General features: G+C 70.9%; 31 protein-coding genes and 1 pseudogene (1 of these 32 running past the window's edge). 8 read left to right on the plus strand and 24 right to left on the minus strand.

The features are described from left to right. The 3 genes from GPZ80_RS33740 to GPZ80_RS17760 form a co-directional block, all read left to right on the plus strand. Nucleotides 1–838, plus strand: the 3' portion of a protein-coding gene (locus GPZ80_RS33740; RefSeq protein WP_187221483.1) for a sensor histidine kinase. Its footprint begins 815 nt before the window's first position; 838 of the gene's 1,653 nt are visible here — the last part of the coding sequence; its start codon lies beyond the left edge, outside the window; it ends in the stop codon at nt 836–838. Next, the gene (locus GPZ80_RS17755) at nt 826–1,509 is read left to right on the plus strand and encodes a response regulator transcription factor (protein WP_187221484.1); all 684 of its coding nucleotides are present in this window, start codon (nt 826–828) and stop codon (nt 1,507–1,509) included. The genes GPZ80_RS33740 and GPZ80_RS17755 overlap by 13 nt, the downstream gene beginning before the upstream one ends. Nucleotides 1,510–1,606: 97 nt before the next feature. Continuing rightward, entirely contained in the window at nt 1,607–2,125 is a 519-nt protein-coding gene (locus GPZ80_RS17760) for a hypothetical protein (protein ID WP_187221485.1), read from the plus strand. A 56-nt stretch (nt 2,126–2,181) separates the two neighbouring features. On the opposite strand, the gene GPZ80_RS17765 is transcribed toward GPZ80_RS17760, so the two are convergent. The 4 genes from GPZ80_RS17765 to GPZ80_RS17780 all read right to left on the minus strand — a co-directional run bounded on the left by GPZ80_RS17765 (nt 2,182) and on the right by GPZ80_RS17780 (nt 4,238). Next, a complete protein-coding gene (locus GPZ80_RS17765) occupies nt 2,182–2,439 on the minus strand; it encodes a hypothetical protein (protein WP_187221486.1) in 258 nt (85 codons plus the stop codon). 67 nt (nt 2,440–2,506) lie between these two features. Next, on the minus strand, nt 2,507–3,400 hold the full coding sequence (locus GPZ80_RS17770; RefSeq protein WP_222719445.1) for a ribonuclease Z: 894 nt from the start codon (nt 3,398–3,400) through the stop codon (nt 2,507–2,509). A gap of 1 nt (nt 3,401) precedes the next feature. Further along, nucleotides 3,402–3,845, minus strand: a complete 444-nt coding sequence (locus GPZ80_RS17775; RefSeq protein WP_187221488.1) for a DUF2550 domain-containing protein — start codon at nt 3,843–3,845, stop codon at nt 3,402–3,404. Nucleotides 3,846–3,872: 27 nt separating this feature from the next. Beyond that, on the minus strand, nt 3,873–4,238 hold the full coding sequence (locus tag GPZ80_RS17780) for a F0F1 ATP synthase subunit epsilon (RefSeq protein ID WP_187221489.1): 366 nt from the start codon (nt 4,236–4,238) through the stop codon (nt 3,873–3,875). 107 nt (nt 4,239–4,345) lie between these two features. Between GPZ80_RS17780 and GPZ80_RS17785 the strand changes: the two genes are divergently transcribed. Both GPZ80_RS17785 and GPZ80_RS17790 read left to right on the plus strand, forming a co-directional pair. Then, entirely contained in the window at nt 4,346–4,849 is a 504-nt protein-coding gene (locus GPZ80_RS17785; protein WP_187221490.1) for a SigE family RNA polymerase sigma factor, read from the plus strand. Between the two features lie 2 nt (nt 4,850–4,851). Beyond that, nucleotides 4,852–6,219, plus strand: coding sequence for a hypothetical protein (locus tag GPZ80_RS17790; protein WP_187221491.1), 1,368 nt, complete (start codon nt 4,852–4,854; stop codon nt 6,217–6,219). A 61-nt stretch (nt 6,220–6,280) separates the two neighbouring features. Here GPZ80_RS17790 and atpD read toward each other — a convergent pair whose 3' ends face one another. From atpD to GPZ80_RS17855, 13 genes and pseudogenes are all read right to left on the minus strand, one after another. Continuing rightward, nucleotides 6,281–7,717, minus strand: a complete 1,437-nt coding sequence (atpD, locus tag GPZ80_RS17795; RefSeq protein WP_187221492.1) for a F0F1 ATP synthase subunit beta — start codon at nt 7,715–7,717, stop codon at nt 6,281–6,283. Further along, nucleotides 7,717–8,667: a F0F1 ATP synthase subunit gamma gene (locus GPZ80_RS17800; RefSeq protein WP_187221493.1), complete on the minus strand. Its 951-nt coding sequence runs from the start codon at nt 8,665–8,667 to the stop codon at nt 7,717–7,719. The genes atpD and GPZ80_RS17800 overlap by 1 nt, the downstream gene beginning before the upstream one ends. 11 nt (nt 8,668–8,678) lie before the next feature. Then, nucleotides 8,679–10,325, minus strand: a complete 1,647-nt coding sequence (gene atpA / locus GPZ80_RS17805) for a F0F1 ATP synthase subunit alpha (protein WP_187221494.1) — start codon at nt 10,323–10,325, stop codon at nt 8,679–8,681. A gap of 49 nt (nt 10,326–10,374) precedes the next feature. Next, nucleotides 10,375–11,199, minus strand: a complete 825-nt coding sequence (locus tag GPZ80_RS17810) for a F0F1 ATP synthase subunit delta (protein ID WP_187221495.1) — start codon at nt 11,197–11,199, stop codon at nt 10,375–10,377. 12 nt (nt 11,200–11,211) lie between these two features. Further along, nucleotides 11,212–11,760, minus strand: coding sequence for a F0F1 ATP synthase subunit B (locus tag GPZ80_RS17815; protein ID WP_376771690.1), 549 nt, complete (start codon nt 11,758–11,760; stop codon nt 11,212–11,214). Nucleotides 11,761–11,792: 32 nt separating this feature from the next. Continuing rightward, nucleotides 11,793–12,035: an ATP synthase subunit C-like protein gene (locus GPZ80_RS17820; RefSeq protein WP_312880406.1), complete on the minus strand. Its 243-nt coding sequence runs from the start codon at nt 12,033–12,035 to the stop codon at nt 11,793–11,795. A 59-nt stretch (nt 12,036–12,094) separates the two neighbouring features. Then, the gene (atpB, locus tag GPZ80_RS17825) at nt 12,095–12,874 is read right to left on the minus strand and encodes a F0F1 ATP synthase subunit A (protein ID WP_187221496.1); all 780 of its coding nucleotides are present in this window, start codon (nt 12,872–12,874) and stop codon (nt 12,095–12,097) included. Between the two features lie 222 nt (nt 12,875–13,096). Next, nucleotides 13,097–13,552, minus strand: a complete 456-nt coding sequence (locus tag GPZ80_RS17830; protein WP_187221497.1) for a Cg1360 family ATP-synthase-associated protein — start codon at nt 13,550–13,552, stop codon at nt 13,097–13,099. A 127-nt stretch (nt 13,553–13,679) separates the two neighbouring features. After that, complete coding sequence (locus GPZ80_RS17835) at nt 13,680–15,212, minus strand: glycosyltransferase family 39 protein (RefSeq protein WP_312880407.1); 1,533 nt, start codon at nt 15,210–15,212, stop codon at nt 13,680–13,682. Next, nucleotides 15,209–16,717, minus strand: a complete 1,509-nt coding sequence (locus tag GPZ80_RS17840) for a DHA2 family efflux MFS transporter permease subunit (protein ID WP_187221498.1) — start codon at nt 16,715–16,717, stop codon at nt 15,209–15,211. The genes GPZ80_RS17835 and GPZ80_RS17840 overlap by 4 nt, the downstream gene beginning before the upstream one ends. Before the next feature lie 8 nt (nt 16,718–16,725). Further along, nucleotides 16,726–17,160 (minus strand): SRPBCC family protein, encoded by a 435-nt coding sequence (locus GPZ80_RS17845; protein ID WP_187221499.1) that lies wholly within the window; start codon nt 17,158–17,160, stop codon nt 16,726–16,728. A gap of 29 nt (nt 17,161–17,189) precedes the next feature. Continuing rightward, nucleotides 17,190–26,093, minus strand: a pseudogene (locus GPZ80_RS17850) (amino acid adenylation domain-containing protein); the annotation flags it as partial. Nucleotides 26,094–26,165: 72 nt separating this feature from the next. Beyond that, nucleotides 26,166–31,793, minus strand: a complete 5,628-nt coding sequence (locus GPZ80_RS17855; RefSeq protein WP_187221501.1) for a type I polyketide synthase — start codon at nt 31,791–31,793, stop codon at nt 26,166–26,168. A 263-nt stretch (nt 31,794–32,056) separates the two neighbouring features. Here GPZ80_RS17855 and GPZ80_RS17860 point away from each other — a divergent pair, with 263 nt between their 5' ends. The 3 genes from GPZ80_RS17860 (at nt 32,057) to GPZ80_RS17870 (ending at nt 35,660) form a co-directional block, all read left to right on the plus strand. Then, a complete protein-coding gene (locus GPZ80_RS17860; RefSeq protein ID WP_187221502.1) occupies nt 32,057–33,232 on the plus strand; it encodes an aromatic ring-hydroxylating oxygenase subunit alpha in 1,176 nt (391 codons plus the stop codon). Nucleotides 33,233–33,315: 83 nt separating this feature from the next. Then, nucleotides 33,316–34,479: an acyltransferase family protein gene (locus GPZ80_RS17865; RefSeq protein ID WP_187221503.1), complete on the plus strand. Its 1,164-nt coding sequence runs from the start codon at nt 33,316–33,318 to the stop codon at nt 34,477–34,479. Continuing rightward, complete coding sequence (locus GPZ80_RS17870; protein WP_187221504.1) at nt 34,479–35,660, plus strand: acyltransferase family protein; 1,182 nt, start codon at nt 34,479–34,481, stop codon at nt 35,658–35,660. The genes GPZ80_RS17865 and GPZ80_RS17870 overlap by 1 nt, the downstream gene beginning before the upstream one ends. Nucleotides 35,661–35,745: 85 nt before the next feature. Here GPZ80_RS17870 and GPZ80_RS17875 read toward each other — a convergent pair whose 3' ends face one another. The 7 genes from GPZ80_RS17875 to GPZ80_RS17905 all read right to left on the minus strand — a co-directional run. Next, on the minus strand, nt 35,746–36,495 hold the full coding sequence (locus GPZ80_RS17875; protein ID WP_187221505.1) for a thioesterase II family protein: 750 nt from the start codon (nt 36,493–36,495) through the stop codon (nt 35,746–35,748). Between the two features lie 46 nt (nt 36,496–36,541). After that, nucleotides 36,542–37,849: a glycosyltransferase gene (locus GPZ80_RS17880; RefSeq protein ID WP_187221506.1), complete on the minus strand. Its 1,308-nt coding sequence runs from the start codon at nt 37,847–37,849 to the stop codon at nt 36,542–36,544. A gap of 119 nt (nt 37,850–37,968) precedes the next feature. Continuing rightward, nucleotides 37,969–38,847 (minus strand): 3-hydroxybutyryl-CoA dehydrogenase, encoded by an 879-nt coding sequence (locus tag GPZ80_RS17885; RefSeq protein ID WP_222719447.1) that lies wholly within the window; start codon nt 38,845–38,847, stop codon nt 37,969–37,971. Next, nucleotides 38,844–40,079, minus strand: coding sequence for a glycosyltransferase (locus GPZ80_RS33745; RefSeq protein WP_187221507.1), 1,236 nt, complete (start codon nt 40,077–40,079; stop codon nt 38,844–38,846). Before GPZ80_RS33745 ends, GPZ80_RS17885 begins: the two co-directional genes overlap by 4 nt. Nucleotides 40,080–40,107: 28 nt before the next feature. Continuing rightward, on the minus strand, nt 40,108–41,367 hold the full coding sequence (locus GPZ80_RS17895) for an activator-dependent family glycosyltransferase (RefSeq protein ID WP_187221508.1): 1,260 nt from the start codon (nt 41,365–41,367) through the stop codon (nt 40,108–40,110). Nucleotides 41,368–41,464: 97 nt separating this feature from the next. Next, a complete protein-coding gene (locus tag GPZ80_RS17900; protein WP_312880412.1) occupies nt 41,465–50,125 on the minus strand; it encodes an SDR family NAD(P)-dependent oxidoreductase in 8,661 nt (2,886 codons plus the stop codon). Further along, a partial coding sequence (locus GPZ80_RS17905) for an acyltransferase domain-containing protein (protein ID WP_187221510.1) occupies nt 50,122–51,146 on the minus strand: 1,025 nt, incomplete at its 5' end. The genes GPZ80_RS17905 and GPZ80_RS17900, both read right to left, overlap by 4 nt.

Consider the following 51,146-nt stretch of genomic DNA (forward strand, 5'->3'; position numbering starts at 1 on the left):
GCGCGCGCTGGCCGACGCGGTCGGTGATCCGACGCTCGTGCTGCACTACGCCGACCGCGGCGGCTCATTCGTCGACGTGCACGGCGCGCCCGTGACACCGGGCCCCTCGCCGGGAAGGGCCGCCACGCGGGTGCACCGGGACGGAGCGCTGGTCGCGGTCGTGGAGCACGACGAAACCCTGGTCGAGCAACGCCGAGTGGTGGACGTGGTCCTCGACATCGCGGGTCTGGCGATCGGCAACGCGGCCGCCACACGCCAGATCCCGGACGCGGCGTTCGCCGAACGGCACCGCATCCAGCGCGACCTGCACGACGGCCCGCAGCAACAGCTGTTCGGGGCGATGCTGCTGCTCGACATGGCCCGGAGCGGCTCGATCCCGGTCGACGGCGCGCTGCACCGGGCGCACCAGCTGATCGGTCAGGCGGTCGCCGCTCTGCGCGAGCTCACCCAGGGCATCTACCCGGAGACTCTGGTCGAGCACGGGCTCGCCGCGGCGGTGGCTCAGCTGGGCGCGCTCTCGCCGATCCCCGTTGTGGCCGACATCCCCGTGGACCGCTGGTCCCCCGACGTTGAGCTGACCGCGTACTTCCTGGTCACCGAAGCCGTCGCGAACGTCTACAAGCACGCGAGCGCGTCCGCGGTCGTGGTCACCGTTCGGGAGGACGACGGCACGCTGGTATTGGAGGTCCGTGACGACGGCGCGGGCGGCAATGGTGAGCCGCGGGCCCTGCGCCTGCGGGCGGCGTCCGTCGGCGGGTCGGTGGCCGTGTCGAGTCAGTCCGGGCGGGGCACCACGGTGTCGGCTCGACTGCCGATCGGGGCGCCATGCGGGTCGTGATCGTCGAGGACCACCTGTTGCTGCGGGACATCCTCACCGAGGGTCTGCGCGGTCGCGGTGTGCGCGTGATCGGCGCGGCGGCCGACGTCGAGTCCGCCGCCCGCCTGGTCTACGCCGATCCTCCCGACGTGGTCTTGCTCGACATCCGACTGCCGCCACACCAACGCGACGAAGGGCTGTGTCTGGCCGAACTGGTGCGGAGCAGGCATCCGGAGGTGGGGCTGCTGGTCCTGTCCTCCCAAGGTGAGGTCTCCTTCGCACAGCGGCTGCTCGGGATGCCGGGCGAGTCTCGGGCACTTGGCTACCTGCTCAAAGAACGCGTCGGCGACCTCGACGAACTCGTCGACGCGCTGCACCGGGTCACGGCGGGCGACGTGGTGATCGATCGCGAGCTGATCCGCGCGTTGATGACCGGACCGCGACCGAAGGACCCGCTCGACCTGCTGAGCCCGCACGAGCGGCGAGTGCTGTCGCTCGTCGCGCAGGGACGGTCGAATCTGGGGATCGCCCAGCACATGGCCTGCCAGGTCGGCACCGTGGAGAAACATCTGTCGGTGATCACGGCGAAACTCGGCCTCGGGTCGCTTGGCGAGGTGGACCGGCGCGGCGTCAACATCCGGGTCCTGGCGACGCTGGCGTTCCTGCGCGGCACCGGCGACCTGGCCCGCTGAGCGCCACCGGGTTTTCCAACCTTCGCGCCAGAGGTTCCCCCGTCCCCGGCACCGGCCGGACGCGCCAGTGTGGTGGCCAGTCCACAGGGAGGAACCCATGAAGCTCACCACCATCGGTCGTCGAACACGGGTGGCCGTCGCCGCCGCCGTCATCCTGCTCACCGCGACCTTCACCGCGACCGGCGCCGCCGCGGACCCGATCGGCAGCTGCGCCACCATCACCAAGTTCACGATGACGTTCAGAACCGGCGGCGACGACCTGCGCTACAACTCCGAACTCCTGGTGTCGATCAAGGTGCCGCACTTGACGCAGCCGCTCCCGCTGCGATCGGTCTTCGGGCAGTTCCCGAACAACAGCACGGTGGTGAAGGTCGACATCCCCTTCGCGACGACGGGGCAGACGGTCAATTCGTGCCACATCCGGGCCCAGCACCTGACCCTGATCTCGCACTCAGCCTGGTTCGAGGGGCCGGACAACTGGGATATGAACAGCTTCTCCATCGTGGGCTACACCAGCTCCGGGGTCGCCAAGTACCAGCACAGCTCCGGCACGGGCTCGCCGTGGTTCCGGTTCAGCCAGAGCAAACCGACGCTGGTCGTGCACGACTGGCTCTGACGCGACACCGGGAGGCCATCGCGTGATCCCAGGGTGTTCGGACACCGTCCGACGTATCAGGAGTAGCGATGGCTCTTGGCGGCGTGCCCGTGCTCGCGGGTGCAGGTGCGTCCGCTGATCGCCCGATGGCCGCAGAGCGCTGCCTCCGGCTCGCGGTCCACCTCGACCACCTCGACCACCGGGGCGTCCGCGGAGACCCGAGCCGGTTTGGCAGGCGGCTGCGCCGTCGGTGCGATCACCGGCTTGGTTTCGCGTTGGGACCGCTGTGCATAGCGCGCCTCGCGCAGGGCGCGAAGGGCGTCCGTCTTGCTCATCGTGGGCTCACCCCCAAGAGCCTATGGGTTCATGCCGACAAATTCCGGCCCAGGCGCGGCTGAGCGGTCAGCGGCGCTTCGGAATCGGGATTCTGGCCAGGTCCGTGGCCACCACGATCTCGCCGTCGAACTCCGCCGCGGCTTCCTCGTGGAACAGGCTCAGATCGTCATAGCGCTGCGAGAAGTGGGTCAGCACCAGCGTCCGCACACCACTCTCCCGCGCGACCCGGGCCGCCTGCCGGGCCGTCAGGTGGGCATGTTCCTCAGCCAGCGCCGCGTCCGTGTGCAGGTAGGTCGACTCGATCACGAGCATGTCCGCGGCCTCCGCCAGCTCGTACACCGAGTCGCAGAGGCGGGTGTCCATCACGAAGGCGAACCGCTGCCCCGGTTTCGGCTCGCTGACCCGCTCCAGCAGCTCCCCACCTTCGCGCTGCACTGCGCCGACGGCCGGACCGGTGATGCCCAGCTCGGCCAGCTTCTCCGGCAGCAGCCGGCGGGAATCGGGCTCACGCAGCTGGTAGCCGAAGGTCTCGATGCGGTGGTCGAGCCTGCGGGCGCGCAGTTCGCCGAACCGGCCGGTCGCGATGACGCCTTCGGCCACCACCGGCTCCTCACGGACCCGCGCGACCTCATAGAACGAGCTCGCGCGCCGCAGGTTGCCGAAGAACTCGGCACCGGAGGCCGGGTAGTGGGCGACGACTTCGCGGGCGACGCCGTCGAGGGAAAGGCGCTGCACGATGCCGGGGACGCCCAGGCAGTGGTCGCCGTGGAAGTGGGTCACGCACAGCCGGGTGATCGCGCTGACGGACACTCCGGCCAGCGCCATCTGCCGCTGCGTGCCCTCGCCCGGGTCGAAGAGGAAGACGTCGTCGTCCCAGCGCAGGAAGTAGCCGTTGTGGTTGCGGGCGCGAATCGGCACCTGACTCGCGGTCCCGAGGACGACGAGTTCACGCATGGACAAGCTAGGACGCCCAGGGCAGCCGATGGCCGGGCGGTGCGCTTTCCAGCCACGACAGGAAGCCGGTGAGCACGTCCGGGCCCATCGCGACCTCGACCCCGGGGGCCGCGCCGCCGTTGGCGTACTCGAAGCGCAGGACACGCGATCCAGCGGGCATGTTCGGGGTCTCGCCGCGTTCGGGCTCACGGCGGTGCACGATCTCCAGGCCGTCGCGGCGCAGGACCCGGTCGGGGCCCTTGCGCAGGCTCAGCGCGCGGAACCAGGCGAACTCGTCGCCCTGGTAGCGGCCGACACCAAGGTGCCAGCCCTTGCCGGTGTCGTCGATGCGGGTGCGCAGGGCGACGTGAACGCCGCCCGCGCGAAGAAGGCGCAGGCGGCGCAGGACCAGCAAGACGAGGAAGGCGAACACGGCGGCGAGGACCAGCACGACCACATCGCTGATGTCCATCGGCCGCCCCCGCCCCCTACGCCGACATCAGGAAGACTGCTCGGCGGCGCGCACGCGGGCGGCTGCTCTCGCGCGCTCCTCGGCGTCCTCTGCGTCGAGTCCGGAACGGGCCTGGGCCACGTCGATCTCGCCCGCGAGCTCGGCGGACTCGGCCAGGATGCTCACCGAGTCGCCCGTGACCGAGAGGAAGCCACCATGCACCGCGGCCACGACCGCTTCGCCTTCGGTGGTGATGACCTTGACCACGCCACCCTCGACCAGCTGGCCGAGCACGGGCTCGTGACCAGGCATGATGCCGATCTCACCCTCGGTGGTCTGCGCGCTGACGAACGAGCCGGTACCCGACCACAGGCGTCGTTCCACGGCGACCAGCTGGACGGACATCTCAGCCACGCTTATCTCCTTAGACTCACGGTTCTTGGGCAGTCTAGATGGTCGGTCGGCAACCTCCCCAGCCAGGCCGGTGTCACTCTTTGCATGAGCCACTCCAATCACAGGCGGTGACCGACATCGAGGACACCGACTTCACCGAGTTCGTGACGCACCGCTCGACGTCCCTGCTGCGCACGGCCTACCTGCTCTGCGGCGGCGACCGCGGCGCGGCGGAAGACCTGCTCCAGGACGTGCTCGAACGCGTCTACGCCCGGCGCAAGCGCGTCAAGGGCAACCCGGAGCCCTACGTCCGGGCGGCGCTGGCCAACGCCTCGGCCAACCGCTGGCGCCACCGGTCGCGCCGGGTGACCGAGACGACGTTGGAGCACGTCGCCGAACCGGGCGTGCGCGGCCATGAGGGCAGCGTCGCCGACCGCGACCAGATCGCCCGGGCGCTGGGGGCGCTCCCGCCCCGAATGCGGGCCGTGCTGGTCCTGCGCTACTTCGACGACCTGTCCGAAGCCGACACCGCCGCCGCACTCGGGTGCGGCACCGGGACCGTCAAGAGCCAGACCTCGCGCGGCCTCGACCGCCTGCGCGCCCTGCTGGCCGAACCCGCGACGAAAGGATGAGCATGAACACCGACGACCTCACCCGCGCGTTGCGGGACGCCACCGACGACATCGAGCCCCGCAGGAGTTTCACCACCGACGTGGTGCGCGGCGGCAGGCGCAGGCAGTTCCGCCGCCGCATGGCGGTCACCGGCACCCTCGCCGTCGTGATGGCCGCGGGCGTCGTGGTCTCCGTGGCGCCGTGGGCGCCGACACCGCCGGCGATCACCGCCGCCGCCCCGAACCCCATGCTGACCGCGGCGACCCGCGGCGACCTGGCAGGCGACGCCGACCTCCTGAGTGACGCGAAGGCGGCGTTCACCAAAGGCATGGCGGCGGCGCCGGGAGCCGACCAGCCCGGAAACGCGCTGATCGGCGAACCCCGCGTGTACTGGGCCGGGACCACGCCCGCGGGCAAGGTCGCCATCGTCGTGCAGCAACGGGAGTCGGAGAAAGGGAACATGACCGATGTCGACGGCACCGTCGTCGATCTCAGCACTGTTCAGCGGATCGTGATCGGGCTGGTCGCGGGCGACCAGGCCACTGACCGGGCCACCCTGGTGAACAGTGCCTGGTCGTCGAACCTCGGCGGCTCAGGGGCCGAAAGGCTCGCGTTCCTGTTCGGCCCGAGCGACCGGTACTCGATCGCGTTCAGCGGCGGCCCGCCGCTGCACGTGTCTCCCGAGTGGAAGATCGGAGACGACGGCCGCGGCATCCGCGAGTGGATGGCGATGAAGGACCTGGACGGGATTTCGTTCCACGAGTTCCCACGATCGGTGCGCGGTGCCGACGTCCGAGTCGTTCGGGCGAAGGACCCCGCGACCGCGGGCTATCCCGGGGCCTTGATCACCCTGCCTGCCTCTCTCTACGCGGAGGGCTTCGACCGGCAGAGCAAGCCGATCCCCGTCCGCACGATGGACTGGCCGCAGGACCAGCCGCTGCGCGCGGGTGGGGCCAAGGCCGCTGCGCTGACCGACGCCCTGGATGTGGGAAGCGAGTTGCAGGCGGCGGGTTACGGCGATCCGTTGGCCCGAGTGGGCGTGACCGGGTTCGAAGTGATCGCCGATCTGCCGGACGGCGGGAGCGTCGTGGGCATCGAGTACGTGCCCAACGACACCGGCAGCAGGCTCTACCTCGGCTACCGCGACGCGGCGGGCAAGGTGACGAAGTGGGCCTACGGCGGCCCGCTGAACGCGGCGGAGCCACTGCCCGTGAACGTGAGGTTGGAGAACGGCCAGGGCACGCTCGTCGCTGCCCGCGGAGCGGTCCTGCGCTACCGCGTCGACGGGGACTGGATCGACGCGGGCAAGGACGCCGCGCTGCTCCCCGCGAACGCCACCCAAGTCGAGGTGACCAGGGACGGCACGCCGCCGCTGTTCGTCACCCTGTAGGAACAGCGAAAGGGCCGGTATCCGCAATGGATACCGGCCCTTTCGTCGTGCTTGGCGGCAGTTACTTCTTCTTGCCGGTGAGCTCGTGGTACTTGCGCTCCAGGTCGTCCAGGCCACCGATCGAGAGGAAGGCCTGCTCCGGAACGTGGTCGTACTCGCCCTTCGCGACCTTGTCGAAGGCCTCGATGGTGTCGGCGAGCTTGACGAACGAGCCGACCTCGCCGGTGAACTTCTCCGCGACGAAGAAGTTCTGCGAGAGGAAACGCTCGATGCGACGGGCGCGGTTGACCGTCACCTTGTCCTCTTCGGACAGCTCGTCCATACCGAGGATCGCGATGATGTCCTGCAGTTCCTTGTACTTCTGCAGGATCCGCTTGACCTCCTGCGCCACCCGGTAGTGCTCGTCGCCCACGATGGACGGGTCGAGGATTCGGGAGGACGAGGTCAGCGGGTCGACCGCCGGGTAGATGCCCTTCTGGGAGATCGGACGGGAAAGCTCCGTCGTCGCGTCCAGGTGGGCGAAGGTCGTCGCCGGGGCCGGGTCGGTGTAGTCGTCCGCGGGGACGTAGATCGCCTGCAGCGAGGTGATCGAGCGACCACGGGTCGAGGTGATGCGCTCCTGCAGCTCACCCATCTCGTCGGCCAGCGTCGGCTGGTAACCCACGGCCGAAGGCATACGACCCAGCAGGGTCGAGACCTCGGAACCGGCCTGGGTGAACCGGAAGATGTTGTCGATGAAGAGCAGCACGTCCTGCTTCTGCACATCGCGGAAGTACTCCGCCATGGTCAGGGCCGACAGGGCGACGCGCATACGGGTGCCCGGGGGCTCGTCCATCTGACCGAAGACGAGCGCGGTGTCCGGGAGAACGCCCATCTCTTCCATTTCCAGGAAGAGGTCGGTGCCCTCACGAGTGCGCTCGCCGACACCGGCGAACACCGACGTACCACCGAAGTTGCGGGCGATACGGGTGATCATCTCCTGGATGAGCACCGTCTTGCCGACACCGGCACCACCGAACAGACCGATCTTGCCACCCTCGACGTACGGGGTGAGCAGGTCCAGGACCTTGACGCCGGTCTCCAGCATCTTGGTCTTGCCCTCGAGCTGGTCGAAGGCCGGGGGCCGACGGTGGATGCGCCAGCGCTCGGCGTCCGCGGCGTGGCCCGGCTTGTCGAGGCACTCACCCAGGGCGTTGAACACGTGGCCCTTGACGACGTCGCCGACGGGCACCGAGATGCCCTCGCCGGTGTCGAGCACCGGGGCGCCACGCACGAGGCCGTCCTGCGGCGCCATCGAGATGCAGCGCACCAGGTTGTCGCCGAGGTGCTGGGCGACCTCGAGGGTGATGGTCTTCTTCATCGACTCGAGGGCGACGTCGACCTTGAGCGCGTTGAAGAGCTCCGGCACGGAGTCCCGGGGGAACTCCACGTCAACGACGGGGCCGATCACCCGGACGACGCGACCGGTCGCGGTCTTGGGTTCCTGAATGGCGGTCATTAGTCATCACTTCCTGCGGCAGCGGCGAGCGCTTCCACGCCACCGACGATCTCGCTGATCTCCTGGGTGATCTGCGCCTGGCGAACCTGATTGGCCACTCGCGTGAAGCTCTTGACCAATTCGTCGGCGTTGTCGGTCGCCGCCTTCATCGCCGTGCGTCGAGCGGCGGACTCGGAAGCCGCCGACTCGAGCAGTGCCGCGTAGATCCGGGTGTTGATGTACTTCGGCAGCAGATTGCCGAGCAGCGTTTCCGCGCTCGGTTCGAAAGCGTACGCCGACTTCAGCTCGGCCCTGGCCGCGGCGGCCTCCTCCTCGGAGGAGTACTCCACCTCCAGCGGGGCGACCCGCTTGGCTACCGGGCGCTGCGTGAGCATCGAGACGAACTCGGTGTAGACGACGTGCAGCTCGTCGACACCGAGGATGCCGTCGGCGCCCGCGTTGTCACCGTCATCGTCGGCGCCCGCGAGGAACGCGTCGATGAGCGTCTGACCGGCTTCGGCCGCGTTGACGTAGCTCGGCTTCTCGGAGAAGCCGGACCAGCTCTGCGCGACCGGGCGCTGGCGGAACCGGTAGAAGTTCAGTCCCTTGCGGCCGATCACGAAGAGCACCGGGGTCTTGCCCTGCTCGCGCAGCAGCGCCTGCAGTTCCTCGGCCGCCTTGATGGCGTTGGCGTTGTAACCGCCGCACAGGCCGCGGTCGCTGGTGATCAGCAGCACGCCCGCCCGCTTGGCGTTCGTGCGCTCGACCAACAGCGGCGAGTCCAGGTTGGCCGCCGCGCCCGCGAGGGCGGTCAGCACATGCGTGATCTCGTCCGCGTACGGCTTGGACTGCGCGACCCGGGCCTGCGCCTTGCTGATGCGCGAGGTCGCGATCAGCTCCTGTGCCTTGAAGATCTTCTTGAAGGACTGGGCAGACTTGATCCGCTGTCGGATTTCCCGAAGTTGCGCCATGGCTTACCCGGTCACTTCTTCGGGGCGGTCTTGGCGACCTTGATGGTCTCCTGGCCGACCGCGGCCGCGTCCATGGCCTCGGCCTCGGCGTCCTTCACCACGACCGACGAGCCGTCGGAGGCGGTGAAGTTCTCCTTGAAGGCCTCGACCGCGTTGACCAGGCGCTCCTCGTTGTCGTCCGAGAGAACCTTGTTCACCCGGATCTCCTCGAGGATGCCCTCGTGGCGGTGGCGCAGGTTCTCCAGCAGCTCCGACTCGAAGCGGCGCACGTCGGCGACCGGAACGGAGTCGAGGTAGCCCTTGGTGCCGATGTAGATCGACACGACCTGCTCCTCGACCGCCATCGGCGAGAACTGGCCCTGCTTGAGCAGCTCCATCATCCGGGTGCCGCGGGCGAGCTGGGCCTTGGAGGTGGCGTCGAGGTCGGAGGCGAAGGCGGCGAACGCCTCCAGCTCGCGGTACTGCGCCAGCTCCAGACGCAAGGTGCCGGAGATCTTCTTCATCGCCTTGGTCTGGGCGGCGCCACCGACACGGGAGACCGAGGTACCCACGTTGATGGCGGGGCGCTGACCGGAGTTGAAGAGGTCGGACTCCAGGAAGCACTGGCCGTCGGTGATCGAGATTACGTTGGTGGGGATGTAGGCCGAGATGTCGTTGGCCTTCGTCTCGATGATCGGCAGACCGGTCATCGAGCCACCGCCGAGGTCGTCGGACAGCTTCGCGCAGCGCTCCAGCAGGCGGGAGTGCAAGTAGAAGACGTCGCCCGGGTAGGCCTCACGGCCCGGCGGACGGCGCAGCAGCAGCGAGATGGCGCGGTAGGCCTCGGCCTGCTTGGTCAGGTCGTCGAAGATGATCAGGACGTGCTTGCCCTGGTACATCCAGTGCTGACCCAGCGCGGAGCCGGTGTAGGGCGCGAGCCACTTGAAGCCCGCCGAGTCGGACGCGGGAGCGGCCACGATGGTGGTGTACTCCAGCGCGCCCGCCTCCTCCAGCGCGGTCTTGACGCCCGCGATGGTGGAGCCCTTCTGACCGATGGCGACGTAGATGCAGCGGACCTGCTGCTTCGGGTCGCCGGTCTCCCAGGCCTTCTTCTGGTTGATGATGGTGTCGACGCAGACCGTGGTCTTGCCGGTCTTGCGGTCACCGATGATCAGCTGGCGCTGGCCGCGGCCGATCGGAGTCATCGAGTCGACGGCCTTGAGGCCGGTCTGCAGCGGCTCCTCGACCGGCTGGCGCTGCACGACCGTGGCGGCCTGCAGCTCCAGGGGACGCTGGTCCTCGGCGACGATCTCGCCGAGACCGTCGATCGGGGCGCCCAGGGGGTCGATGACGCGACCCAGGAAGGCGTCGCCGACCGGGACGGACAGGACGCGTCCGGTCCGCTTGACCTCCTGGCCTTCCTCGATCTTGTCGTACTCACCGAGGATCGCGGCACCGATTTCACGCGCGTCCAGGTTCAGCGCGACGCCGAGCACCCCGCCCGCGAACTCCAGCAGCTCGTTGGCCATGGCCGAGGGCAGGCCCTCGACGTGGGCGATGCCGTCGCCGGTGTCGGAAACCGTTCCGACCTCTTCCCGGTTGACGTCCGGGGAGTAGCTGGAGACGTAGTTTTCGATCGCACTGCGGATCTCGTCCGACGAGATCGTCAGCTCCGCCATGTCGTTCCTGCTCTCGCTTCGTTTCTTTGTGGAAAGTTCTAGGGGGTGCTCAGCCGGCGAGCCTGCGCCGGAGCGCTTCAAGCCTGCCAGCTGTGGAGCCGTCGATGACCTCGTCGCCGACCTTGACGACCAGTCCGCCGCCGAGCGACTCGTCGACCTCGACGTGCAGGCCGATCGGGCGGCCGTAGATCCGCTGCAGGGACGCGGTGAGGCGCTCCTGCTGCTCGGCCGACAGCGGCCCGGCGGAGATCACGTGCGCCACCGAGCGCTCGCGCCGCTTGGCCGCCTCGCTCGCGAGGCTCTCCAGACCCTCGACGACCGTGCGGCCGCGGGGCTGGCCGACCAGGTTCGCGACCAGGGTCGCGGTGGTCGGGTCGACCTTGCCGTCGATCAGCCCGTTGATCAGGCTGAGCTTGCCTTCGACGGACGCGGTCCGGTCGGACAGCGCCTGCTCCAGCTCGGTCTGGTCGGCGATGATGCGGCCGAGGCGGAACAGCTCGTCCTCGACCGCGTCCAGGCGCCCGTCGCGCTCGGCCCGCACCAGCAGCGCGGTCGTCGCCAGCGACTCGATGCCGTCGACGAGTTCCCGCGGGCTGGACCAGCGGGCACTGACGGCCGCGATGGTCACCTGCAGGGTGTCGTCGGCGACCTTGCCGCCGAGCAGGTCCCGGACCAGCCGCTCACGGGCGGCCGGGTCGGTCGAGGAGTCGGCCAGCGTGCGACGCAGGCCGATCTCCCGGTCGAGCAACCCGGCGACCGCGAACAGCTCCTCGCCCAGGGGGCCGGCGGCGGCTGCGGCGGCGCCCTCCACGACGTCAAGCAACTTCAGCTCGACGGCGGCGAGAGCTTCCCGGCTCGCGGCTTGGAATGTCATCTCAGGCGTCCCCTAGTTCTTCGCGGGCGCCGAGACGGCGTCGAGCTCGGAGAGGAAACGGTCGACGGTGCCGCGGCGCCGCGTCTCGTCCTCAAGCGACTCGCCCACCACTCGGCTGGCCAGCTCGACGGCGTGGCGTCCCAGGTCGGCGCGCAGCTCGGCGACGATCTGCGCGCGCTGCGCCTCGAGCTGAGCCGTGCCCTGAGCCACGATGCGGGCGGACTCGGCCTGGGCCTGGGCGCGCAGCTCTTCCTTGATCTGCTCCGCCTCGGCGCGGGCGTCATCCCGGATCCGGGCCGACTCGGCCCGAGCCTCGGCGAGCTGCGCCTTGTACTGCTGCAGCGCCTGCTCGGCCTCGGCCTGAGCCTGCTCCGCCTTCTCGATGCCGCCTTCGATCTTGGCCGTGCGCTCCGCGTACAGCTTCTCGAACCTGGGCGCGACGAACTTCGAGATCACGAACAGCAGCAGCAGGAAGGCCACCAGACCGAGGATGACCTCGGACAGGTGCGGCATGACCGGATCCGGCTGCTCCTCGGCAGCCAGATTCAACAGTGCGTTCACCACGACGTCTCCCTAACGAACAAAGGACTGGATCAGCCGGTGATGAAGTAAATGACCATGCCGATCAGGGCGAGCACCTCGACGAGGACGAAGGTCGTCCAGGCGATGCCCATGAGCTTGCTCTGGGCCTCCGGCTGACGGGCGGTGCCGTTGATGACCGCGGCCCAGATCAGACCGACGCCGATGCCGGGGCCGATCGCGCCGAGGCCGTAACCGATCGCGGCGAGACCCGCGTTGATGTTGCTGGCTTCCTGCGCGAGAACCATTGCGCTCACTTGTGTATCCCTTTCGAACTCGGTCCGCGGGTACCCGCGGATCGGGGCTTGGTTTTCCCTTAGTGCTCTTCGGCCAGTGCGCGGCCGATGAAGCTCGCCGCAAGCAACGCGAAGATGTACGCCTGCAGCACCTGGATGAACGCCTCAAGGAAGGTCATCGCGATGGCGAAGGCCCAGGCGACCAGCGAAACAGGCTTGAGCACCACCGGCGCCTGCAGGAGCAGGTACTCACCACCAAGGGTGAACACCAGCAGAATGAGGTGTCCCGCCAGCATCGCGGCGAAGACTCGGACCGCCAGCATGAGCGGGTCCATGAAGAACTTGAGGAACAGCTCGATCGGGGTGAGCAGCACGTAGACCAGCTTGGGCACGCCAGGCGGGAACAGCTGGTTCTTGAAGTAGCCCCCGAGGCCGAACTTCCGGATGCCGACGTAGTGGTGGAGTGGATAGACCACCAGGATCGCCAGCGCCAGCGGGAAGCCGATCTTGGCCATCGTCGGGAACTGGATGATCGGAATGATCCCGAACAGGTTGTTCACCAGGACGAAAGTGAACAGCGTGAGAATCAGCGGCACAAACGGCCTGAACTCTTTCGAGCCGATCTGCTCGCGAGTGATGTTGTTGCGGCTGAAGTCGTAAACCGACTCGGCGGCGAACTGCCACTTGCTCGGGACGACCTTCATGTTCCGCGTCGTAATGAGGAAGAACGTGGCGACGATGATGATGGACAGAACCACCAACACCATCGGCTTCGTGACCCCGCCGAAAATCGGCGGGAGGAAAAAGTCCTTAACACCGGGGGGCGCGAACTTGTCACCCTCGGCCAGCAGCCTGCCCAACTGTGGGCTCCTTCCGGTTCTCCCGGCCGGCGTTCACTCCGCCGGGGGAATCGTCACGATCAGGACGTAACGTACCTGACTGACTTGGCTTGTCTTCAGGCGGCTACCCGGGTTGTGCGGACGCCATAACGGCATGCGCGTAACACGGCCACCCCGCCGTCCAGGGCGAACCATATCAGGGAAGTTCAGCTCACCTGACAGGCGTACTGGGTGGCTTGTGCGCTACTTCTCACCAGCGGGAATGATGGTCGGCAGCTTGGTGCGGCGGAAGGCCATCGCCTCGGCGCCCGCGGCCACGAGGATCACCGCGGCCATGGTCAGCCCAAGCGAGATCCGGTGCAGCTCGTCGACGTTCTTCAAAGCGGTCATGACCAGCAGCAACACCAACAGCTTGCCGACGAATCCGCCCAGCGAGGCGGCCATCGCGATATGCGGTCCCTGGGCGGCGGTTTTGCGCATAAGGAACAAGGTCAGCAGCGATGACGCGCAGGCAAGGACGCCGCCGACCACCGCGCCGAGCGCACCCGCTGTGCCATTGACTATGCCGAAGATCACTGCGCATACCACGACAGTGGCGATCGACGGCCACAGCGCGTAACGGAACATCGCCTCCGCCAGCGTGCGAAGGGCCCGCGCGTGCGGATCCATTTCCGGGGTCTGCTGCTCGTCGTCGCTCATCGAGGCCTAAGTCTAGGGATCGCCGAGACGACTGACACGCCCAGGGATGGACATCCCTATTCCGGCGACCCGGCGAATGCGTCCGATAACCCGGTGAAGCGATCACACGGCCCTATCGGCATCGCCGCTAAAGCGACCGCAGTGACCCCCACAGGTCGGACCAGGGTCGGCGGAGCCCTTCGCACAGCCAGACCGGCGCGCCCTGGAAGGTGTTGTCGACGCCGAGCCGGTTGTCCACCGTCGCGACCCGCGTGACGTGGCCGAAGTGCTCCATCAGGCCTGCCCGCGTGCCGCCGACGTGCAGCACGAGCGTGGCGCTGTCCGGTGGGGCGCCGAAGTACCAGTAGCCGCGGTGGGGGCTGTACACAGCGGGCAGGCCGCGCTCCGGCCCGTAGCGGGCGACCGCGCTCGCGGCCCAGTAGTGGTCCGCGACGACGGTGGCACGGGCTCGGTCCTCGGGTGGCAGGGCCCAGTAGGCGGCGGCCACCGCGTCGGCCAACTCCGGCCAGCCCACGCTCTCCACGCCGATGGGGTTGGTGGCGGCGCCCTGCCCCGCGAGCGACTCCACCGGCCGGACCGGCAGCAGGGTCAGGACCATGGCGGCGGACAGGGCACAGGCGGGCCACGCCGCCCACGGCAGCCAGCGGGCGCGGACCCGGTCCAGGCCGACCGCGCCCACCGCCCAGAGCACGGTGAACATGCCGGTCACGTAGTAGCCCTGGCCGAAGGTGAGCACGAACAGCAGCACCAGGCCGAACAGGGTCCAGGCGAGGAAGCGGTGCTCGGGCGATCGAAGGGCCCGCCAGATGCCGAAGCCCAGCAGGGGTGCGCCGAGGACGCCCGCCGAAGCGAGCAGCAGCAGGAAGAAGCCGACGGGCCCGCTGTCGGCCGGGCCCTGCTGGGCGGCGAGGACGCTGCCCATCGCCAGCTGGGGCCACCCGTTGGCGGCCTGCCAGAGCACCGCGGGCACCGCCCCGGCCGCGGCGATCGCGGTGCCGATCCAGAACATCCGCTTCCGCAAGAGCTCGCGCGGGCCGAAGGCCAGGATCGCGAGGCAGGCGGCGACCCAGAAGAACACGATGAGGTATTTCGCCTGCAGCGCGACGGCGGTGGCCACGCCGGTCCACAGCAGCAGCCGGTCGTCACGCAGCCGGATCCACCTGGCCAGCAGCCAGGTGATGACGATCCACAGGAACATGTCGATCGGGGTGGTCGCGAGCACGTGGCCGCCGACGGCGAGCACCGGCGAGCAGGCGACGGCGGCGGCGGTCAGCACCTGGGCCCGCCGTGAGCCACCCAGTTCCCGGGCGGTCGCCGCCGCGAGCAGCACACCGGCCACCGCGCACAGGAGCGCCGGAACCCGCATGGCGACGAGCGAACCGGGGAACATGGTGTCCGCGATCCGGGCGAGCAGCGGCACCAGCGGCGGCTGGTCCGCGTAAGACCAATCGAGATGGTGCCCCGCGGCCCAGAAGTAGAGCTCGTCGCCGAAGTAGCCGTACCGGCCGCTGGTGAGCAGGAGCAGCAGGGCGAGACCGCCCGCGATGGCCAGGACCGGCCACTGGTGCGACGCGGCCACGACCAGACCGCGGCTCGACGGCCGCGCCACCTCGGCTGGGTTGGTCGCCTGCTCCTGAGACCTGTTTCCGCTGACAGTCACGCCGGTACCTCGATGGGCTCGTCGACCGGCGCCGGGGCGGGCCGCCTGGGCAGAAGGAACGCGGGGACCAGGCACAGCGCGACCAGCCCGAGCGCACAGGCGAAGGTCGTGGCGAACGAGTCGGCCACCAAGGCGGCCGCGGCGTCGCGCGTCGACAGGTGGTCCATCGCCTCGGTCGCGGCGGCCTGGCCGCGCTCGGTGGGCACGCCGAACTTGCCCGCCAGCGACCCGGCCAAGATCATCGACAGCACCGCCGCGCCGACCGCCCCGGACGCCTGCTGCAGGATGCTCAGCGTGGTGGAGGCCCTGGCCACCTGACGGCTCGTCAGGTTCAGCATGGCCGCCGACATGAGCGGGATCATGGTCGCGCCCATCCCCAGCCCCATGACGAACATGGCCAGCACCAGCGGCCAGTACGGCGTCGCCGCGGTGACCTGGGTGAACACGGCCAGGCTCGGCAGGATCAGCACCAGCCCGGACAGCACGACCCGGCCGGGCCCGAACTTGTCGGCGAGCAGCCCGCACATCGGGATGGCGATCATCGCCCCCACGCTGCTCGGGACCAGGAGCAGACCGGCCTGCAGCGCGGATTCCCCGCGGGCCAGCAGGAAGTACGCCGGGTACAGCAGTCCCCCGCCGAGGAAGCCGACGAAGAAGATCGACAGCCCGATGGCCGAGATCGTGAACGTGCGGTCCTTGAACAGCGCCAGGTCGATCAGCGGGTTGCCGATCCGCGTCGCCCGCACCAGGAAGCCCGCGATGCCCAGAACGCCCACCACGCCGGGCAGCCAGCCCGCGGCCGCGCCCGTCCCACTCGCGATGAGGACCGCGCTGAAGATCACCAGCGCCAGTCCCGGGGAGAGCAGGAGCATGCCGAGGAAGTCGAACGGCTCTGCTGACTCCGGCTCGTCCCTGGGCAGCATTCGCCACGCCAGGACGAACGCGACCACGCTGATCGGGATGTTGATGAGGAAGATCCACCGCCAGTCCGCCGCGTCGACCAGCCAGCCGCCCACGATCGGACCGGTGATCGGGCCGAGCAGCATCGGCACGCCGAGCACCCCCATCACCCGGCCGACCCGCCGCGGTCCGGCCGCCTTGACCAGGATCGTCGTGCCCGCCGGTCCGAGCATGCCCGCGCCCAGCCCCTGCACGACCCGGAACGCGATCAGCGATCCGACGCTCCACGCCGTCGCGGCGAGAATCGACCCGAGCATGAACAGCGCGATGGCCACCAGGTAGAGCGCTCTGGCGCCGAACCGGTCGCACGCCCAGCCGGTGACCGGGATGGCCATCGTCAGCGCGAGCATGTACCCCGTCACCACCCAGTGGATCGTGGCGAACGAAGTGTGAAACTCGGCTGTCAGGGCGGGCAGCGCGACGTTGACGACCGTCGTGTCCAGGATCGCCATGAACGATCCGATGACGACGACGATCGCGGCCCGCCACACCACCGCGTCGAGCTTGTCCGGGCGCGCGTCCGGTTTCGGTTCCGCTCGGGTCATGACCGGCCTCAGCCCTGCTCGGCCTTGGCCTTGAGGGCGTCGAGCAGGCCCTTGATGCCCTTGGCCGACATCTTCTCCAGCATGCGCTTGGGCATCGGCCACTTCAGGGCGATCTCCTGCGTGACGGTCACCTCGCTCGCCCCTCCGTCGCCCGCGGTGACGGCGCAGGTGAAGTCGTACTTCGTCGTCACCTCGCTGTCGAAGAGGCGGAACTGGTAGCGGTCGTCGGCCGGGTACTCGTATTCGACGGTGTGCGACGCCTTCTGGCCCATCGCGGTGACGAACCACTTGACCCGCAGCGGCCGACCCCGGTCGTCGGTCGCCTGGATCTCGACCTTCTCGTAGCCGCTCTGCCACGCCGGATACGCGGTGACGTCCAACAGGATGTCGAGGATGGTCTTCGATTCCGCGTCGATCGAGATGGACCCTGTCACAGGAGCCATGGGTGAACCTCCTTCTCTGGCCGGTCTGCTCAAGCCGCGGGGCTGTCGGCCGACAGGTCGGGGATCAGGTCGCCGAGCGGGCGGTGCGGGTCGGCGACGATGGCCTCCAGCAGCCGCACGTACGCGCCGACCCAGGCGGCGACCGCGCCGGTCTCGAAGTAGCCCGCCCGGTGGTTGAGGGTGATCTGCATCAGTTCGCCCGCGACCACGATCTCGACCCGCAGCGGGTGCTCGGTCTGGGCCATGAACTGCAGCGGGATGGCGCCGAAGACGGTGTGGAACCGGCCGAGGTTGGAGGCCAGGCCGGGCACGGTCTCGCTGACGAGATAGCTCTCGACGAGCGGCACGTCGGTGCGCGCGCCGGTCAGCTCGTGCAGCACCGCCTGCGGGAGGTACTCGTACTCGGTGATCGCGGACATCTTGTCCTGCACCCCCGCCAGCCACGGCAGCAGCGACGCCGTGCGGTCGACACTGGTCGCGACCGGAAGGATGTTGAACATCAGGCCCACCGCCTGGTCGACGTCGACCGTGGTGGTGCCGCGACCGGAGAAGATGGCGCCGCACACGACCTCGGGCGCTCCGGTGATGGCGCTGAGCAGCAGGGCCCAGGCGCCGTGCACCACGGTGTTGACGCTGAGGCCGTGTCCGCGGGCCAGGTCGGCGAGCGCGGTCGCCGTCTGCGGCGCGACGAGCATGCCCTCCTGCAGCAGCGGCGGCAGCACATCGGTCGGACGTTCGTCGGCGGGCAGGGTGATCGACGGCGCCGGAAACTCGACGTCCTGGAGTTCCTCGCGCCAGAACGCCGTGGCCGCGGACAGGTCCCGCCTGCTCTGCTCGACGCAGAAGTCGCCGAAGGCCGCCGACGGCGGCACGAGCACCGGCTCGTGCCCGGCGGCGAACGCCTCATAGGCGTCGAGCAGGGTGTTCACCAGGATCTGATAGCTCCAGCCGTCCTGCGCGGGAAGGCTGAACACGTGCAGGTAGTCGTAGACGTCCTCGTCGAGGCGGAACAGGATCAGGCGCAGCCGCGGGGCGGAGCCGTCGAACCCGAGGCGCCGCTGCGCCTCGGTGTAGGCGCCGATCCGGCGCTCCTGCTCCACCGGCGCCACGCCACGCAGGTCGTGCGTGTCGATCCGCAACGGCACGTCCGTGCGGACCACCTGGATCCACCGGCCGGTCTCGTCGCGGACGCTCGCGGTGCGGAACGTGGGGTACCGGTCCACGGTGTGCTGCCAGGCCCGCCGCAGCGCCACCGGGTCGAGACCGCGGTCGGACAGCCGGAACCGCTGGTGGACCACGAACACGCCGGACTCGGGCTCACGCTCGATGCTGTCGAGGGCGCGCTGCTGCATCCCGGTGGCCGGGTAGGCGTCCTCGGCGTCGGGGTAGTGCGACCGGGCCCAGGCGAGCAGTTCAGGGTCCCGGGCCATGGTGGGCGCCGCGCTCACCGGGCCGCGCGACTCGACGAGCGCGGCCAGGGCCGCGATCGTGCGGCTGCGGAACACGTCCTGCGGGCTCAGTGCCATTCCCCTGGCGTTGGCCCTGCTCACCATCTGGATGCCGAGCAGGGAGTCGCCGCCGAGTTCGAAGAAGCCGCGGTCGACGCTGACTTCCCGCAGGTCGAGGACCTCGCACCAGACGTCGGCGAGTTGCTGTTCGAGGTCGTTGCGCGGCGCGACGATCTCGCCCGTCGGCTGCACGCCGCGCACCGGCAGCGGGAGCGCGTCGCGGTCGAGCTTTCCGTTGGCGCTGACCGGGAACTCCGACACCGCGACGACGGCGGACGGGACCATGAACTCCGGGATGCTGTCGCGCAGGAAGCGCGGGACGTCGGTGCTCAGCCAGCGGCTGAGTTCGAGCAGGCGCGGGTTGTTGGTGTAGTGCCTGGGCGCGCGGCCGGGCTCGGCCGGGTCCGCCCAGTCGACGAGGTGCCCGCTGCCGGGGCGGTACAGGGTGACCCGGTAACTGCCGTCGGTGCTGCCGCCCTCCCAGGCGATGTCGGCGAGGTAGCCGAGTTCGTCGGCCAGTCGCCACCACAGTTCGGGCTCGACGCCCTCCTGGGTGTCGGTCCGAAGCAGGCCGTCGACGGTCGAGTCGTCGGCGGCGTCGGCCACCGCGGCGAGGAACGCGTTGATCGAGGCCACCCGGGCGTTGGGGACGCCGTCGACCCGCAGCGCGTCCGGGCGTTCGTCGGTCAGCACCCGGCGGATGTCGGCCATCGAGGTCCACGCCACCGGCTCGGGGGCGGGTCCGGCCGCGGTGGTCTCACCGACGTGCAGGGTCACGTCGTAGCGGTAGCGGGTCAGCTCGTTGTGGTCGTCGCCGCGCTTGAGCGCCAGCTCGACCCGCGAGACCGCCGGGTGCTCGCGGCGCAGGGCGGAGAAGAACTCCGGTGCGATCACGAGTTCCTGCTCGTGCGCGGTGCGCTGGCGGACCCGGCCGCGCAGCTTGCCAAGGGTGAGGCCGGGCTCGGCCTTCGCGAGTTCGACCTCCACGTGGAAGGCGTCGAGCATCGACAGGTTGCGCAGGTCGCCGAGGAACAGGGCGCCGCCGGGGCGCAGGCAGGCCAGCGCCTTGCCGATGACCTCGAGCAGGTAGCCGGGGTCGGGGAAGTACTGCGCGACGGAGTTGACCACCACGACGTCGAACCGTTCGGTGTCGAGGTCGGTGAAGTCGTTGGCGTCGCGCTGCGACAGCCGCGCGTCGACCGTGTCGGGCAGGGTGGGGACGAGGTTGTCCCGCACGTACTCCACGGCGGCGCCGGAGATGTCGGTCGCCCAGTACCGCTCGGTCGTCGGGGCGATCCTGGCCAGCAGCAGGCCGGTGCCGCCGCCGATCTCCAGCACCCGCTTGGGCCGCAGCGCCAGAATCCGGTCCACTGTGGAATCGACCCAGACGCGCATCTGCTCGGCGGGCAGCGGCTCGTCGGTGTAGCTGCTGTTCCAGCCGACGATGTTGAAGTCGGCCTCGGTCTGGTCCGCGTCGAGCCGGTAGTTCTGGTCGAAGAGGTCCTGCCATTCGGAGACCCGGTCCAGTGCCGAGGACTCGGGGGCGACCGCGCCGTCCTCGGGGACGACGTAGGCGACGAGTTGCTTGTCCTCGGCGTCCTGGGTGAGCTCACGGGCCAGGACCACGACGTCGCGGACCGCGTCGTGCTCGGCCAGCGCCGCCTCGATCTCGCCGGGTTCGATGCGCAGTCCGCGCACCTTGACCTGGAAGTCGGTGCGGCCGAGGAAGACGATGGTGCCGTCGGGCTGGTACCGGGCCAGGTCGCCGGTGCGGTACATCCGCGCCTCGGGGTCCGGGCTGAACGGGTCCGGCAGGAAGCGCTGCTCGGTCAGTTCCGGCCTGCGGTAGTACCCGCGGCCCACTCCCACGCCGCCGATGAACACCTCGCCCGGGGTGCCGATCGGCACCGGGTGCAGGTGCTGGTCGAGCAGGTAGATCCGAGTGTTCGCGATCGGGGTGCCGATCGGCACGATGGCCGAGCGGGTGTCTCGCGGGCACTCCCAGTAGGTGCTGTCGACGGAGGATTCCGTGACGCCCCAGAGGTTGTAGATGGTCGCGCCCGGCAGCAGGTCGTAGAGCGCGCGGATCGACGACTGGGGCAGGACCTCGCCGCTGGAGATCACCCGGGTGATCGACCGGCAGTGCGCGATGCCGGGGTGCTGCAGGAAGACGCGCAGCATCGGGGGGACGAAGTGCAGCGTGGTGACGCCCTGTTCCTGGATCAGCGTCGACAGGTACTCGGGGTCCTTGTGCCCCTCGGGCCGGGCCAGGATCATCCGGGCGCCGGTGAGCAGCGGCCAGAAGAACTCCCACACCGACACGTCGAAGCTGAACGGGGTCTTCTGCAGCACCCGGTCGGCCGCGGTGAGGCCGAACTGGTCCTGCATCCACTGGATCCGGTTGACCACGGCGCGGTGCGAGTTCATCGCGGCCTTGGGCTGTCCCGTGGAGCCCGAGGTGTAGATCATGTATGCCAGGTCGTCCAGGCCCGCGCGGGTGTCCGGGCGGGTGTCCGGCTGGTCGTCGAACTCGCCCGCGCGGTCGAGGGGGATCACCGCGGATCCGTGCTCGGGCAGGATTTCGACGAGCCGGTCCTGGGTCAGCAGGATGCGCGGCCGCGCGTCGCCGAGCATGAAGGCCACCCGCTGGCGCGGGTAGGTCGGGTCGATCGGCAGGTATGCGCCGCCCGCCTTGAGGATGGCGAGGAGGCCGACCACCATCTCCGGTGACCGTTCGACGCAGATGCCGACGGGCTGGTCGGCGTCGACGCCCAGCGCGCGCAGCCGGTGGGCCACGCGGTTGGCGCGTCGGTCGAGGTCGAGGAAGGTGATGTCCTCGCCCTCGAAGGTGAGGGCCACCGCGTCGGGCATCCGGTCGACGGTGTCCTCGATCAGCGTGTGCAGGCAGCGCATCCGATCGGCCGGGTAGGCGCGGTCGGTGTCGTTCCAGTCGACGAGGATCTGCTTCTCGACCTCCGGCGGCAGCACCGGCAGTTCGGAGACCCGTCGGTCCAGCGCGGACGCGAACGCCTCGAGCAACACGCGGTAGCCGGCGAAGACGCGCTCGATCGTGGTGTGGTCGAAGATGTCGCTGTTGTACTCGGCGTCGATGTGGAGCGAGTCGGCTCCCTCGGTCACCGAGATCTCCACGTCGAACTTGCTGGTGTCGGTGTGGACCTCGGTGATGTCGGAGAACGGCGATTGCGCCCCGTCCTCGCGGACCGGGATCGGGATCGAGTCGATCTTGTGCCGCTTCATGTCGAAGAGGACCTGGAACAGCGGGGTGGCGGTGAGCGCCCGTTCCGGGGCCATCTCGGCGACGAGCGCGTCGAACGGGACGTCCTGGTGGTCGGAGGCGCGCTTGGCCACCGTGTCGACCCGGCCGATCAATTCCCCGACCGTCGGGTCGTCACCGAGACTGGTCTTGAGGACCATGGTGTTGACGAAGAAGCCGATGAGCCCCTGGACCGCTTCGTGCTGCCGGTTGGCCATCAGCGTGCCGACGACGACGTCGCCGGAGCCCTCGGTGTCGCCCGCGTAGCGGTAGAGCACGACTTTGAGCGCGGCCAGCAGCGTCGTGAAGAGGGTGACACCGCGCTCCTTGCTGAAGGAACGCAGCTGCTCGACCAGTTCCTCGCCGACCTCGAAGCTCGTGCTGCCCCCGCGGAACTCCTGCAGCGCGGGCCGCGGCCGGTCGGTCAGCAGTTCGACGCCGGTGGCGGTGTCGCCCAACAGTTCCCGCAGGCTCGCGACGCGGGCGGCGAGGTGGTCGCCGTCGAGCTGTTCGCGCTCCCAGAGGGCGTAGTCGGCGTACTGCACGGGCAGTTCGGGCAGCACGGGACGGACGCCGTTGGCGAAGGCGTCGTAGGCCATCGCCATCTCCGCGCCGAACACACCGCCGGACCAGGCGTCGCCGATGATGTGGTGCATGGTGAAGAGCACCCGGTGCTCGTGGGGGCCGAAGCGGTAGAGCGTCACCCGCATCAGCGGGCCGGTCGCCAGGTCGAACGGGTGCCGGGCCGCGGCCTTGGCGAGCCGGTCGCACTCGGCGTGCCGCTCGTGCTCGGGCATCGACTCCAGGTCGACGACCGGCACCTTCAGCGTGAGGGTCGGGGCGATCCGCTGCCACGGCTGCCCGTCGACGTTCGGGAACGTCGTGCGCAGGCTCTCGTGCCTGCGCACGAGTTCGTTGACGGCCTGCTCCATCGCCTCCGGCCGCAGCGGCCCGTGCAGCACGACCGACATCGACATGTTGTAGGCGGGGCTGCCGGGGACCATCTGGTCGAGGGACCACAGCCGCTGCTGGGCGAAGGTCAGCGGAATCCGGAGATCGGCGGCCGTGCGTCCCAAGCGGGCCGCGGCGATCCGCAGGAGCTCGCGGTTCGGGTCCGGCTCGCCGCCGTCGCCGCCCTCGGCCATGGCGATGAGTTCGCCGCGGACGAACCGGGCGAGCGCGACCGGCGTCGGGTGGTCGAAGACCTTGCTCACCTGCAGGCTGAGCCCGGTGGCGCGGTTGAGCCGGTTGCGGACTTCCAGCGCGGTGAGCGAGTCCATCCCCAGATCGAGGAATCGCACGTCGGCGTCGATGTCGTCGGCCGAGCTGTGGCCGAGCACGCCCGCGACCACGCGGCGCACGAGGTCGAGCACGGCGGCGCGCTGCTCGTCGTCGGAACCGGCGAGCAGGTCGGTGCGGACATCGAGCTGGGTGTCGGTCTCGGGCAGGTATGCCTCGATGGGGTCGGTCTCGGTCGAGGCCTGGCCGGGCGCGGGGGTGTTGATCCAGAACCGCTGGCGCTGGAACGCGTAGGTCGGCAGTTCGACGGTCGGGCCCGCGGGGAGGACCGCGCTCCAGTCGACCGGGATCCCGCCGACGAACGCCTCGCCGAGCGAGGTGAGCAGGCGCTCCCGGTCACCGTGGCCGCGTCGCAGGGTGCCGATCGTGCAGAACGGGTTGCCCACCTGCTCCAGGTTCTCCTGGACTTCGCGCAGCAGCACCGGATGCGGGCTGACCTCGATGAACGAGTCGAAGCCCTGCTCGGCCAGCGCGGTGATCGATCCGGCCAGCCGGACCGGCTCACGCATGTTGGAGAACCAGTAGCCCGCGTCCATCGCGGTGGTGTCGATCCAGTCGCCGGTCACGGTCGAGAAGACCGGCACCGTCGACCGCAGCGGCTGGACCGGCGCGAGTTCGGCGAGCAGGTCCTCGCGCAGCACGTCGGCGTGCGGCGAGTGGGTGGCGACGGAGGCGGGCACCCGGCGGGCGCGCACGCCGTCGTTCTGGCACTTGTGCAGCAGCTCGTCGAGCGCGAGGTCGTCGCCCGCGACGACCGTGGACGAGGGGCTGTTGATCCCGGCGACGCTGAGCGCGCCGTGCCACTGCTCGATGTACGCCGAGAGCTTGTCGGCCGAGAGCTCCATGGCGACCAGGCCGCCGCGGCCCGACATCACCCGAACCAGGCGCCTGCTGCGCAGGGCCACGATCCTGGCGGCGTCCGGCAGGGTGAGGGCGCCCGCGACGTAGGCCGCGGCGATCTCACCCTGGCTCTGGCCGAGCACGGCGGCCGGTTCGAGGCCGTAGGAGCGCCAGACGGCGGCGAGGGACACCGCCACCGCGAAGAGCGTGGGCTGCACGACATCGATGCGCTCCAGGCCGGGGGCGCCCGGGGCCTCGCGCAGCACGTCGGTCAGGGACCAGTCGGTGTACTCGCGGAACGCCTCCTCGCAGGCCGCCAGCTCGCGGGCGAAGGCTGGTTCGCTGTCGAGCAGGTCGACCCCCATCCTGGCCCACTGGGAGCCCTGGCCGGGGAAGACGAACACCGTCCTGCCGGTGACGCGTCCCTTGCCGCGCACCAGGTTCGGGCCGTCGTTGTCGTCGGCGAGCGCCCGCAGGCCGGTCAGGAACTCGTCGCGGTCGCGGCCGACGAGAGCGGCCCGGTGTTCGAAGACCGACCGCACGGCGAGGGAACGGCCGACATCATGCGGCGACACCTCGGGTCGTGACTCCACATAGGACACCAGCTTGGCGGCCTGGGCGCGCAGCGCGGCCGCGGAGCGGCCGGACACCACCCACGGCACCGGGCCCGACTCGTCGGCGTTCTCGCCCGCGGGCTCGTCCTCGGTCGGCGCCTGCTCCAGGATCGCGTGGGCGTTGGTGCCGCTCATGCCGAACGACGACACGGCGGCCCGCCGGGGGTGGCCGGTGTCGGGCCACGGCCTGGTCTTGGCTACGAGTTCGACGGCGCCGCCTGCCCAGTCGACGTGCGGGGTGGCGGCATCGAGGTGGACCGTGCCCGGCACCTGGCCGCGGCCCAGCGCGAGGACCATCTTGATCAGCCCGGCGACGCCCGCCGCGGCCTGGGTGTGGCCGATGTTGGACTTCAGGGACCCGAGCAGCACCGGCCGGTCGCCCGGGCGGTCCTGGCCGTAGGTCGCGAGCAGCGCCTGCGCCTCGATCGGGTCGCCGAGCGTGGTTCCGGTGCCGTGGGCCTCCACGACGTCGACGTCCGCGGCGGAAAGACCCGCGTTGGCCAGCGCGCGCCGGATCACCTTCTGCTGCGACGGGCCGTTGGGCGCGCTGAACCCGCTGCTCGCGCCGTCCTGGTTGACCGCGGAACCCCGAACGACCGCCAGCACGCGGTGGCCGAGCCTACGGGCGTCGGAAAGTCGTTCCAGCACCACGATTCCGGCGCCCTCGGACCAGCCGATGCCGTCCGCGGTCGCGGCGAACGGCTTGCACCGGCCGTCCGGCGCGAGAACGCCTTGGCGGTCCAGTTCGATGAGGACCTGCGGGGTCACCATGACGGTCGCGCCACCGACCAGCGCCAGGGAGCACTCCCCCTGTCGCAGCGCGGACACAGCCGAGTGCAGCGCCACCAGCGACGAGGAGCACGCGGTCTCCACGGTCATCGCGGGCCCTTCCAGGCCCAGCGTGTAGGAGATCCGTCCCGCCGCCATGCTGCCGGAGTTGCCGTTGCCCAGATACTCGTTGTACGCCAAGCCCATGTACACGCCCGACTGGCTGCCCGCGAGCGACTTCGGGTCCACCCCGGTGCGTTCGAGCGCCTCCCAGGCGCACTCCAGCAGCAGCCGGTGCTGCGGGTCGAGAGTCAGCGCCTCACGGGGGGAGATGCCGAAGAAGGCGGCGTCGAACCCCGCCACGTCCGGCAGGAATCCGCCTTCGCGCACGGGAATGGCCGCCGACAGCGACTCCAGGTCCCAGCCTCGGTCGCCCGGGAAGCGCCCGATGGCGTCCTCGCCGTCGGTCATCAGCCGCCACAGGTCCTCCGGCTCGCTCACCCCGCCCGGCAGCCTGCAGGCCATGCCGACGACGGCGAGCGGCTCGGTGGCGGCCGCGGTCAGCTCCTCGGTCTGCCTGCGGAGCCGGTCGTTCTCGATCAGCGACGCCCGCAGCGCCTCGACAAGCTTGTCCGAAGACGTGTCCATGCTGGTTGTACCCCCACGTAAGTCGTTGTTCGGCGAGGCGGCCACGCGCCCGCGTCAGAAGCTCTCAAGCTGCTCGTCGAGCAGGGCGAAGATCTCGTCCGGGCTCGCGGACGCCACACCGGCGGCCTGCTCCACGCGCGCCGGAGCCCATTCGCGCAGCAGGTCCCTGAGCCTGGTCACCAGCTCGTCGCGCGTCGCGTCGTCGAGCGCCCGGTCGTCGATGACCGAGCGCAGGTGGTCGACCGCGGCGTGCGCCGGATGGATGCCGTCTTCGGCGGACTCCACCAGGCCCGCCAGCTCCGATCGCAGGTGCGCGGCGAGCACACCGGGCGTCGGGTAGTCGAAGACCAGGGTCGCCTGCAGCCGCAGACCGGTGGCGGCGCTGAGGCGGTTGCGCAGTTCGACCGCGGTGAGCGAGTCGAACCCGAACTCCTTGAACGGCCGGTCCTCGTCGATCGTCTCGTCGTCCGCCGCGGCGTGCCCGAGCACGGCCGCCACCTCCGCGCGGACCAGGTCCAGCAGCACGCCGCGCTGTTCGGCCTCGGTGCGGCCGACCAGATCCTGGATCCAGCCCTGTGCGGGCGCGGCCTGCGGCTCGTGGCCGGTCGGCCGGTGCGCGGGCACGCGGACCAGGTTGCGCAGCACCGGCGGCAGTTCGTCGAGTCGCGCCACCGTCCGCAGCGCGGACAGGTCCAGCCGGGCCGTCACCAGGGCGGCGGCGTCGATGCCGCGGGCGGCGTCGAACAGCGCGAGGGCGTCGTCGGTCGCCATGGGCAGCACACCGGCGACCGCGAGTCTGCCGAGGTCGACCTCGGTCAGCCCGGCCGCCACACCGCCCGCCGCCCAGTAGCCCCACGCGAGCGCCTGCCCGGGCAGGCCCAGCGCGCGGCGGTGCTGGGCGAGCGCGTCCAGGAACGCGTTCGCGGCGGCGTAGTTGGCCTGGCCCGCGCCGCCGAGGACCCCGGACAGCGAGGAGAACAGCACGAACGCCGAGAGCCCGTGGTCGAGTGTCAGCTCGTGCAGGTTCACCGCGGCGTCCACCTTGGCGCGCAGCACCCGGTCGAGCCGCTCGGGGGTGAGCGCGGCGACGACGCCGTCATCGACGACGCCCGCGGTGTGGATCACGGTCGACAGCGGGTGTTCGGCGGGCACGGCCGCCAGCACTTCGGCGAGGGCCGCGCGATCGGCCACGTCGCAGGCCGCCACGGTGACGGTCGCGCCCAGGCCGGTCAGTTCGGCGACGAGGTCGGTCGCACCCGGCGTGTCCAGGCCGCGGCGGCCGACCAGCAGCAGTCGGGTCGCGCCCCGTTCGGCGACGAGATGGCGTGCGACGAGTCCGCCGAGCATTCCCAGGCCACCGGTGATCAGCACGGTGCCAGGCACCTCGGGGGCGGGCTCCACCGTCGAGCCGGACGCCCGGACGAGCCTCGCCACGCGCACGGTGCCCGCCCGGACCACCGACTGCGGCTCACCCGCGGCCGTGGCCGCGAACACCATGCCCGCTGATTCGGGTGTGCCGTCGGTGTCCACCAGGAGAAAGCGGTCCGGGTGCTCCGACTGCGCCGACCGCACCAGCCCCCAAACCGACGCCGCGACGAGGTCGGGTGAGCCGGTGTCGCCCATCGCCGCGCTGGTCAGGATCACCAGGCGGGAGGAGCGCAGACGGTGGTCGTCGAGCCAGCCCTGCAGGAGGGCGAGCACATCGGTGAGCGTGGCGCGGGCCGCCGCGGCGACGTCGGGATGAACGACCTGCGCGAGCAGGCCGGTGTCGTGAGCGTCGAGCCCGACCCGATCATGACCGCCGCGGCCGTGTCCGCCCACACTCGCAACAGCACGGTCGAGCGTGGTGGCGGGGATCGGCGCGAACACGAGGTCCGGTGCGGGCGCACCGGAATCGAGCGCGGCCGACAGCGCCGCGAGGTCGGCATGGCGGTGACCGACCGGCAGCGGGGACTCTCCGCCGAGCACCGCGCAGCGCTCAGGCCGCGTGCGCGCGCCCGTCGAGGTGGCGACCGGCCAGTCGAGTCGGAACAGGGAGTCTCGGTGGCGGGACCGCGCGGCGAGCAACTGATCCGGGGAGACCTCGCGGGTGGCGAGGGACTCGACCGAGAGCACCGGGCCGCCGTTCTCGTCAGTGGCCAGCAGCCCCAGTTCGTTCCCGTCCCGGCGCACGAGCCGGACCCGCAGGGCGGTGCTCCCCGTGGCGTGGACCGCGACCCCCTGCCACGCGAAAGGCAGGCGCAGCCGGGTCTCCTGGTCGGTCCCGTCGGCGAGCAGGGCGTGCATCGCGGTGTCGAAAAGCGCGGGGTGCACGCCGTAGCCCGCGGCGGTCACCGCGGCGGACTCGGGCAGGACGACCTCGGCGAAGAGTTCGTCACCGCGCCGCCACACGGCGCGCAGACCCTGAAAGGTTGGGCCGTACCGGTAACCGAGGTGCGCGAGGCGGTCGTAGAAGCCTGCGAGGTCCACGGGATCGGCGTCGACCGGAGGCCAGGCCCCGCGCAGGTGGCGCCACTCCCCTTGGCCGGTGTCGTCCAAGGAGTGCAGGAAGCCGTCGGCGTGCCGCGTCCACGGGTCGTCCGCCAAGGCGTCGGCAGCCCGCGAATACAGCGCCACCGACCGGCGACCGCTCTCCTGCTGCGCGCCCACGGCGAGCTGAACGGTGAGTTCGCCGTCGTCGGGCAGGACGAGCGGCGCGTGCAGGGTCAGTTCCTCGACCCCGCCCAGACCCGACTGGGCCGAGGCGAAAGCGGCCAGCTCCACGCACGCGGTGCCCGGCAGCAGCACGGTTCCCGCCACGGCGTGGTCGGCGAGCCAGGGGTGGCCCGCCTGCGCCAGCCGCCCGACGAACAGGGTGCGGGCGCCGTCGGCCACCTCGACCGCCGCGCTGAGCAGGGGGTGGTCCACCGGGGTCAGCAGGTCGCCCAGTGCCGTGTGCGGGACATCGATCCAGAACCGGCGGCGCTGGAACGCATACGTCGGCAGCGGCACCCGCCGGGCGTCGCTGCCCGCGAAGACGGCGGGCCAGTCGACCGCGACACCGCGCACCTGCGCCTCGCCGAGCGAGGTGAGGAAACGATCGGCTCCCCCGTCAGCGCGGCGCAGGGAGCCGACGACGACCAGGTCGACGCCCGCGCGCCCGCCGAGGTCCTCCAAGCCGTAGGTCAGCACCGGGTGGGCGCCGCACTCGACGAAAGTTCGGTGGCCATCGGCGATCGCCGACTCGACGGCGCCGACGAAGTCCACGGGGCGGCGGAGGTTCTCGAACCAGTAGGAAGCGGTGAGATCAGCGGCGTCGAGCGGGCCCGCGGTCGCGGTGGAATAGAAGGGGATGGCGAGCTCACCCGGCTCGATCACGCCCAACGCGTCGCGCAGGTCCGTCTCGATCGCGTCGACCTGGGCCGAGTGGGCGGCGTAGCCGATGTGGACGCGCTGAGCACGCGTCCCGTCGGACTCGCACACCGCGAGCAGTTCCGCCAGGGCGTCGAGGTCGCCGGACACCGCGGTCGACGCCGGACCGTTGAGCGCGCCGATCGAGAGCCGCTCGCCCCACGGGCTGATCAGCGTCTTGACCTCCACGGCGGGCAGCGCGACCGACACCATCCCGCCGCGGCCGGTCAGGCGGTCCCGGATGAGCTTGCTCCGCAGCACGATCAGCCGGGCGGCGTCGGCGAGCGACAACGCGCCCGCGACGCAGGCCGCGGCGATCTCGCCCTGGCTGTGCCCCACCACGGCGGTGGGACGCACACCGCGGGAGCGCCACAGCGCGGCCAGCGACACCATCATGGTGAACAGCGCCGGGTGGACGACCTCGTCGTCGTCGAGGCCGCGGGCACCGGGAGCGCCGTGGAGCACCTCGGACAGAGACCAGTCCAGGTACGGCTCGAAGGCGGCTTCACATTCCCGCACACGGGCGGCGAACACCGGCTCGGACTCCAGCAACCGGGCCGCCATGCCCGCCCACTGGTGTCCCTGGCCGGGGAAGACGAACACGGCGCCGTGCCGGTCCGCACCGGTGGCAACGCCCTGAGTCAGGTTGTCGGCGGCCGACCCCTCGGCGAGCGCCGTCAGGCCCGCGCGCAGCGACGCCCGGTCGGCGCCGACGACGACGGCCCGGTGTCGCAGCACGGCACGGTCGGCGGCGAGGGACAAGCCGATGTCGCCGTCGGAGAATTCCCCCGTGTCCAGGTGGCTCAGCAGTCGCGCGGCCTGCTCCCGAAGGGCGGGCTGGGACTTCGCCGAGAGCACCCACGGCACAGCCGCGAGCCGCACCGGTTCACTGTCGCCGGTGCTGTCGTCGTCCGCTGTGGTTCCCTGCTCGATCAGGACGTGCGCGTTGGTTCCGCTCAGGCTGAACGACGAGATGCCCACCCGGCGGGGTGCGCCCGTGTCGGGCCACGGGGTCAGCTCGGTCAGCAGTCGGATACCGCCGTCGGACCAGTCGATGTGCGGGGTGGGCGCGTCGATGCCGAGGCTCGGCGGCAGCACGCCCGCGCGCATCGCCTCCACCATCTTGATCAGGCCCGCCAGCCCGGCCACGGCCTGCGTGTGCCCGATGTTGGACTTCACCGACCCCAGCAGCAGCGGAGCGGCATCCGCCCGCGCGCGTCCGTAGGTGGCCAGCAGCGCCTGGCCTTCGATCGGGTCGCCGAGGGTCGTGCCGGTGCCATGGGCCTCCACGGCGTCGACCTGGTCGGGCCGCAGGCGCGCGTCGGCCAGCGCCTGCCGGATCACCTGTTGCTGGGCGGCGCCGTTGGGCGCGGTCATGCCGTTGGACGCGCCGTCCTGGTTGACCGCCGTGCCCCGGACGACCGCCAGGACCTGTCGGCCCTCGCGACGCGCGTCGGACAGCCGTTGCAGGGCGATCATGCCCACGCCCTCGGCGAAGGAGGTCCCGTCGGCCGCCGCCGCGAACGGCTTGCACCTGCCGTCCGCCGCGAGCCCGCCCTGGCGGCTGAACTCGACCAGGAGCGCGGGGGTGGACATGACGGACACGGCGCCGACCAGCGCCGTCGTGCAGTCGCCGCGGCGCAGCGCCTGACACGCGTCGTGCAGCGCGACCAGCGCCGAGGAACAGGCCGTGTCGATGGTGACCGCGGGGCCGTGCAGACCGAGCGCGTAGGCGATCCGGCCCGAGGCGATGCTGCTTCCGTTGCCGTTGAGGAAGAAACCCTCAAAGCCGGCGGTGCCCTGGCTCGACGCGCTCAGCCTGGTCGCGTAGTCACCGGTCATCATTCCGATGTAGACACCGGTCGGGCTGCCGCGCAGCGAGTCCGCCGGGATGCCCGCGCGTTCGAGCGTCTCCCAGGCGATCTCCAGCAGCAAGCGGTGCTGTGGGTCCATCGCGACGGCTTCGCGCGGCGAGATCTCGAAGAAGTCGGCATCGAAATCGGCGGCGTCGTGCAGGAATCCGCCCAGCAGGGCGGATTCCCGACCGGACCCGGTCGACCGGTCGTCGACGGGCCAGCCCCGGTCGGCGGGGGCGCCGGTGATGGCGTCGTCGCCGTCGGCGACCAGCCGCCACAAGTCCTCTGGGGACCGCACGCCGCCGGGGAAGCGGCAAGCCATGCCGACGATCGCGATCGGCTCGGCGCTTTCGGCGGCCTCAAGCCGTTTCCGGGTCTCCAACAGCTCGCCCGTCACCCGCTTGAGATAGCCGCGCAGCTTCTCCTCAGCGTCCACCGGACATCCTTTGTCGTGTCGACTTCGCCCTGAGCGCACCGGCGTCTCCCGGCCGCACGCGGCGGCGGAAGGAAATGTGGCTCCTGCCGAATGATCGACAGATCCGGCGCCGGGAGCCAGGCAGAACCGGCGGCGAAAACCGCGGCCGGTTTCCGCCGCCGGTTCTGCCTGGTCCGTTGTCGTCCGCAAGACGAGGCTGCGCACTGGATACCGCTGACAAGTTGTGCGAGTCGGGCAGCCCGCGCTGCCACTGGAGGTCGACCGTGGTTTTCCAGCCCACCCGTGGTGAGCTGCCCGCCCGCTTCGGGCCGGGCGTGCCGAATGTGCCGCCGATCGGGCCGTCGACGCTCGACGCCGACGTCTACCGCGATCCTCAGCGCTACGAACTCGAGCGCCACCGCGTCCTCAACCGGGGCTGGCAGATCATCTGCCGGTCGGACCAGCTCCCGAACCCCGGCGACCACCAGGTCTGGGAAGGACACGGGGAAAGCGTCGTCATCACCCGCCGGGAAGACGGTGGCCTGGCCGGGTTCCACAACGTCTGCCAACACCGGGGCGCCCGGATCGTGCCGCGCAGCGGAACCGGGGCCCGCAAGTTCACCTGCCGCTGGCACAACTGGGCCTATGACATCGAAGGCGCCGTGCGCGGGGTTCCCGACCGGCCCGACTTCGACCGTGACGTCCTCTCGGGACTGTGCGCGCCCGCCCTCGACCTCGACGAGTGGGGCGGCTGGGTCTGGGCCGTGCTGGCCGGTCCGGGAGTCGCGGGCCCGCTGCCGGACTGGATCGGCCAGGAGATCGCCGCCGACCTCGGCGCGTTCGGCATGCAGGACATGGTGCTGACCGAGAAGGTCGAATGGGTGGTCGACGTCAACTGGAAGGTGTGCGTCGACGCGTTCAGCGAGTACTACCACGCGCAGGCGCTGCACCAGCTCCCGTCCACCGACGTCAAGGACGCGCGGCACTCGACCATCGATGTGTTCGGCCGCAACGGGATGATGGTCGTGCCGGTCATGGGCGGGCTGGAGGAACTGCGGCGCACGCTCGACCACAACGCCCTGGCCACCTGCAACTACGTGTTGTTCCCGACCACGGTGGTCAACAGCACCAGACTGCACACCCAGGTGTTCCGCGCGGTCCCGCTCGGTGTCGACAAGACCCGCTTCGAGGCGTGGGAACTGCGGTACGACACCGATGACGAGGACTACCTCGACTACGTCGAGATGTCCTGGGAACTCTACAAGGCCATCATCGAGCAGGACGTCGAAGAGTGGACCGACGTGGCCGCGGTGGCCAGGTCGTCGGCCTACCGCCAGAGCGTCCTGAGTGAACGCGAGTGCCTCATCACGCATTTCCACCGGGTCTGCGAGGACATGCTCGCGGGCGGCGACGGCCTCGGCCTTGAACCCGCCAGGGAATCCGACCGGCAAGAGGCCTGACGCCCGGCCGCACTCAGTTGACCGTTTGCCCGAACCTTCGGGAAGTTGGCCCGCAGGCGCGGCCGGAGAAGAGGAACTTCGCCATGTCCACCACCACCCCCCAATCCGAGGTCCACTCTCCGGAAGTGATCCACGACCGGCTGCCGTCGCTCACCGGGGTTCGCTTCTTCGCCGCGCTGGCGGTAGTCGTGGTGCACCTGGTCTCGACCCAGGCCATCTTCGCGAACACCGCGCTGCAGAAGGCGTTCGGGGCCACCATCCCGTTCGCCACCTCGGCCGTGTCCATCTTCTTCGTCCTGAGTGGATTCGTGCTCACCTGGTCGGCGCGGTCATCGGACGCGCCCGCCCGGTTCCTGCGCCGCCGCTTCGTCAAGATCTTCCCCAACCATCTGGTGACCTGGGCCCTGGCGGTGCTGTTCATCCTGCTTTTCGGGACAGCGCACCTGATCGGCACCTCGGGCGCGATCCGCTGGGACGCCACCCTCGCCAACCTGTTCCTCGTGCACGTCTGGGTGCCAGACCCGAGCTACATCTCCTCGGCGAACGCGCCCGCGTGGTCGCTGGCCTGCGAGGCCTTCTTCTACCTGCTCTTCCCGCTGCTGTTCGTGGCGGTCAGGCGGATCTCCCGCGAGCGGCTCCGCCGCTGGGCCGTGGTCACCACGCTGGTCAGCCTGTCGGTTCCCTGTTTCGCGCTGCTGTTGACCGGTTCCCACCTGGCGCCCGAACTGCCCATCCCGACCCTGCAGCTGTGGTTCGGCTACCTCTTTCCGCTGACCCGGCTCCCGGAGTTCCTGCTCGGCATGCTCCTGGCCCGGATCGTCCGTGAAGGCGTGTGGCGCCCGACCCGGATGCGCTGGGCGGTCCTGGCGCTGTTCGGCTCGATCGTCGTCTCGCTGACGCTGCCGCCGATCTTCTTCTTCGGCCCGTTCTACGCCGCGGCCGCGGGTCTGCTGGTCGCCACGCTCGCCACCCGCGACATCACCGGTGCGCCGTCGCGGCTGCGCGGCCGGGCGATGATCTTCCTCGGTGACCGCTCCTATGCCTTGTACATGAGCCACTTCGTCGTCATCGCCTTCGCCCGGCACCTGTTCTTCCCCGCTGGCGGGCTGAGCACGGTCCAGGCTCTGCTGGCGCTGTTCCTGGTGGTGCTGCCGATCGCCCTCGTCGCGTCCTTCCTGCTCTACGCCGGGGTGGAACGTCCGCTCTACCGGCGGTTCGCGAATCCCCAGGACAAGGTCGCGGTGTGATGGGGCTGGGCTTCTTCTCCGTCTATCCCTACGTCATCCTGATCGCCGCTCTGCTGTTCGTGCTCCGCGCCAAGGTGTTCGGCAGGCTCGACGAACCTGTCGGCCAGGTCGAGCGCACCCGCTCGGTGGACGGCCTGCGCGGCTTCCTGGCGATCAGTGTGCTGTTCCACCATCTCGCGGTCTGGCACGGATACGCCACGACGAACGCCTGGGCCGAGCCGCCGTCGGCCTTCTACGAGTTCCTCGGGAAGGCCCCGGTCTGGCTGTTCTTCATGATCACGGGCTTGCTTTTCTGGCAGAAGCTGATCCGCGGCCACGGCGCCATGCGGTGGCGCGCCCTGTATGTGGGGCGCGTGTTCCGCATCGGGCCGCTCTACCTCGCGGTCGCGCTGACCATGCTGCTCATCGTCTTCCTGAACACCGGCTTCCGCTTGAACGGCGATCCGGCGGCGGTGCTCACGCAGGTGGCGAAGTGGCTGGCACTGGGCCTGTTCGGCACCGCCACGACCGAGGTCAACGGCTACGCGCACGCCGACACCATCGTCGCGGGCGTGACGTGGACACTCCAGTTCGAGTGGCTGTTCTACTTCTTCCTGCTGCTGTTCTACCCGCTGGCGCGCGCACGGACGCGGCTGGTCTTCCCGCTGGCCGTGCTGGTCGTCACCCTGGCGGTGCCGTCGAGCGGAGCGGGCGAGTTCCTGTTGGCCTGCCTGGGAAGTTTCTTCGCGGGCATGTCCTGCGCGGCCCTCGTGGAACGTGGGGTGGAACTGAAGGCCGACCCGCGCCTGTGGTCGGCCGCCGCCCTGCTCTGCCTCATCCCGGGCGCGGTGGGTCTGGTGGAGCCGACCGGGAACGTGCAGATCGGGCTGCTCGCGATCTTCTTCTTCCTGGTCTGCGCCGGATCCGACCTGTTCGGGCTGCTGCGCACCCGCGCGGCCGTCCGACTGGGCAACCTGAGCTACAGCGTCTATCTCACCCATGGCCTGGTGCTGACGGTCTTGTTCATGGTCCCCCTGGCCCGCGACGTCATGGTGGCCACCGCACTCGGCTTCTGGCTGGTCGGCACCATCGCGGTGTTCGCTGTCGCCGGACTGTCCGCGCTCACCTACGTCTTCATCGAGCGTCCGGGAATCCAACTCGGCAGGCGTCTCACCCGTAAGGCGCCCGCACAACAGAAGTGATGGGCAGGCGAACGCCAGTGGGGCGGGGCTTCGGATTTCGAAGCCCCGCCCCACTGGTGTTGTGACGGACCTCGGCCCAGGCAGGTTATGCCTGGAGCGTCTGGCCGACGACGTCGGCGATGGCGTCGTTGTGCTCCGACAGGTAGAAGTGCCCGCCGGTGAACATCCGCAGCGAGAACGGTCCGGTGGTGTGTTCGCCCCAGGCCATCGCCTCGTCGAGGTCGACATGCGGGTCGACGTCGCCGATGAGGGCGGTGACCGGGCAGTCCAGCTTCGGTCCCGGCTCGTAGCGGTAGGTCTCGACCGCCCGGTAGTCGTTGCGCATGGGCGGGAGGATCATGTCCAGCACGTCCTTGTCGCCCAGGATGCGGATGTCGGTGCCGTTCAGGGCGTTCAGCTCCTCGACGAGGCCCGCGTCGTCGCGCAGGTGCACGGTTCCCTCGCGGTGGATCGAGGGCGCGCGGCGGCCGGAGGCGAACAGGGCCACCGGGGACGCGGCCCGCCGCCGCTTCATTCGCAGCCCGACTTCGAACGCGATCGTCGCCCCCATGCTGTGTCCGAAGAACGCGACCGGCCCGTCCAGAATCGGCTCAAGGGCGCGGTAAGCCTCGTCGGCGAAGTCGGCGATGCTGGAGAGGAATGGCTCGCCGCGCCGGTCCTGCCGTCCGGGGTACTGCAGGGCGAGCACCTTGTGGCGGCGCTCGAGCGCGGCGGACAGCGGGCGGAAGTAGCTGGCCGAACCGCCGGCGTGCGGGAAGCAGACGACAGTCGGCCCCACACCGGGTCCGGCGTGGAACTCCCGGATCCATGCGGTGTCCACGGCGGTGTTGTTCATAGCGGCTCCATTCGACGCACTGGCTGGATCGGGTCGGCGGGCGGTGTCATCGCCGCCGCCCAGGGGAATCGGACAGAACGCGGCCCGCGGGCGAGTCGTGGAGGAGCCGCGTGACCGCCTCGACGACCCGGCCCGCGCCATCCTCACCGCTGAGGCGGTCGGCGATCCGCCGCGCGTTGTCCCGGTAGCCCTCGTTGGTCGCCGCCGCCCGGATCGCGGCGGTCAACCGGGCCGACGACAGCTCCTTGAACGGGATCGCGGCGGGCCCGACGCCAAGGGCGCCAAGCCGGGACGCCCACAGGTGCTGGTCGTTGATCAGCGGTATGCCGACCGTGGGCACGGCCGCACGCAATCCGTACGCGCAGGTGCCGACCCCGGCGTGGTGGACGACCGCGGCCATGCGCGGGAACAGCCAGTCGTAGGCGGTCTCGCCGATGGTGATCACGTCGTCGCCCTGGTGCCCCGACCAGCCGGTCTGGATCACCCCACGTGACCCGGACTCGCGCAACGCGCTCGCGACGAGGTCGGCGGTCTCGGCGTTGTCGCCGTGGGCCGTGCTGCCGAACCCGACGAACACCGGCGGCGGACCGGCGTCGAGAAAGTCGACCAGTTCGGCCGGAGGCTGCCAGTCCGGCGCTTGGTGCGGCCACCAGAAACCCACGACCTCCAGCCCTTCCCGCCAGTCCCGGGGCCTGGGCAGCAGCGTGGGACTGACCCCGTGCAGGATCGGCCACCGGTCGGCGTCGATCCGGCGGGACACCGCGGTGACACTCGCCTTCGGCAGCCCCAGTGTCGTTCGGAGTTCCCTGTTGGCCTCCCGCAGCAGCAGCGCCTGCGCGACCGACCAGTTCGTGAGGCGCCCGGCGAGCCGGTTGCCCCACCGGCCATACGACCGCGCGGACGCAAGGGACACCGGCGGGTGTTCGCCGGTCGGGTGCACGGGGTAGACGTTGAGGCCCAGCGTCGGCAGACCCATCGCTTCGGCGATCTGCCTGCCGGGCAGCCAGCCGGTGAAGTTCAGCAGCAGCAGGTCGGTGCCGAGTTCGGCGGCGGCGAGGATGCCGTGCGCGACCTCGCGCCAGTACGCCGTCAGCAGTTCCCCTCTGGCCCGCATCGAGAGCCTGGCGCCCTTTTCCGCCAGTTTCGGGGAAACCAGGACCTCCGAGTTCAGGGCGTGCACCTCTCCGGGCACCGAGCGGAACTCCAGTCCGGCGTCGGCCACCGTGGCGCCGAACGGCTCGTGCGCGGCGACGGCGACCCGGTATCCGGCGTCGCGCAACCGCGTGCCCAGGCCGACGTAGGGAGTGACGTCTCCACGCGATCCGATGGCGACGATCAAAACACGGTCACTCACAGCGGCTCCGGTGTCGACGGCGCGGACGGGCGACAGTCCGCCTCCCCATCCTCGCCGTCGTCATCGGTGGGCGACCAGGCAGAAACGGTGGCGGAACCGCCCGCGAGCGTCACTGATCATCAGGCGTAGTGGTGGAATCCGCCGCCGGACTTGCGGCCCAGCGCCTTGCCTTCGACCATGCGCAGCAGCAGTGGCGGCGGCGCGTGGAGCGGCTCCTTGAATTCCTGGTACATCGCCTCGGCGATGGAGGCGACCACATCGAGCCCGATCAGGTCCGCCAGCCGCAGCGGGCCCATCGGGTGGTTGCAGCCCAGTTCCATCGCCCGGTCGAGCGACTCCGCCGAGGTGAACCCGGACTCGACCATGCGGATCGCGTTGAGCAGATACGGGATGAGCAGCGCGTTGACCATGAAACCGGCTCGGTCGGGCGACCAGACGACCTGCTTGCCGAGCCGGTCCACGGCGAACCGCTCGACAACACCGCGGGTGGTGTCGTCGGTGGCCAGCGACGCGACGAGTTCCACCAGCGGCAGCACGGGCACCGGGTTGAAGAAGTGGATGCCGACGACGGACTCGGGGCGGCTGGTGGCGTGCGCGAGCCGGATGATCGGGATGGACGAGGTGTTGGACGCCAGCACCACGTCCGGCGCGTCCAGGACCCGGTCGAGGTCCTTGAACACGTGCAGCTTGGCCTGTTCGTCCTCGACGACGCTCTCGATGACGAGCTGCCGGTCGGCCAGGCCTTCGAGCTCGGTCACGAACGACACCCGGGACAGCGCGTTGTCTCGCGCGGATTCGGTGAGCCTGCCTTTGGAAACGGCCCGGTCGAGGGACGCGGTCAGCCGGTTGCGTCCCCGGTACTCGGAGTCCCGGCCGGACACGGCCACGCGGACGTCGATGCCCGCCATGGCGCAGACCTCGGCGATGCCGGAGCCCATCGTGCCGCAGCCGACGATCCCCACCCGGTCGATCGGGGCGGCCACGGTTCCGGTGTTCATGCGATGTCCTTTCGTCGCGCGCAGGCCAGCCGGTCCAGGGCGGCCACGAGTTCGCCCGCACCGTCCTCGGTGGCGATGCGGGAGCTCAGGGCACCCGCCGCCTGCCGGTAGCCGGGGTTCGACAGGGCCGAGGAAATGGATTCGGCGAGTCGTTCAGCGGAGAGCTTCTTGTACGGGACCGGCGCGGGCCCGGCGCCGAGCGCGGCGACGCGACCGGCCCAGAACGGCTGGTCGCCCAGGATCGGAACGCCGACAGTGGGCACACCGGCGCGCAGACCCGCGGCGGTCGTGCCCGCCCCGCAGTGGTGGACCACGGCGGCCATGCGGGGGAACAGCCACTCGTGCGGCGCCTCGCCGATCGTGATCGTGCGCTGGCCGCGGCTGACGAGGTCGGCCCAGCCCGCCTGGATCACGCCCCGCGTCCCGGCCAGGCGCAGCGCCTCGTCGACCAGCGCGGCGATCCTGGGCGCGTCGTCGATCTTGCGGCTGCCGAACCCGATGAACACCGGGGGCTCACCGGCGTCGAGGAACTCGGCGAGGTCGGCGGGCGGCTGCCAGTGCGCCGCGACCGCGGGCCAGAGGAACCCGGACACCGACAGCGCGGGCCGCCAGTCCGCGGGCCGGGGCAGGACACTCGGGCTGTACCCGTGCAGCACCGGCCAGGTGCTCATCCGCTCGGTCATCTCGCGCTTGCTCAACGCGGGCAGTCCCAGGCGTGACCGCAATTCCGCCGTGGCGCCCCGGAGCAGCCTGCCCATCATCCCCAGCACGAACTGGCCCGCGGCGCGGTTGCCCCACGGTCCCAGCGAACCGCCGACGCCGAGGAACGACGGCGGGTGCTCCGTCGTCGGGAACACCGGCTGCAGGAACACGCCGACGCTGGGGATGCCCAGGCTCTCCGCCACATGCACGCCCACCTGGGCGGGCATCGACAGCAGCAGGACGTCGGTCCCCTCCTTGGCGACGGCGAGGATCGCCTCGCCCAGTTCGAGCGTCTTCTTCGCCACTCCGCGCGCGGCCTGCGTCGAGTTCTCCGCCTGGGTCCACTCGCCCGCGACCGCGGGGTCGCCGGGGATCTCGCGGAATTGCGCGCCACAAGCCCGAATCAGCTCGGCGAACCGGGGATAGGCCGCGATCGCGACCTCGTGTCCGGCCGCGCGCAAGGGGGCCACCAACCCGGTGTAGGGCGCGACATCGCCCATGGTCCCCACTGCCACCACAAGAACTCTCACTGCGTCTCTCCCTTTGGGCACACGCGGATCACGCGTCGTAGGACTGGTGTCGGGCGGTCAACTTCTCCAGCACCGGCACCACGTCGCCGGGGCTGGGGTCATTCGTCATCTCGGCGCGCAGCCGGTCCGCGCCCTCGGCGAACCTCGGCTCGTCCAGCAGCCTGCGCAGGCCGTCGCGCAGCGCCTCCGGCGTCAGCTCGTCGGCCGGGATCAGCAGGCCCGCGCCGACCTCGGCCGTGCGCCGCGCCCGGTAGGAGTTGTCCCAGACCGACGGGAAGATCAACTGCGGGGTGCCGGACACCGCGGCGGTGGACCACGTCCCGGCGCCGCCGTGGTGGGCGATGGCCGAACAGGTCGGCAGCAGCGCGTGCAGCGGCACGAAGTCGACCGCGTGCACGTTGGCGGGCAACCGGGAGATCCGGGCGCGCTGGTCGGCGTTCAGCGTGGCGACGATCTCCACGTCGAGATCCCCGACGGCGTCGAACATCCCGTCGAGGGAACCGACGAGGTAGTCCGCGCCGTCCCGGGCGGTCAGGCCCACCGTCAAGCAGACCCGCGGGCGGGTGGGCGGCTCGCGGAGCCAGTCGGGCACCACCGCCGGGCCGTTGTACGGCACGTAGCGCATCGGCACCGTGTGCTCCCCGAGCGGCAGGCGGATGCCCGCGGGCATCTGGTCGATCGTCCACTGGCCGCGCACGGTCGCCTCGTCGAACAGCAGGCCGTGCCGGTCGAGGACCCCGCCGAGCCACTCGGCGAGCGGGTCCGGCTCGTTCCCGAGCAGCCGCAGATACGTCAGGCGCTGGTTGAGGAAAAGGTCGGCGCCCCAAAGCAAGCGGGCGTGGGCCGCGCCCACCGCCTTGGCCGCGATCGCGCCCGCGAAGGTGAACGGCTCCCAGATCACCAGGTCCGGCCGCCAGTGCCGGGCGAACCGAACCAGGTCGTCGATCATCGAGTCGTTGTTGGCGTGGGCGAAGAACTTCGACGGCAGCAACTCGTTGAGCGCCCGGAGGAACGCCGGGCTCTGCACCTCCGGGCGGGTCGGGTCGAGGTCGATGGCGTTCCACGGGGTGTCCGCGGCGCCGTCGACCTCGAACCCGGACATCGCGCCGAGCAGGGTGTGGTCCTCGCCGACCGGCACCGCCGTCAGCCCGGCCGACGTGATCGTGTCGGTGAGCGCGGGCTGGCTGGCCACGCGCACCTCGTGGCCTGCCGCGCGCAGGGCCCAGGCCAGCGGGACCGAGCCCAGGTAGTGGGCGTCGAGGGCGAACGATGTGAACAGGACACGCAAGGCGATCAGTCTCCCGGTGCGAGAACGTGTGGGCTGTCGATGAACGCGAGCAACATGTCGTCGGTGACGTCCCGACCGACGCCGCGGTGTGGGCGGGTCATCCGGCGCCGATCTCGCTGTCGATGAGCGCGAACATCTCGTCGTCGGTGGCGTCGTCGATCACGTCCCGACCGTCGCCGCCGCCGGTGTGCTTGGCCAGCAGGCCACGCACCCGGGCCAGCAGCTCGGACCGGCCGAGGTCGGCCGCTGCGAGCCGGTCGATCGCCTCGTCGACCCGGTCGAGTTCGGCCAGCAGCGCCTGCGCGGCCGACGGCTCCCCGGCTGTCATCTCCGCCCGCAGGAAGTTGACCAGGTCCGCGGGCGTGGGGTGGTCGAAGACGAGCGTCGCGGGCAGCCGAAGCCCGGTGGCCGTGGTGAGCCGGTTGCGCAGCTCCACCGCGGTCAGCGAGTCGAAACCCAGGTCCTTGAACGGCCGCGCCTGGTCGACGGAGCCGCCCGACTCGTGGCCGAGCACCACCGCGACGTGGGTGTGGACCAGGTCGGCGAGCACCTGGTCGCGGCGGGTGGCGGGCATCGCCGCCAACTGCTCGACCAGGGAGACCACCCCGGCCGTCGCGGCGGCGGCGGGCCGCCTGCGGGTCATGCCGCGCAGCAGCGACGACGACACGGTGGCGAGATCGAGCCGGATGGGCACGAGCACCGCTTCGTCTCGGGCCATGGCCGCGTCCAGCAGCGCCAGTCCCAGTTCCGCCGACAGCGGCAGCAGGCCGCCACGGGCCATCCGCCGGTGCCAGCCGGTGTCGCCGTCGAGGTGGGCCACCATGTCGCCGGCGAGCGCCCAGTAGCCCCACGCGAGCGAGGTCGCGGGCAGGCCCGCGGCGCGGCGGTGGGTCGCGAGCGCGTCGAGGAACATGTTGGCGGCGGCGTAGTTGCCCTGGCCTGGGGCGCCGAGCGTGCCCGCGGCCGAGGAGAACAGCACGAACGCCGCGAGATCGGCCCCGCGGGTGAGCTCGTGCAGGTGCACCGCTCCATCTACTTTGGACTTGAAGACGGCCTCGACCCGCTCCGGGGTCAGCGATTCGACCAGGCCGTCGTCGAGGGTTCCGGCGGCGTGGAAGACCGCGGTGAGCGGCCGATCGAGCCGCCCGAGAACCTCGGCCAGCGCACCGCGGTCAGCCACGTCGCACGCGGCGACGGTCACCGAGGCGCCTGCCTCGGCGAGTTCGTCGGCCAGTTCGGCGGCGCCTGGCGCTGCCGCGCCGCGACGGGACAGCAGCAGCAGGTGTCGAACCCCTTGCGTGGTCACCAGATGCCTGGCCACCAGCCGCCCGATCCCGCCGCCCGCACCCGTGATCAACACGGTCTTCTCCGGGTCCAGGGCGGGAGCCCGCACGGCGCCCGCACCCGGCTGCCTGCGCAGCCGCGGCGCGTGCACCTCGCCACCGCGGATCGCGACCTGCGGTTCGCCGGTGGCCACGGCGGCGGCCACCAGGCTGTCCGTCGCACCCGCGTCGAGGTCGACGAGGACGAACCGGTCCGGGTGTTCGGCCTGGGCGGACCTGACCAGTCCCCACACCGCCGCCTGGGCGGGGTCACCCTGCGCGCCCCTGGTGAGGATGACCAGCCGCGCGCCCGCGAACCGCTCGTCGGCCAACCATCGCTGGAGCAGGTCGAGCACCCGGTAGGTGTGCGTGCGCGCTCCCGTCGCCCACCCGGTGTCCTCAATGGACAGTTTGACCGCGACAACCCGCGCCGACTGCGGCGCGTCGTCCAGGTCCTCGACGAACACGAGGTCGACCGGAGGGGGCGTGGCCAACGGCGTCCACGCCACGGTGAACAGCGATTCGGCGACCGGGTCGCCCGCCAGGGAGAGCTGTTCGGCCGCGATCGGCCGGGCGACGATCGAGCCAACGGACGCGACCGGTGCGCCATCCGGGCCGCAGAGGTCGACGGCGAACGTGTCCGCCCCGGCCTCGACGACGCGGACCCGCAGCGCGGACGCGCCGACCGCGTGCAGCCGGACGTCGGTCCACGAGAAGGGAAGTTTCGGCGTCATCGGGCCGACACCCGCCGCGCCCAGGACGGCGGCGTGCAGCGCGGCGTCGAACAGGGCCGGATGCAGGCCGTACCCGTTCGGGTCCGCGCCCTCGGGCAGCGCCACCTCGGCGAACGTCGCGGTGTCGCGGCGCCACGCCCGGTTCACCCCCTGGAAGGTGGGCCCGTACTGGAAGCCGCTGTCGGCCAGGCTGTCGTAGAAGGCCGTGACGTCCACCTCGGTCGCCCCGGGCGGCGGCCACTCGGGCATGGCCACCGCGTCAGCGGGCGCGCCGGACTTCAGGCTGCCGACGGCGTGGCAGGTCCACTCGGCGTCATCCGGCGCGTCGTCGGAGAGGGAGTAGACGCTGACCTTGCGCCTGGCGGACTCCTCGGGGCCGACGACGACCTGCACCCGGACACCGCCCGCGAGCGGGAAGGTCAGCGGGGCCTGGACCGTGAGTTCCTCCAGGACGTCGCAGCCGACCTCGTCGCCCGCGCGCAACGCCAGTTCGACGAACCCGGTCCCCGGCAGGAGAGCCACCTCGTGGACGGCGTGGTCGGCCAGCCAGGGATGCGTGCGCGGCGAAAGCTTGGCGGTGAACAGGAAACCGCCGGATTCCGGCAGCGCCACGGCACCGCCGAGCAGCGGGTGCCCCGGCGCCGTCAGGCCGAGCCCGGCGGCGTCGGCCGCGGGCGCGTCCTCGTTCTCCAGCCAGAACCGGCGCCGCTGGAAGGCGTAGGTCGGCAGGTCGATCCGCCTGCCCTCGCCGCCGAACACCGCACGCCAGTCGACGTCGACGCCGTGCGCGTGGGCTTCGGCCAGCGACCGCGGGAAGCGGTCGCCCTCGTCGCGGCGCAGCGAGCCGAGCACGGCCGCGTCCACCCCGGCCTCCTCGATGAGGCCCTGCAATCCCAGCGTCAGCACCGGATGCGGGCTCGACTCGATGAAGATCCGATACCCGTCGGCCAGCAGCGCGCGCACCGCGCCGACGAAGTCGACCGGCTGCCGGGCGTTGTCGAACCAGTACTCGGCCGTCAACTCGGTCAGGTCCGTCCGGCTCGCGGTGACCGTCGAGTAGAACGGCACGTCGCCCGCTCGCGGGGACAGCGAACTCAACCGCGCCAACAGCCGCTCCCGCAGGGGATCGATGTGGGCGGAGTGGTTCGCCACCGTCGCCGGGACGACTCGCGCGCGCACCCCGTCGGATTCGCACGCCGCGACGAACTCGGTCAACGCCCCGATGTCGCCGGAGACGGTCGTCGACCGCGGCCCGTTGACACCGGCCACGAGCAGGGCGTCACCCCACTGGGCGAGTCGGGTCCGGACCTCGTCGACCGGCAGGACCACCGACGCCATCGCGCCACTGCCCACGAGGTCCGCAGCGAACAGGCCGCTGCGGACCGCCACCACCTGAGCCGCGTCGGCCAGCGACAGCCCACCCGCGACACACGCGGCGGCGACCTCACCCTGCGAGTGCCCGACCACCGCCGCGGGCTCCACACCGTAGGAACGCCACAGCGCGGCCAACGACACCATCACCGTGAACAACGCGGGCTGGACGACCTCGATCGCGTCAAGGCTTCGCGCACCCGGACGGGCACACAGCACATCCATCAGGGAGAAGTCCAGATGCGGCTCGAAAGCCGCGACGCACTCCTGCACCCGGGCCGCGAAGACGGGCGACGACTCGATCAGCCCGGCCGCCATCTCCACCCACTGCGAACCCTGCCCGGGGAAGACGAACACGACGCCGCCCTCGACGAGCCGTCCCCGCACGACCTCGCTCGCGGGCAGACCCGCCGCCAGCGCCCGCAGGCCGGTGTCCAGCGCGTCGCGATCCGACCCGAGGACGACCGCGCGGTGCTCCAACGCCTTGCGGGTGGTGGCCAGCGACCAGCCGATGTCCACCGGGCACGCCGACTCTTCCGACTCGGCCGCGAACGCCAAGAGCCGGTCGGCCTGCCCGCGCAGCGCGCTCTCGTCGTGGGCCGAGACGGGCCACGGCACCACGGCGGGCGACGCCGCGGTGACCGGCGGCTCCGGCTCGTCGGCCTGTTCCAACACCACGTGCGCGTTGGTTCCGCTGACCCCGAAGGAGGACACCGCGGTCCGCCGCGGGCGATCCACCTCGGGCCACGGGACCTGCTCAGTGAGCAGCCGCACGGCACCGGCCGACCAGTCGACCTGCGGAGTGGGCTCGGCCACGTGCAAGGTCTTCGGCAACACGCCGTTGCGCATCGCCAACACCATCTTGATCAGACCGCCGATACCCGCCGCCGCCTGGGTGTGACCGATGTTCGACTTGAGCGAACCCAGCCACAGCGGCCGCTCACGCTCCTGCCCGTAGGTCGCCAGCACTGCCTGCGCCTCGATCGGGTCGCCAAGGCGGGTGCCCGTCCCGTGCGCCTCGACAGCATCCACATCGGACACCGACAGACCGGCATCGCGCAACGCGGCCCGGATCACCCGCTGCTGCGACGGGCCATTCGGCGCCGTCAAGCCATTCGACGCGCCATCCTGGTTCACCGCCGACCCACGAATCACCGCGAGCACCGGATGCCCATTGCGCCGCGCGTCGGACAACCGCTCCAACAAGACCATGCCCGCACCCTCGGAACCGTTGGTGCCATCGGCGTCCGCGCTGAACGACTTCGCCCGACCATCCCGCGCCAACCCGCGGAGCTTGCTGTACTCCAGGAAGAACGCCGGACGCGACATCACGGTCACGCCACCGGCGAGCGCCAGCGGGCACTCACCCCGGCGCAGCGACTGCACCGCCAGGTGGACCGCCACCAGCGAGGACGAACAGGCGGTGTCCACGGTCAGCGCGGGCCCTTCGAGCCCGAAGGTGTACGAGATCCGGCCGGACGCGACGCTGATGGCGCTGCCGTTGGCGAGGTAGCCGCCGTACTCGGCCGAGGAGGCGGCGGTGGTCATCTGCCCCATGCCGTACCCGCTGGCCATGACACCGGCGAACACCCCGGTCTGGCTGCCGCGCAACGACACCGGGTCGATCCCGGCCCGCTCGAACAGCTCCCAGGCGGTCTCCAGGAACACCCGCTGCTGCGGGTCCGTCGCGGCGGCCTCGCGCGGCGAGATCCCGAAGAACGCCGGGTCGAACTCGGCGGCGCCGGACATGAATCCGCCCTCGCGCACGTAGGTGCGGCCGGGGCGTTCGGGGTCGTCGTCGAACAGGTTCGCCAGGTCCCAGCCGCGGTCGTCCGGGAATCCGGTGATGGCGTCGCGGCCTTCGGCCAGCAGCCGCCACAGGTCCTCCGGCGAGTCGACGTCGCCCGGGTACCGGCAGCTCATGCTCACGATCGCGATGGGCTCGGCCTCACCCGCCCACTGGGTCGGGGCGTCCGGCTCGCGCACGGCGACCGAGGTCGACGTCGGAACGAGTTCGGCCACAAGGAACTCGGCGAGCGCCCGCGGATTCGGGTGATCGAAGACGAGCCCGGCCTGCAGGCGCAGACCGGTGACCGACGACAGCCGGTTGCGCAGTTCCACCGCCATGAGCGAGTCGAAGCCCAGTTCCTTGAAGTCGCGGCCCGCCTTGACCGTGTCGCCGGACCGGTGCCCGAGCACCGAGGCGACCTCGGCGAGGACCACCGAAAGCACCACCTGTGCGCGCTGCGGCGCCGGAAGCGGTGCGATGCGCGCCACCAGGGCGTGCTCATCGGCCCGTCCGCTCGCGGCACGGCGGGTCGTGGACCGCACCAGGCCCCGCAGTTGCGCGGGCAGCGTCCCGGTTCGCGCGCGGGCGCGCAGGGCCGTCGGGTCGAGCCGCACCGCGACGGAGACGGGGTCGCCGAGCGCGGTGGCGCTGTCGAACAGGTCCATGCCCTGCGCCGTGGAGAGCGGGAGAACGCCGGTGGCGCCGATGCGCCGCCGGTCCTGCTCGCTCAGCCCGCCGGTGAGCTCACTGTCCTGCGCCCACAGGCCCCAGGCGACCGAGGTCACGGGCAGTCCCGCGGCGCGCCTGCCCGCGGCGAACGCGTCCAGGAACGCGTTGGCCGCGGCGTAGTTGCCCTGGCCCGCGGTGCCGAACACTCCGGCAGCCGAAGAGAACAGCACGAACGCGCTCAGCTCGCCTGCCAGACCGTGCAGGTTGAGCACAGCGTCCACTTTGGACTTGAAGACGGTGTCGATCCGCTCGGGCGTGAGCGACTCCACCAAGCCGTCGTCGAGCGCGCCTGCCACGTGCACGACCGCGGTGACCGGGTGCGCGGCGAGCAGCCGCTCGACCCCGGCCCGCTCACCCAGGTCGACCGTGACGATGGTGGCCTCGGCGCCCAGCCGCGACAGCCCGGCCACCAGATCAGCCGCGCCGGGAGCGTCCGCACCGCGGCGACTCGCCAGCACCAGCCGCCGCACACCGTGCGCGCCCGCGAGGTGTCGGGCGACCAGCCCGCCCAGGGTGCCGGTGCCGCCGGTCACCAGCACGACGTCGTCCTGGTTCCACACCACACCGTCCACGGCGGCGGGCGCCCGCACGAGCCGCTGCGCGAACACCGCACCGTCGCGGACCAGGACCTGCGGCTCATCGGACCCGGAAACGGTGACCAGCAGGGTGAGATCGGCCCTGTCGTCGGCGTCCACCAACTGCAAGCGTCCCGGGTGCTCGGCCTGAGCCGACCGCACCAGTCCCCACGCGGCGGCGTTGGCCACATCGTCCGGGCAGTCGCCCGCCGCGCCGCTGGTGACGAACACCAGCCGCGAGCCCGCGAACCGCGCGTCGCCCAGCCACGCCTGGACCATGCCGAGAACGTGTCCCGTCGCCGCCCGGGCGGCGACCGCCAGGTCCGGCTCCGGCCGGGCCGCGACCCGCACGAACACCAGATCGGGAACCGGGGCTCCGGCGTCCACGGCCTTGAAGAGATCGCCCAACTCCGCGAACGAGTCCGCGCCGGACCAGGCGTCCGCGCCGACCACCACCGGCGGCCCGGCGGACGGGAGCGCCTGCGGCAGCGGGACCTCGGTCCACACCGGCCGGTACAGGTGATCACGGGTGGAGGCGGCGGGCGCGGTCATGGTGCGCACGAGCAACGAGTCGACGGTCATCACCGGGCGCCCGACGGCATCGGTGACCAGGACCGCGAACGTGTCCGCGCCGTTCGGCGTGATCCGCACCCGCAGCGTCGACGCGCCGGTCGCGTGCAGGGCGACGCCGGCCCAGGAGAACGGCAGCTTCGGGGTGTCGAGGTCGGCGACGGCCGCCACGGAATGCACCGCCGCGTCGAACAGCGCGGGGTGCAGACCGAATCCGGTGGTCGCGAGGTCGGCGCTCGGCTCGATCTCGGCGAACACCTCCGCGCCCTTGCGCCAGGCCGCCCGCACGCCACGGAAAGCGGTCCCGTACTCCAGGCCGCTCTCGGTCAGCCGGTCGTACAGGTCGGTGATGTCGACGTGGTCGGCCCCGGGCGGCGGCCACTCGGTCAGCTCCTCCAGCGGTCCCGCGACCGCGGGGGCGACCGTGCCGGTCGCGTGCGCGACCCACTCGCCGCCCTTGTCGGTCCGCGCGTGCACCGCGAGGGAACGGCGGCCCGACTCGTCCGGCCCGCCGACGGTCACCTGGACCTGGACCGCGCCGGAGTCGGCCAGGACCAGCGGCGCGACCAGCGTGAGGTCCTCCACCACCGGGCACCCGGTCTCGTCGCCCGCCCGGATGGCCCAGTCGACGATCGCCGTGCCGGGCACCAGAACCGTGCCGCGCAGGGCGTGGTCGGCCAGCCACGGGTGCGTCGAAGTGGACAGCCTGGCGGTGAAGACGAACCCGTCCGTCTCGACCAGGGGGACGGCGGCACCCAACATCGCGTGGTCCGCGGAGTCGAGCCCGGCCGACGAGACGTCGGCGGCGGCGGCGGCGGCGGTGTCGAACCAGTACCGCTGGTGCTGGAACGCGTAGGTGGGCAAGTCGACATTGGTTCGGCCCGCGTGCCCTTGGCCTTCGAACACCGAACGCCAGTCGACGTCGACACCGTGCGCGTGGGCTTCGGCCAGCGACCGCGGGAACCGGTCGCCCTCGTCGCGGCGCAGCGAACCCAGTGCCGCGGCGTCCACCCCTGCCTCGTCGGCAAGGCCCTGCAATCCCAGCGTCAGCACCGGATGCGGACTCGACTCGATGAACACCCGATACCCGTCGGCGAGCAACGCCTTGACCGCACCGGCGAAATCGACCGGCTGCCGGGCGTTGTCGAACCAGTACTCGGCCGTCAGCTCCGACAGGTCCATCGGGCTCGCGGTGACCGTCGAGTAGAACGGCACCTCGCCCGCCCGGGGCGACAGCGTTCCCAATCGCGCCAACAGCCGCTCCCGCAAGGGGTCCACCTGGGCGCAGTGGGTCGCCACGGTGGACGGCACGATCCGCGCGCGCACGCCGTCCGCCTCGCACGCCGCGACGAACTCGGCCAGCGCGGCGCTCTCGCCGGACACCGTGGTCGCCTGGGGTCCGTTGATCCCCGCGACGGACAACGCGTCACCCCACTGGGCCAACCGCGACCGCACCTCGGCCACGGACAGCACCACCGAGGCCACCGCGCCGTTGCCGACCAGGGCTTCGGCGAACAGGCCGCTGCGAATCGCCACGACCCGGGCCGCCTCGTCCAACGACAGTCCACCCGCGACACACGCGGCGGCGACCTCACCCTGCGAGTGCCCCACCACCGCCGCGGGCTCCACACCATAGGAACGCCACAACGCCGCCAACGACACCATCACCGTGAACAACGCGGGCNCACCACCGCCGCGGGCTCCACACCATAGGAACGCCACAACGCCGCCAACGACACCATCACCGTGAACAACGCGGGCTGGACAACCTCGATCGCGTCAAGTCCCCGCGCGCCCGGACGGGCACACAGCACATCCATCAGCGAGAAGTCCAGATAAGGCTCGAAAGCCGCCACACACTCGGCCACCCGAGCCGCGAACACCGGCGACGACTCGATCAGCCCCGCCGCCATCCCGGCCCACTGCGAACCCTGCCCGGGGAAGACGAACACCACCCCCGGATCACCGGCGGTGCCCCGAACGACCCCGGGCGCGGCAGTGCCCGCAGCCAGCGCTTCCAGGCCTGCCAGCAGTTCACCGCGGTCGGCGCCGAGCACGACCGCCCGTTCCTCCAGGGCCGCGCGACCGGTCAGCGAGGTCCACGCGGCGTCGACGAGCGGCACGTCCGGCCGCGCCTGGAGGAACGCCGACAGGCGCGCCGCCTGCGCACGCAGCGCGTCCGCACCATGGGCGGACAGCGCCAACGGGATCTGACCCGACCACACGGGCGCGGGCTCGGGCTCCGCGTCGACGGCCTGTTCCAACACGACATGCGCGTTGGTGCCGCTGACCCCGAAGGACGACACGGCCGTCCGCCGAGGGCGATCCACCTCGGGCCACTCGACCTGTTCGGTCAGCAACGACACCGCGCCCGCCGACCAGTCCACCTGTGGCGTCGGCTCCACCACGTGCAGCGTCTTCGGCAACACGCCGTTGCGCATCGCCAACACCATCTTGATCAGACCACCGACACCCGCCGCCGCCTGCGTGTGACCGATGTTCGACTTGAGCGACCCCAACCACAGCGGCCGCTCACGACCCTGCCCATAGGTCGCCAACAGCGCCTGCGCCTCGATCGGGTCACCAAGGCGCGTCCCCGTCCCATGCGCCTCCACCGCGTCCACTTCGGACGAAGTCACCCCGGCGTCGGCGAGCGCGGCCCGGATCACCCGCTGCTGCGACGGGCCAT

Source organism: Actinokineospora xionganensis (assembly GCF_014323725.1).
Lineage (GTDB): Bacteria > Actinomycetota > Actinomycetes > Mycobacteriales > Pseudonocardiaceae > Actinokineospora > Actinokineospora xionganensis.

What these genes read in the sequence shown, in the direction of transcription:
- GPZ80_RS17865 (WP_187221503.1), top strand. Translation starts at nt 33,316, where the DNA reads ATGTCCACCACCACCCCCCAATCCGAGGTCCACTCTCCGGAAGTGATC.
- atpA (WP_187221494.1), bottom strand. Translation starts at nt 10,325, where the DNA reads ATGGCGGAGCTGACGATCTCGTCGGACGAGATCCGCAGTGCGATCGAA.
- GPZ80_RS17755 (WP_187221484.1), top strand. Translation starts at nt 826, where the DNA reads ATGCGGGTCGTGATCGTCGAGGACCACCTGTTGCTGCGGGACATCCTC.
- GPZ80_RS17765 (WP_187221486.1), bottom strand. Translation starts at nt 2,439, where the DNA reads ATGAGCAAGACGGACGCCCTTCGCGCCCTGCGCGAGGCGCGCTATGCA.
- GPZ80_RS17760 (WP_187221485.1), top strand. Translation starts at nt 1,607, where the DNA reads ATGAAGCTCACCACCATCGGTCGTCGAACACGGGTGGCCGTCGCCGCC.
- GPZ80_RS17875 (WP_187221505.1), bottom strand. Translation starts at nt 36,495, where the DNA reads ATGAACAACACCGCCGTGGACACCGCATGGATCCGGGAGTTCCACGCC.
- GPZ80_RS17840 (WP_187221498.1), bottom strand. Translation starts at nt 16,717, where the DNA reads ATGACCCGAGCGGAACCGAAACCGGACGCGCGCCCGGACAAGCTCGAC.
- GPZ80_RS17800 (WP_187221493.1), bottom strand. Translation starts at nt 8,667, where the DNA reads ATGGCGCAACTTCGGGAAATCCGACAGCGGATCAAGTCTGCCCAGTCC.
- atpD (WP_187221492.1), bottom strand. Translation starts at nt 7,717, where the DNA reads ATGACCGCCATTCAGGAACCCAAGACCGCGACCGGTCGCGTCGTCCGG.
- GPZ80_RS17775 (WP_187221488.1), bottom strand. Translation starts at nt 3,845, where the DNA reads ATGGACATCAGCGATGTGGTCGTGCTGGTCCTCGCCGCCGTGTTCGCC.
- GPZ80_RS17790 (WP_187221491.1), top strand. Translation starts at nt 4,852, where the DNA reads ATGAACACCGACGACCTCACCCGCGCGTTGCGGGACGCCACCGACGAC.
- GPZ80_RS17870 (WP_187221504.1), top strand. Translation starts at nt 34,479, where the DNA reads ATGGGGCTGGGCTTCTTCTCCGTCTATCCCTACGTCATCCTGATCGCC.
- GPZ80_RS17830 (WP_187221497.1), bottom strand. Translation starts at nt 13,552, where the DNA reads ATGAGCGACGACGAGCAGCAGACCCCGGAAATGGATCCGCACGCGCGG.
- GPZ80_RS17810 (WP_187221495.1), bottom strand. Translation starts at nt 11,199, where the DNA reads ATGACATTCCAAGCCGCGAGCCGGGAAGCTCTCGCCGCCGTCGAGCTG.
- GPZ80_RS17845 (WP_187221499.1), bottom strand. Translation starts at nt 17,160, where the DNA reads ATGGCTCCTGTGACAGGGTCCATCTCGATCGACGCGGAATCGAAGACC.
- GPZ80_RS17885 (WP_222719447.1), bottom strand. Translation starts at nt 38,847, where the DNA reads ATGAACACCGGAACCGTGGCCGCCCCGATCGACCGGGTGGGGATCGTC.